Source organism: Paenibacillus sedimenti, assembly GCF_014534655.1.
In the GTDB taxonomy this organism is placed as follows: domain Bacteria; phylum Bacillota; class Bacilli; order Paenibacillales; family NBRC-103111; genus Paenibacillus_E; species Paenibacillus_E sedimenti.
Genome location: NZ_JACVVD010000003.1, coordinates 747,558 through 805,228 on the forward strand (window position 1 = coordinate 747,558; position 57,671 = coordinate 805,228).

The following is a 57,671-nucleotide window of genomic DNA, read 5'->3' on the forward strand; positions in this document are numbered from 1 at the left end:
GCGAGACGCATGAAGCAAGCCTGCAGGCTGCTCGAAACCACCGACTTGCCGATTGAGGAAATCGGCATTCGATCCGGCATCCCGAATACGTCCTACTTCATACAGCTGTTTAAGCGGGTTGTTGGAACGACACCGCTTCAATATCGAAAGGACAGAATGACTACACATAGGACGAAATGATCTGAGCATATGATTGGAGATAAAGAATAACGGGGTGATTAAAATGACTAAAGAATCAATGACAATTGGACAGTTCATGCTTAGATCGCAAAAGCATAACCGACCTCGTCGATCTGTATTCATAATAAGGATCCCAGGAGGTAGAAAAACGGCTCGATTTATTCGATATATCTCTACCTGAAAGTTTTGTTGCCGCTTACCGGTTAACTATTTTTATCCCGGTATTCGCTTGGGGTCACATGCATCTCTTTCTTAAAGAGCCTTATAAAATAGGCAGGAGAATCAAAGCCAACTTGCGGAGCAATATCTTGTATTTTCAGATCTGTCTCTCTTAGAAGCGATTTGGCTTTTGCAATCCTTAAACCAGTAATATAATCTGTCAGAACAGTTCCTGTCATTTGCTTAAAGAAGCGCGATAAATAAGAGGGATTTAAATGGACCATTCCGGCTAAACGGGTTAAGGATAATTCTTCGTTCAAATGTTTCTGGATAAATTGCTTTAAATGTTCTATTAATTCATAGGATTTATCGATAACTTCCTTCGATTTAAACTGAAATACCAGTCCGGATACTTCCAATAAATATCGACAGCTTGAAACCCATGTTTTATGCTCATCCATAGATAACATAGAATGAATATCGATATCACGTCCTATCTCCGCAGTTATGTTCAGATTGTTCATATAATTGATAAGCATCATAGCGACCGTAAAGTAATATTGGCGCTGTATAAAAGGACCTAGAAGCTTGATCTCATTAACCATTTCCAAAAAAGTCTTTTCAAAGTCCTCTTGCTGCCCGCTTTCAAGGCAAACCTCTAGTTGACTGATTTGCTTACGGAATAAGACATATCCAATCTCATCGATTTGATTCTGCCCCACATAATGTTCACTTAAATTATCCTGTTCCATGAGAATGATTTCTTTGTTTTGTCCAATTCCACGCCTTAATAAATGAGTAAGCTTCGCAATCTGTTTCCCTAAACCTTCCCAAGGAACCAATCGAGCACTGAGAAACATGGAAATGGGCAGTTTGATCAAGCTTTTGCAGGTCCCCTGTATGGAATCCAGCGTTTCTTCCACAATATGCAGAAAGCGAGCTTCCGCTTGTAATTTCAGCTTTGGCTGCAGCATAAAAAGCAGTTGATTGGATTGTACGGATAGACTTATCAGAATCGTATCCTGAAGATACTCCTCCACAATATTGTGAATGGCATAAAGCAATAGTGATTTATCAGAATAGTTCATTAACTCAAACCAGTCGTCGACTCTGCAAATGAGCAGCAAAACAGGAGCATCGGCATGCAAAGGAATCTGCAGATCATGGAAACGTTTGATTCTGCTTTCTGTTTGCTCCGGCTTTGCATCATCTGTCAAACTGATCAAATACTCTTTTTGAAGTATCGGAACCGCTTCCTGCATGGTTCTTTTTGCTTTTTGCAGCAGCTGCTCCTCTTCCAATTGAAAGGAGATATCCTTTACTGCTTTATGAAAAGCTTCAAGTATCTTATCCTCCCCCTCTGTTTTCAGAATATAATCATATCCACCGGCTCGAATTGCCTTTTGGACATAATTAAAATCATTGTACCCGGAAAGAAAGATGACTTTGCATCTAGGCCATTGCTCTACAATGAGTTGCTGCAGCTCAATCCCTGTCATGCCCGGCATTCGGATATCCGTAAAGACAAGATCAATTTTATAGATGGATATCGTTTCCACCGCTTGAGCAGGCGTATAAGCACGATAAATCTCCAGATCCGGATTACCCATTCCCCGAAATGTTTCAAATAACCCGTCTACGATAATCGGTTCATCATCAACAATCATGAGTCTGAACAAAGCTAGTAACCCTCCTTGTCCCAGTTCGATTGGGCTGTCACAGAACTCTCCCACTTTCATGCTAATATACAAGCATCTGATTTACACTCAACAATCTTTACATCTTTAATTATACTTTTTTTACTACTATTTGGATTCCAAATTCCCCTCACTTAATTCCTACCAATACAGCTGCCAATCTTTCGTCAACCGAACCAATGCTTCAAAGTAATAATAGTCACCCCAAATGCAGCACTCATCTACACCGCTATTATGTGGCTTGCCGTATACAGCGTGCAGCAATATTCCATTTGATTCGGGAGTATTCTTCGTTGTGTAGTTTTCTGTGAGAGAATGAACGATTTGCATCGCTGTAATCTCATATAAGCTTTTCGTTTCATCAGTAACCGGCAAATATTTCGCATGTTCCAGCATACCGCAAGCAGCTATAACTGCTGCAGAGGAATCTCTTTCTTCAGGTCCGTCTACAAACATTAAATCCCAATAACAGATGAGATCTTTCGGCATCCGTTCCAAAAAGTACTGAGTAACCCGCTTGTTTGTTTCCAGAAACTCAGCAGCTTTTGTGTACTTATAACTAAGTGGAAATCCATATAAAGCCCAAGCTTGACCTCGGGCCCAACATGAATCGTCGGAGAAGCCTTGATTGGTTTTCCCGAATCGGGGTTCTCCCGTAAGAACATCAACGTAATAAGTATGAAATGTTGTTGCATCCTCACGAACCAAGTACTGAGCAGCCTTTTTCGCATGATTGTAAGCTGCTTTATGATAGCTGGGATTGCCGGTGACTTCGGTCGCCCAGTACAACAGCGGGAGATTCATGCAGCAATCGATAATCATGCGGCCCCTTTCTTCCGGGTCGTTCAGATTCCCCCACGCTTGAATGATGCCTGCCTTTTCAAAATACCTCTCCATTAACAGGTCAGCAGCTTTTATCGCGGTTTCTTTTGCTTGTTCATTTCCTGTCAAACGGAATGCGGCTACGCAAGACAATGTAAACAAAAACCCAAGATCATGTGTGTCCGTACAAATTCGATTGGTTGCTTGACGGGTAAAATCCTCGAGTTGAATCTCGGCAACTTTGCGATATTTATCATCCCCTGTGACCTCATAAGCGAGCCAAAGCATTCCTGTCCAAAAGGAAGACGTCCATTGAACATTATCTATGGCCGGATAAACAAGGTTTACGCTCGCAGGTGCAGGATATTTGTAAGTAAATATATCGAGATTCTCATCAATCTTTTGTAAGACATGCTTAATCGCAGTTTGGCAGTATGCCTGATCAATGAATGGTTTATTACTATTCGCCACTAAGTTTCACTCCTATTATCATTTTAAATCTCTTAATTTCTTAGGGCGTTTGGCAATATTTCCAAACGATATCCCGTTGGAGCGATGATCTCCATTTCATGCCCTTCCGGAACTGACGCCTTGATCTCCATCGTCTTATTCTCTTCCCGGATACTCCAGGATACGTCTACACGGCCGCCCTGCGGAAGCGGGACGGTTCCCTTTGCCCAGGTTAATCCGGCAATCGGTTTAGGCGCAATCACAATTTTAGCCCATCCCGGTGCAGCCCTTCGTACGCCGAGAATTTCATGCCCAAGAAAATAACCGGGGGCAGCAGACCAAGCATGGCAATGGCTTCGAGTTAATTGCCTAGGATGTATTTGACCATCAATGAGCTTGGGATAGCCTTCATAACAGGTCGATGATTCATATTTCACCATGGTTCCATAGTTCTTGCGAATGTCCTCCACCATAATTTCGGTAAGCCCTATCTGCGACAATGCTTCGTAATAGAAAAAGGACATAAACGCGCTGCCGATTTGGACAAAATGCTCAGGCGGGAAAGCCAAATGAGCCTCTATTTGACGCTTACGATCTTTATCCGCAACCCCGCTTAAGAATGCGACAACCTGAGTTTGCATGCTAAGGACGGAGGAAGGCCTGCCGTCCGCGTGAATGCAGTCGATATAAGCCTTATGTTCTTCCGACCATAAGTGGGTATTAATGGCCTGAGCCAATTTAAGAGAAGCGGCTCTATAAGAATGAGCTCCTTCCATATCACCCGCTATTTCTGCAAGCATGGAAGCTTCACGGAGAGTTTTGACGAGAAACATATTCTGGTGGCTAACAGCTCCATGGCCAGGCTGATCGATAGGCGCCCAGTCCAGGAAGTTCCATCCCCTCATGAAAAGAAGCCCTTTAGAGTCCAAATTTGTTAAATAATGATCCAGTGTAAAACGAACATGAGGCCACATTTCCTCTGCAAAGGCGATATCCCCGGTATGTTCAACATATTCGCTGCATGCAATGGCCCAGAAGAAAGTCCAATTAGGAATAACGCTGCTCCACCCGCTGGGAACCTGATCTGCGAACAACGGCGTCTGAAATTTCGAACCGGGAACCAGCTTAAGGCAACGCTTGACAATATCAGTCGCTCCGAACATATAGTAATTGATAAGAGCTTCGTTTCGGCTGTCTCCCACCCAGAAGGTCTGCTCATATGCAGGGCAATCTACGAAAGTATCTTCCATGCACACACGGGTTGTGTGTTGGCTGATCCGCCAAATATCGTTTAACAGCGCGTCGGATGAGTGGAAGCGGCCGATTTCCGCAATCGGATAATTGCTCTGGCGCAGCTTCACCTCGTAGAGCTTTACAGGCCTTGACGCTGAGCGGACTGTTATCATTAAATACCGAAGACCGCGTCGGACGAGAGAAACATACCGCTGTCTTCCTTCACGGCATGTATACCGCATCGTATTATCAAGCCTGTAAGTATCCTGCCGCCAACCTTCATGCATATATTCAAATCCGTAAAAATCAAGCACAGTGCCTTCCGCTGCATCGGCTTCAAATTCAATGTAACCGCTGTATTCTTTCTCAAAATCCAAAATAATCTCCGTATCCGCATCGCCGAATAATGGAATTAGCGCAGGTTCCACATGAGCAATGACTACATTTTGCATGGAAGAAGGAACTTTATGGGAAACCGCCTCCCTTTTCCAAATGCTCAATGCGAACACATTGTCTCTGCTGACCAAAGCGTTCGGGATTGGACGAATCCATTCATGAATGATTGCCAATTCGGAAGCCGAGGAAATAGATTTAGCCTGCAGATAGGCGGCCTCAGCGGAGGTCAGTTCGCCTTTCTGTATATTTCCAGATTCATAAAGGCTCATTACTTTCCTGAAACGGGGTATCGGGTCATAGACATCCTTATGATCGATACGTTCGAATACTGCATAAGGCCCAATGGTGATAAAAGGGGAGCTGTGTTCGTCCGATGGCCATGGCGAGATGAGCTCGAAAGGCTCTTCGCAGTCGATCCCCATATGGAAGCCGTCACCGTGCTCTACCCCCGTGACATCCATGAGAAAGAAATTGTCGCCTTCCTTTAAATCGGCAACCACAAATTTTTGCGGAAACTCGCCGGGAAGCTGCTCCGGGGAATACCAGGTTCCATTGATGCTGCAAGGACCGAAATTAAATCTGGAATTGAGGAAACCGAATGTGGCTTTCACCGGTGACGAAACTCGGACTACGGTTGCCACATAACCGATTTTGCCGACAAAATTAGCATGGTTCGTACTCTCCGGCATCATTTGATTCCGCATATCAATATTCGTGGACCAGGAAATAGGCTTCACCTGCTGAAGGGACTCCACGCGGAGAGGATAAATCGGTTCCTCTGTCAGCAGGGGAATATCTCTGGGCACGAGCGTTGTCCACGGGGCGTCACCCGCCTCACCAATGACGGTGGCCGCCCCCCATGTTTGGTCATTATAATCATTGGAAACCCATCCTTCCGGCCAAAGCCTGGCATCCACCCGTTCAACAAAACCATGCTGGCACGACATTCTCGGTGAACGGGGATCATGCCCAAGATGAAGGGAAGTTTTCCACCCTTCATCTGTAGAAGCTTGTATGCTTTGTATACCATTCTGATTTACTTCTAGTTGAGCCAGCAGCCCTCCGCGTCCCCGCAAATAATAAAAGTTGGTGATTCCGTAATGCAAAACCATCACGGCTATTATATTTTCTTTCCCTGGCTTCAATAAGTGCCCTACATCATAAGTATCATAAGCAAGCTCAAATGGCCATGAACGTACCGGTCCGCGTCCGACTCTCTCTCCGTTCACATAAAGAACATACCTGGAGTCGGCCGTAAGAGACAATGCAGCCCCATCCAAGCGTCCCGACGGCAATCGAAAGGTGTTACGAAAGCATCTCCACTCGTTACGGGGACTTTCTTCATTACCGCCCCAAATCCATTGAGCTTTCCAATTTATCTCTTGCTGTCCCATTCTTGATCCTCCTGCAGGTTTTAATATTAGTATAGGCATCTCATACATAAACTTTCTATCAGAATATTTCTACTTGTATTGATTTTCCTTTACTTTTTGCTTTCAGACCCATATCGATTAAAAAGCGCATTCACCCGTGTGGTGTGAATGCGCTTGGTTGTTTTACGTTTAATTATTCAGAAGGTGCTGCGCATCCCGAAGCAAGAATGCCGCAGCCTCGCTGGAAATATGCTTGCCGCTCTGCGCCTGTACTTCGTTTACAAAGCTGCCTAAGTGATTTTGATCCAATTTCTCGTGCAGGCTATTGGCGATTCCATCATTATCAATGAATCCTTCTTGGACAAAGCGCGTTATCAGTTCTTTTAGAGAACTAATGCTAGTGCTAATCCGGAACGTAACGGTATGGCTTCCCGTGTTACCCGCCAGGTCGGTAGCCGTTATAACCAGCGTATGTGTGCCGAGCGATAACGAATAGAGCGGAATTGTCGTCCCTTGCTGCATTATTTGGCCATCCAGCGATAACGTAGTCTTGCTGTTATCAACCCCGGACAAGTCATCCTTCACAGTAATGATTGGCGTCATATCACCGGAATTGCTAAGCGTGTCGTATACGATTCCGGTTACAGTGATTTCCGGTGCTTTCGCGTCAACGAGCAGAGACTTGGCCCTCTCCGTATTGCCGGACGTGTCAACGGAACGGTACGCTACGATATAGTTTCCGGGCGGGCTTAACGTTAATCCACCGCTTGGAACCGTAGTATATCCGCCGCTTTGACCGACAATCCGGTATTCGGTTCTGGCTATCGACGCTCCGTCATAAGCCGTAGCTGCAAACTCCAGATGCCCCGGATAAACGATATCCACAACCGTTTTCGGCCGATTCACCGGGACAGCCGGGCCCAAGTCGATCAGTTCGACATCGTCAACGATAAATTCACTCGGCAATTCCGTCCAGAATCCTGTGCTCATCCTGGCCACACCGGGAGCAGGAACAAATTCGAGCGACTTGGTGACGAATTCTCCTCCGGTATTGGTAAGACCGGTTACCACAGGACCGTTCCCCAGAAAGACAGTATTGTTCGTATAATCTTTGTGCTGGAAAATGATTTTTCCGCTGATCACCCGAATTTTGGCGCTCAACCGATAGCGATTCTGGTCGGACACCTTAAAATACGCTTGATCGATTCCCCTTTGGTTGGAAAGCGTCTTGATTTTCTGCGCTTGGGAGCCGTTCATATTTACAAGCGAGACGATTACGTTCGAATCTTTGCCCCAACGATCAGCTAACCCGTCATTATCGGTATCCTTCTCAAAGGTACCGTTCATGACCAGATTAACCGGTGGAGCCGGCTCGCCGTTAGGCGGAAGAAATTCATTCCGGTTAAAGTACGCTTTGAGAACCAACTCCCGGTCCGTCGGTTCCGTCGCTATTGCCGAATCACGGTTTAAATCGCTGGTCATGACTTCGTTGTATTCGACGTCCCAGCCGTGCCATTCGCTATAAGCGTGATAAGTCCAGCTCCAGCCGTACTCCTCGAAGAGTTCGATCAAGTCCCGGGTATATGCCGCCGCACCGGGAGCCCAGCGGATGGCGCTGAATTCTCCAACATAAATCGGAACATTGTATTTTAACTGAAAATCTCTGACATCCTTCAAATCTTGAATAAGCTTGTTCTTATCCCAGTAACTCGTGCCAATCATCCCTGGATATGTAATCTTATCGGGCCAATCCGTCGAGACGGGAGCCGTGTTCACGGTAGTTAACCCTTGATGCGAGTAAGCAAACGGGTTGTACATATGCACGCTGTAAATGACTTTATCATCGTCAAGGAGCGGGAAATCCCCCTGATATTTCACCGGATAGCCGGGTCCGGCGTCGATCCATTTGTTTTCAACGAAGCCTCTGGGCAGAGCCCCCGGACTTGCTTCGTAAATGATCGGCGTATCCTGATCGTAAACCCGTATGGCATCCACGATATCTTGCGCCCAGATCGGCCATTTCTCATTGCCTAAAGGAAGTTCCGATTTGTTAAAAGGCTCGTTTAAAAGATCGTAACCCCAAATGTTGTTCCGATAAGGTTCAAACCGCTGCGCGATCTCCGTCCAACAATCGACCAGCATCTGCCTGTTCGCATCATTATCCCAGTAGGCATCCGTATTCGTTTTCAAACTCGGATCAGCTATCGGGGGCTCGTGCAAATCAACAATCACATACATCCCTTGTCTGGCTGCTTCCTGCAGTGCGCCCTCCATGTTATCGAGTTGTCTTTGCCAAGCAACTGTGATGGACACGCCGCTTCTAACTGCCTCAACCCGGGGCGTCAACTGCAAACGGAACACATTGGCTCCGAAAACTTCCTTTGCCCTTTTGAGACCGGTGAAGGCACTCGTATTGAACCCCCTGACCACTGTCGGATTGAACCCCGAACCCGAGCTCGCTTCTGCCTTGTTGTCAAACGGCAAACCGAGTGACGTAAAAACAAGCGTTACAATCAGTAAAAGCGATAACATACCGTAATATTTGTTCTTCATGATTTGAATCCTCATCCTTATCTCATCCTCCTAATTCGTTTTTTCGTGATTGACCGTTTGTGCTTATGATTCTTTTGATTCAATCGGTTGCCACTTGAGATAATCATTCACCTCCTTATTGTAATGTAAGCGTTGTCAATTTATCGCTGACACTCGGATTCGAATGTCATCCTTGGCTAGCCCCAAATCATATCCGTATAGAAATAATTAGGACCGGGCGTTGTTGTGTTTTTCAGTGCAACCGACAAGACATACACTTCTGGAGGAGCGCCGTTCCTTAAAGCTTCCAGTTCCACCTTATGGGTTCCGGCAGTAAGCGTTAATTCCACCCATTGTTCTTGCGGGGCACGGTGATACGCCGGCATGAATGCCAATGTTTCTTTGCATTCAATTACAACTTGGCCGTTCAATTTCAACGTTATCGGACCGTTAGCAGCTGCTATGAGTCGAACCTTCCGCTCGGAAGGGCTGAAGAGCATCGATAACGCCCGGTATACGCCATCCACCTGCGACCCGAGTTCCCTCTCCCATTCCAATCGGTTTCCTGGTACATAAATTTCTTTACCTACGCTGCTTTCCGGTCCCCATAAGGTCCATCTGGATGCACCGACAAGCGTGAAAGCCACCTTCTGAGCGGCCCATATCGAATGATCATGGATTCGCGTCCAATACAAAGCAAGCTCATGGTATGCAGCAGCAACCGCCGATGCCCTGACTTCCACTTCCCATTGAACCGACTCACCCGGTTGCAGACTGACCTTATACGCATTCGGTCCTTCCCAATCCTCAGGCAGTTCTAGAGAGAGACTGCCGGCAAGCGGAGTTGGAGACCGGTTCGTCAGCGTGAAATGCAAGGTCTTCCATTGGCCCGTTCCAATGGCGGGTCCATCCGAGCCGAAGTCGATCGCCAATTCAGCATCCGGACAGCTTCGAGTTCCCTGCGGCAGTAAATATCGATTGGCTGTTACTTTACGATCCCAGAGATCCTTAATCGCTTCATCTGCTCCTTCCGAAGCCTCTTGTCGGCAGGATGTCGGCAAGTCAGGATGTACCAGAATGCCCGTGTCCCATGTGGCCAAGACCTGTTTGCCCATACGTATGGTTCGCCGTGTCAGTTCATCCAGATTCTTAGGTGCGGGAAATCCTTTGATCGGCGAACTGACGACTACGCGTTCGCCAACCGGCTTCACCCATTTGTCCGGCAATCCTTCCGGCCCGAGCAGCATGCCCAATATCGCACCCAGCGTTGCTGCGGTGCAATCCGTATCGTAACCGCAGTTAACCGCCTTCAATATGGCGTCTTCAAAATCTTCACCATACAACCATCCAAGTATCGTAAAAGCAATATTTTGCGGAGCATCTGTGAAATTGTCGCTGCCATGATGCTCCAGAATGAGCAAGCGCGTTTCGGTCCAGCTCTTCCCTTCTTGTTGCCAACGAAGCAGATCTTTCAGCGCTTTGGCGGTACGGCAATGTTCAGGAATATGGTTCATTCCAATCTCTATTAACCGATCCCGGTCTTTCTCAAAGAAAATAGCGCTTTCCAATGCGGCAAAAAACATTTCACCATAAACGCCTTCCCCTCCGGCATGGTCCACAATTGCGTCCTGGTACGCATAGTGTGCCGCAGTATCCGGCGCTCCGGGTGCCGCCATTGCCCAAATTTCAGAACGAATAGGCGATCCCATACAATCGTTGAAGGGATTGTTAAACCAGCCTGAAATCGGCGGGATAAGACCTCTTCGCAGATTAGTCAGGGCGTAACCGTATTCATCATAAGGGAAGAAGATGTGTTCCAGCCATTCCTGTCCGAGCTCACGGGAGGTTAATCCGGGGCCATACTGCTCTAAGGCATGCAGCCATACCAATTGCATGTCCAGATCATCATTTTCCAGCGGACCGTCCGGCAGCTCCGGATAGAATGTCAATTCCAGCAGCTCCTTTCTACCCTCGACCGGAGCACCCAGCGTTCCCCCAATATTTTTCCCGAGCCATCCCCCGTATACGATCCGATAATAATCCTGTTCATTTAAAATGCTTATATCCATGTGAAATCCTCCGTCATTTGATATAATGTCTATGTCTACATTATAGGTACGGTTCCACGATGGAGCCATGAACATAGTTTTGTTTTCGAAAGAAAAAACATCGGAGGCATCCATGCCATGTATTACTCTCTTTCCCGATTATCCAGGCTCGACATCAAATGGGCGGACCTTTTCGATGCAAACAGCCCCAACTTCTTCGGGCAGCATCACAATCCATATTATGAGTTGATCGTTATTGCAGACGGAGTGGTGCATTTGCAAACGGCCGGTACTCCTATGACCCTGCATGCTGGCGAGTCCCTGATGTTGATGCCTTGGGAGACGCATACCGGCTGGAATTCCGATAAACGGCAAGGGCAATTTTTTTGGGTGCAATTTTCATCTGATCCGGCCCTGGGTGAATTCGGTTTGGATCGGGCATCCGAGCTTAATATTGTCCATGCCGAACGGACGGAACTGAGAACCGCCGAAATCCACCATGAGGATCTGCTTGTATTGCCTCGTCAATTTCGCACCAGCCAGCGATATAAGCTGCTCGGACTGTTCGAAGAGCTGGTAGAGACGATGAAGCAACCGAAGGGCTATTTTCGCTTTCATGCCAGCTTATTGCTAGGCGAAATACTACGGCTTATGGCTGGAGATTTTTTGGAACAAAGTCATTTGGATACATCTTTCCCGGCTTCTTACATCACTTTCCGCAATCTGGTCAATTATTTGAACAACTTTTACGAATCGGACATTTCCAAAGAAACGTTGGAGCGATTGTTGGACCGAAAATACGAATACTTGTGCCAAGTATTTAAAAAGTATGCCGGTACGAACATCCACCATTACGTTCACCAGCTAAGATCGCAGCGAGCCAAGTACCTGCTTCATAATACGGAAAAAAGCGTGAAAGCAATTGCCGAGGAACTCGGATATCAGGATCCGTTTTATTTCAGCCGGATGTTTAAAAAAATAGAAGGTATCGCGCCACAGCAGTATCGGAACAACATTACTATCCAATGAGCTAAACTAATGACTGTATGAGACAGCAAGAAAAACCTAGCGGAAGATTACGCTAGGTCCTTTGCTGTGCTATGCGTTACGTCTGTGTGTGGGGGAGGGAATTGGGCATGGGGTTCCAACCGCTATTGAAATTCGTGTTATCTGAATGATACTTAGTGGTATCAACACGAATTTCAAAGGCGGCCGCTATCGCTGTTTTCATCCGCAACGATGAAAATCATCGTTGCAGCGTGCGACAGCAACGGCAGAGACATCTGCAACGATGTAAAACATCAATTACAAGCCACACACAGTGCGGATAACAGACCTTATAACACCTGTAATAAAGGGAAACCTCTCGGTCACCCAAAACATATACTTTCTTATCTTTTAAAAAGAGCCGCTGTTTAGCGGCCCTTTGGCAACATCATTCACACAAACTGATTTCTACGATTGTCCGCGCACGGGAGTCAATGCGGAAGGTTTTAAATTCAAATCCATTTAGTTGGACTCCTGCGCGAATGCCATAGGATGGGATCGAAAGGACCGTAGTTCTGGAATGGCCGGTCGGTTCGAACAATCGTACGATGTATCCTTCTCCCTTTTCTTCCTTTTTGCATGCGCTAAGTTGCACAGCTTCGTCCTCTAGTTCAAGAAATGCTCCCCGCTTTTCCCCGTCGCCTGATGGAAAGAAAGATAACGCATAGGGCCTTTCATTATGGATGGTAGCCTCACGGTCCACCATGGTTTGCCGCTGCTCAAGCTCCCCGGCATTCAGCCAAAAAGCATAACATCGTTCCCCTTGGTCTATACGCGGAAGGAAACGGTCCTGTACAAGAATGGGACGGTCATGAATCGGATGCGCGCAATACCCCGCTCCCCGCAGCAGAGACAAGCGAATCTCGCCCTCTTGATAATCGGAGCCGTAAATGCCGTTATTGATGCAGGTTATGGCCTGCTTCCTCTCCGCCGAATCTACGGCAACCCATTTTTGCGCTACCGTTTCATCGCCGTTGCCAGCCAGCTCGCTGATGCCAAAGGCCGTTTGTCCGCGATATTTTCCATCCTCAAAGGAAGTCGGAACCGAGAGCTTGAGCATCTTGTCTTTTTCATTCCAATAGACTCGCACCTGCACTTCGATCTCCGTTCCTTTTTTCGGCAGCTTGTAGGTTTGGCAAATGAAGGAATGGTTGTACTGGAGTACAGCTTCTATGACCGTCCTGACTTCCCCATCTTCAATAACGCGAACAGAAGGCAGCAGCGCTTTCTTTACCCCCGAAAAATCGCTTCCGGCCCCTGGGTCCATTAATGTAAATTTACCGATAACTTGAGGAAAAGCATAAACATCCATCCGCCAAGGATCCTCATTATCCTGGATCACCAGCGGGGCAAAGGCACCCGTTTTCAGATACGAAACGCCGCGTACCGTATACTCGTCCATAAGTCCGGTACGCGTATTAATCCTGATAAGCAGATCATCGGTTTGGAACGTATAGAACCCATTCTGCGCCTTGAGCTCCGGAGCCGGCTTTCGCTCCAGCATCTCAATCCGGCAATCGAAACGATTCATTGAAGAAGGAGCAAGCTCCGCTTCAAACACGACTCTTTTGCGCCAATCCAGATTGAGGTTGCTCATCTCTTTCTCGGGCTGAGAAAGCAGCTTTCTTCCGTCTTGAACCACGACCGGCAGCGAAAACTCTTCCTTCCAGTTCTGATCCTCGAGCATAAATTCGCATTCAAACACTCCCTTGACCGGGAAAGGATGCGGGTTATATACGAGTACAGGATATTCTTGAAGAGCGGCTTTCGGCTGGCCTGCTGCAAGCGCGAAGAATGCGCGGGCCTTCAATCGCGCCGCAATTTCGAGGCCGTGGTCCATCATGCGCAGAGACGCTTCTTCTGCCGTTTGTACGGAGGAGCCGGGTAAAATGTCATGAAACTGGGCTGTCATCAAATCGCACATAGCCTCATGCATCTCAGCTGTTGGATAAGCAATCAATCCCTGTAGAGCTGCTGCGGAAAGCATCTTTTCAGTCAAGTACAGCTCGTTCTCCATTTGGCGGTGTTTTTGCTTAATACGGATCATAGAAGTGTAACAGCCGACAAACCGCGGAATCAGATCGCCTTCAAAGCGTGGAAGCGCTTTGGTTTGCTTCAAATCTCGAAAGTACTGTTCCGGTGTGGAATGAACGATTTCATATTGTTCCGACTGTTCCATCAGCTCGGCAATCCGCGAAAGATCAATGCGGGACGGTCCTCCTCCATGATTGCCGACTCCCCATAATATGAATCCCGCCCTCTCATCCGTATCCGCATTCGCGTCCAGCCATTGTTTGATCTTCTCATGCGCTTTGCCCAGCAGCGTATTATATCCGCCGCTTACCTTGTGGGCCATTACTTCGCTGCCATTAAAGCCGCTCCAAATAAAATCCTGAGCAGGCAGCCCTTTCATTTCGTCGGGACGCATGAAAATGTATGAATCGTAACCGGCTTGCTGCAAGATCTGAACGAGCCCTTTCGTATGGCCAAATGAGTCAAAATTAATCGCCGTCGTTGGCTCAGCACCGAATTTTTCACGGAAATAAACTTTTCCAAGCAAAATTTGCCTTACGAACGATTCGCCTGACAGCATATTGCAATCCGGTTGCAGATACCATCCGCCCATAATGTGCCATTTTCCCTGTCTAACCAGTCTTTGTATGCGCTCAAACAAAACAGGCTCGTATTCCTCAATCCATTTGTAGAGAATGGCCTCGTTGTGATTAAAAACATAGCCTTCATATTCCTCACAAAAATCGGCTGCTGCGCGAAACGTCGATACGGCTGCTGCTGCCCCTTCTTCCCATTCCCACTGCCATACCGGATCTAAATGCGCGTTGCTTAGCAAATGAAGTTTTTTCACGTTATTCCTCCATTATTATTTGGTATCCATGACTGGAATTCTAACGACAACCTGAAACCCGCCTAACTTCCCCCTGGAAATAAACAAACCGCTATCCTCGCCATACCGGATAACCAGTCGCCTGTGAACATTGATAATCCCTGTCGTCTCTTCACCAGGTCCGACATTACGCAGTTTTTTCTCCAAATTTACGATTGCTTCATCTGATAGCTGGGTTCCATTATCTTCGATTGCAACTTCAAAGAAACCATCTATTTGCGCAAAATGGATACGTAATATTCCTTTATCAACTTTCTCTTCCAATCCATGTTTGTATGCATTCTCAATGATCGGCTGCAAAATCAATCTTGGAACCGTTAATCGTTCCGCAATCTCAGGTACAAGAGATATATGGGTTTGCATTCTATGTTTGAATCGAATATTTTGAATAGCCACATAATTGATAGCGTGTTTAATTTCGATGGATAAAGGCACTTCTTCAACGGCATCTCGCGTAATGTACTGGAAATATTCACCCAAATACTTGATAAATTGCATGACGGACTGATCATCATCTTTATTCTTGACCATGTAATACAACGAGAAATAACTATTATAAAGAAAGTGCGGGTTAATCTGCGATTGCAGCTGTTTGAGTTCGGATAACCTCAGCCGATATTTTTGCTCGAATACCTCTTGAACCAACCGTTTCACTTGATGAACCATTTCATTAAAACGCATATATAAATAAGAAAATTCATCACTGCTTGAATGGGTAACCTTTACTTCCAGGTCTCCCTGCTCTACCTTCCGAAAGGCTTGAATCAGTCTCTTTAACGGAAAATGAATCTCTCGATATAATCGATAGGAGAAAAGCAGGATGATCAGAGCAGTCAGCACCGTGATATACCATATCCATTGTTTATATTTCTTCAGCGGTCCTAGAAATTGTTTTTCCGGAATCATCACAGCTAATGAGATGCCGATGTCTGAAGATTTTTCTACAAACGCGATATAATTCGTTCCATCAACACGAACCGTTTGCATATATGGATTTGAACTCGTATCCGTCTTCGCCTTCATTTCACCAAATATTTTCGTGGTTATCGGATTATTCGGATCACTGGAAAGTGACCATTCGTTTCCTTCCCCTATCAAGAGCGCTTCATCTTCCAAACCATCCGTCAGCTGCATAAGTACCCGTTGAAACTCCTTTTGCGAAACTTCTAGCGAAATAACAAATTGGGGTTCTTTCTTGTCTATTCCATTAGGCCTTTCCGGATAAGAGAAATTGAGATACATGTTATCCTTCCATATCACAAAAGGAGCATCGTTGCGGCTTGATATATGGCGTAACGGTACATATTCGGCAGACAACTCATCCAGAATTTCTTTGTTGGTTATGGTTCTTTTCAGAAGAGGAATATGCAGCAATGTGTTCTCAATAAAACTGCTTGAGCCTTTGAGCAAATCCAACCGCTGCTCCAGCCTCAAGAACGCCTCACGTTTGGCATTCGCGTCTATCAAATCTCCTTGCAGGGCTAACAACAGCAAGTCTTCGTCTAAAATAAAATTTTGCTCAGACTTCATCACACGCAAAATTTCAGCCTCAATTAAACCCATATAGAAATGCACCTTGGATAAGGTCGCCGATGATATCTCCTTTTTCACATTCTCGGAGCTGGCTTGATTCATATAGAGGCTCAATAGATTTAGGGGTAACAGAACCACTAAAAAAGTTACGACCAGCTTCGGGTAAATCCGCATATGACGAAAGCCCCATCGTTTTAACATCCGTTAACCTCCGCATATAATCTTCTCCAAATGTAACACAGAGGCGGCCCTATCTACTCCTTCACACTGCCGAGTACCAGTCCTGTCAGAAAATACCTCTGCAAGAAAGGGTATACCATCAAGATCGGAAGCAATCCGAGAAATATTTGTGCGGCTTTCGCGGTCCTGTCGTTGATTTCAGCCAGATCGTTCAAATCCACTTGGGCATTTGCAAGCAAATTCTGATTGATGACTACCGTTTGCAAATAGGTGGAAAGCGGATATTGCGCTTGCGAATTCATATAAATCAAACCGTCAAACCAACTATTCCAATGGGTCACAATCGTGAATAAACCAACTGTTGCAATAGCAGGGAGAGATAGCGGCACAATAATTCTCCACAAAACCTTCCAATACCCGGCTCCGTCCATGAATGCCGATTCTTCCAGTTCTTTGGGTAACCCGCGAAAAAAATTCAATAGCAAAATCATATTAAAGACAGGAACCGCTTCGGGCAATATTAATGCCCATATGCTTCCAAGCAGCCCGGTTTCCTTGACGGTAAGATAGGTTGGAATTAAGCCGCCGTGAAACAAGATCGTCATGACGAAAAGCCACGCATAGAAGGTGCGATAGCGGAAAGAAGTTGTCTCCTTGGATAAAGGATATGCGATAAGCAATGATAAAAGCATATTCAAAACCGTCCCAAGCGCAACACGTTGGGCGGAGACCAGCATGGATTGGAGAAACTCCGGCTTATTAAGGATATACTTATAAGATCTCCATGTGAAATCTACCGGCCACAATTTAACAAGTCCAACATCAACGGCGCTGCTTGAACTAAGTGAAATCGCAAAGACGTGAATGATCGGCAATAAGCAGATGATGGAAAGAAGGATTAGGAATGTATAGTTGGCCGCCAAAAACAATCTTCTGCTCAGGGAAACATGATGTGGCATATAGGTGCTCACCTTTCTTTAAAAAATCCGATAATTGGCAAATCGATACGCTAACCAGTAAGAAACTGAAATAAATAAGAATGACACGACAGATTTAAACAGCCCTATTGCCGTTGCAACCCCAAATTGCGCATCAAGCAAGCCAAGACGATAAACTAACGTGTCAATAATATCGCCGCTATCATATACAGACGGACTATACAAATTAAACACCTGGTCGAAGCCGGCATTTAATATATTTCCCATACTTAAAGTTGCCATAAGAATAATGATGGGCATCATCCCGGGCAAAGTAATATGCCAGGTTTGCTTCCATCGGTTGGCGCCGTCCATAACCGCAGCTTCGTAAAGCGAAGGATTAATGCTGGTGAGGGCGGCCAAATAAACAATGGTACTAAAACCGAATTCCTTCCACTGATGAGAAATAACAAGAACGAATGGAAACCAGCGGTTATCTCCCAAAAAGAAGATGGGCTTCCATCCAAACCAGGCAATCAATTGATTGACAATGCCGTTTGAAGGCGAGAGAATATCAACAAGAATGCCGCCGAGAATAACCCAGGATAAGAAATGCGGCAAATAAATGAGCGTTTGAACCCCTCTCTTCACAAACTTGGTTCTAAGCTCGTTAAGAAGCAAGGAAATGACGATAGGTACTATCAATCCGATCACGATTTTCATAAAAGCGATATAAATGGTATTCCATAGAACCTGAAACGTATCCGGCATATCCATGACATACTTAAAGTTTCCTAAACCTATCCATTTAGATCCTGTAATCCCCAATGCAGGGATATACTTTTGAAAGGCAATGGCAATTCCTAACATAGGAATATATTGATAAATGATAACCAATACAAGTCCAGGTAAAATCATCAAATGTAACGGAAGCTCCCGTAACCATCCCCGTTTTGCTTGCATCATACAACCCACCCATCCGAAATTCCTCGTATAGAAGTATGAAGAGGAGAAGGTATCCACCCGCTCCCCCATCTAATCCATGCAGCATTATTGTTTCATTTTCCAATCATTCACTTCTTTGATGATGGCCTCTCCGCCCAGCTTCTTCCAGTTATCCACAAAGGTATTAAATTCATCGATAGAGGACGTACCCATGATGATTTTCGTGAACGTCTCCTGCTGCAGTTTATCCAAACTGCTCTGTTTTTCTGCCATCGTCGGTGTAGCCGCTCCATAGAATTCAGTTTTCATAAATAGTTTGTTATTGTCATAGTAATCGGTGATACCGAATGAACCAGTCGGTCCGAATACCCGCTCCATATTCCACCACTTGGAGTCGCCGCCTCTAAAGAGGAGAATTCGGTCGTAACTCAACTTCTCATCCGGCTTCAGCTTGGAAGGATCATTTTTTTCAAGGGCTTCTTTAATATGGCGATATGCGTTTACATTCTTATAGACATCAGCTGCAAAGGCATACCTGTATTTAAAGATTTCGATGCCATCGTCGCCCTTGCTGTAGGTCTTTAAATCTGCTGTCTTTCCATCGATTTTTTCAGTTGTGAAATTAATCAGCTTGATCAAGGCTTCAGGGTTTTTTACCCCTTTCTTTACGACTACATAGTTTGAGATGTTTGATAGTAATTGCCCATTCGCCGGCTTGCCGTCAATGGAAGGAATTGGGAAACTCTTCCAATCCATATTCGGATCTTTGTCTTTACCGGATTGAAGAGGAACAATTGGAGCAGCAGGGCCGCTGAAAAAGATGCCGAATTTGCCGGCCGCAATATCCTGACTGACTTTTCCAAAGTCCTTGACGCCGAATTCCGGATCCATCTGTCCGCTCTTATACATTTGCTGCATCCTGGCTAACGCATTTTTCATCTCCGGTTGAATATGGCCAGGCGCTAATTTCCCCGTACTGTCTTTGATCCACATCTTCTGCGTATAAGCATGGAAGGCATTCGCAATTCCCTCAAAGTAGTCAAAGTCTTTCGTAATCGGCAGCCCGTAGGTATCGTTCTTTCCATTGCCGTCCGGGTCCTTAGTCGCAAAAGCTTCGGCAATTTTAAATACGTCATCCATCGTTTTCGGTTCGGGCAGATTCAGCTTTTTGAGCCAATCCATACGTACAAAAAGAATAGGTGCTCCATCCGGCAAGCTCCTAAGCTGCGGGATCGCGAGCAGCTTTCCGCCGAACGTTGCCGATTTAAGAGCAGTTCCGCCGTCGGCTTCATAATATTGTTTGGCAAGCGGCGAGATGTAGTCCGCATAAGATTTGGTCAAATCCTCCAGTTGATTGGCTTCAACCAACTGTTTCAACTGAACGGCGTTGACTTGAAACGTATCGGGCAGATCACCCGAAGCGATCGACAGGTTCAATTTCTGGTCGTATTGCGGCTGTGTACCGGTCACTGTCCAGATATTCTTTAATTTAATGCCAAGTTCTTTTTCATAACCTTTTGTCCAAGGGTTGTTGTCTATCGAATCGCCTTCCCGGAATTTAAAGTTTGAATCGACCAACCGGGCACTGGTAACTTCGATTGGCGGATCATATTTGGCTAATGGATCGGGTTTTGACGTACTAGTACTACTACTAGTGCTTGTACTTGCGCTCGAAGCTGATGGAGTTGGTGATTCCACCGGATTGTTACTTCCGCAAGCAGTTGCTGCCAACGATAAAACGGTTACAGCTGATAAGGCGAATATTTTCCGTTTGCGTTGCATTCGAAGTCCCCCTTTTAATTGATAAGCATGTTATTCTGCTGTTGATATTATTAGTATAGGACCCCCTCGTTTACTTATCTATCAGACTCTTTTTACTTGGATTGACTTCATTTTACCCTTTCATGAATGAACAAGGCAGCGACCGTATGACCGCTGCCAAGATGTTTCTTATTCCTGTTTGGATAAAGCGTTCTCTTCGTCATCCTGACGAACTTCCAACTCCGCCAGCTGCATGCGGTACAAGCTTCCATCCGAAGGATTTTGCCGCAGATTGGTTCCTAGGACTCTCACATAACGCGCGTTCGAAATCGGGAAACCAAAGGATTGGGCATGATTGCCAGGCTTGACATACCCGGTTTTGGTTACGACCGGAGTCCAGCTCGCTCCATCCAGCGAAACCTGGATTGTAAAATCGACGGGAAATCCTTGCCCAACGTTCCCGCTGTCCGACCGTGGGTACAAATCCACTTTGTTAATGGCATATACGGCACCCAGATCCGCCTGAATCCATTCTGAATGATTCACGGACAGACTGCTGTTGCTGGTCCAACCATTGCTTGTTCCTGCCGAAATCCTTTGTCCGTCCACAGCGTACGCGGCATTCCATACGCCGCTGTTCACCGTACTCCCGGCCGTTACCGGTTTGTTCAAAGCCAAATTGGCTGAGGGCGATAGCTTCGTTCCCGATGAATAGCCGAATTTCGCTTTGAATGTTTTGCCGTAAGCTCCATTCACGTTTACGGTCATTTTGATGGTGGGACTCAGTTGGGTCACGGTAATCTGGCTATCGTTCTCCAGGATGCCGTAAGCCGCTTTATTCAGTTCAATCTCGATCGTGCCCACGTTTTCCTGCGTGGGATCCGCGATCGCAATCTCGAGATCGTCCATGTTTTCCTTCACAACGACGGATGCTTTCTTGTTGCTGGTGACGATCCCGACAGACTTGACCGCATCTTTCCAGAAATTCACGGCTGTGATGTCCAAGTCGGTTTCTCTGACGCCATGGGCGTCGGCCGACTGCTCCAAAATGGTGAATTGGGGGGCGGAAGCATAGCTGCCGACTTGCGTGCCCGACATGTTGGGCAGGAGAGCGTAGGCGTAACTGCCTGCTGTCGGATTCAAGCCATGGTCAAACCATAGCGTCAGGTAGTTGCGCTTGTAAATTTGCTGGGGATTACCCGTAATGCCTGAATTTTGATTGATGTCGAACCATTTTCCGCTGCGTTCCGCCCTTGTTCCCTTCAGGGTTGAAGCGGTTGGAAAGTAGTACCCGATATCGGCGCCGGCGGAAGCCGTCCCCCCTAGATGTGCCCAGTTTACGCCGGTCATCGTCTCCGACCATCCGAGGGCAGTCGGTTTGGCGGTTCCGTTCACAGTCAACGCATTATTGCCGGCCGCGTTCAGCTTCCGGTTCTCAACTGTGGTTTCCACGACCAAGCCGCCGGCCGCGGAAATATTGGAACCGAGCGCCACGATTTCGTTATCGAACATGAACCAGGATTTCTTTGCTTGCAGGGATTCGGCGTCAGGCTTCAGTTCCATGCCGGCCGCGCCGAATTCGCCGAGATCCGCCCCCCCTGCCCACTTGCTTTGGTTGGGGTTGAAGTTCGAATTTTTATTGGCTTGTGCGGTAGTCCCGGCCAGTCGGTAGGCGTTCACGGTCGGATGATATTCCTGATCGTAAGCCTCGATATCATGGTTGTAGAGGTAAGTGGCTCCTTGCCCGTAATGCCAACCATGGAGGTTCTCGGCATTAATCTGCTCATAATTGATCACGTGACCGTTCATGGCCAAACCGAACGTATACCCCGGCCGGCTGTGCACGACGCGGTCCATCCTCGCGAACGTCTTATGCAGCGTGAGATCGCCACGGGAAGCAGCCGTGGCCGTCATCGCTTTCACTTTGCCGATCGTATAAATCGAAACGTCCTGATAAAAATTCCGGTACGTGTCCGAGTCCACATGGTATTTGATCAATTGTTCCATTCTCGTCTTGTTCGTGGCGTCCGCCACCAACGACATCCAGGTTATGCTTTCAAGAATGTTATGTCCAATGAGATGCTCTTGAGCCTCCGGGCGCGACATCTCCCGGCCTTCTACGAAGGACATCACCCCGCCTTTGTGCAGGAACGGTTCAAATGCGGTATAAGTCCACTCGTAGATGACTTGTTTCTCAACCGGTTTGATGTCCCATGCGGTACCTGCCAGCACCAGCAGCATTTCGGCCACCGATTTGTAAAAGCCCCGGCCGTATCCCCCGTTATAGGGATTGCCGGGATAGCCCGGCGTATTTGGACTGTTCGTACCAGTGTGGTCGACATAAGAGCCGTCGTCAAAAAAGCCGTTTCCATTGCTGCTTCTGAATTTCAAGGCGTCTTCGATCGTGGTTTTCACCACGGTCAGCGCAGACCCATTTTTCTTGAGAATGTTGTTCAGCATGAGAATTTTCGTGCCCCATAGTCCGTTTGCATCCGCTGACCCTTGGGGCAGCCTATGTTTATCGACTGCTGCGGCATAGTTGCTCAGCGAGGCGGCCGGCATATTCTCATACATCAGGATAGTGGCATCCAGCAAGTAAAAAGGTATCGCCACTTTCCACTCGAACCAGTTGCCGGGCTCGGGAGTCGCAGTCGAATACCAATGGGCATTCAGCCATTCCATTCCGGCCGTAATATCCGCAGCTAGTGCCGTATTCCCTTGCAGGGAAGAACCTTTTACTTGGTAGGCAAGCGCCATGGCCCTCAGGCGCCAGTACGAATCACGCACATGGAATCCGCTGGATCCATTATTAAATTCACTCCATAGGTAAGTACGGGAGGCCGATTTATCCAACGTATCCCAATATTCTTGAGCTGTGGAAACAATTTGGCCGATCTTGGATGCAATATCCGGATCCGATGAATCGTATGCCGTTCCTCCGGTCAATAGCACCTTCCATTTGTCTCTCAGCGTATCATACTCATCCGATGCATAAGCTGTTGGAATGAACATTTGGTTAACCGCACTCAAGATTAATGCTGCCATAATGACCATACTGACGATCTTGTTCAATTTTTTCATTTCAATCCTCCTTCTGGTTTTTACTAGGAAAACGTCCCGAAAAAAATGCCATATAATTGGGCAATATGCACCTCCCCTCCAAAATGTAAGCGATTACTACGGAGAAGCTGAAGGGGCATAACTTTTAGCACAGTCTCCCCCGTTTCTTTCATCGTTATCTTCTCTATTACGGAACTGTGAGGGATCTACCTATCCCTTCACAGCACCCGCAGTAATCCCATCAATAATAAACCTCTGCGCAAGCAAATAAATAATTAGCATAGGGAACACGATCATGCATACGCCAGCAAAAATGAGCGACCAGTCATTAAAATACCTGCCTTGAAAAGATGCCAATTGAACCGTTATCGTTATTTTCTTTGAATCCTGAATATAAAGCATCGGCATCAAAAAATCATTCCAAATATGAAATAAATTTAAAACGCTGACGGTTGTAATCGCAGGCTTCAATAAGGGAAATACAATCATGAAAAATGTTTTATAAATACCGCAGCCATCTATTAAAGCTGCCTCTTCAAGCTCCCTGGGAACCGATTTGACAAATCCGCTTAATAAGAACACTGAAAACGGAGCCAGGGATGCAAGGTAAATAAAGATAACGCCTTGATAAGTGCTGATCAGCTGTAATGAAAGCATAACCTTGTACAAAGGAATCATCGTCATCTGAAAGGGGATGATCATGCCTGCAAGGAAAAGCAGATACATCGCATTGTAAAACTTATTGTTTCTTCTTGCGATCACATAAGCGGCCATGGAGGTAATAATGACGGAAATACCTACCGATACAAGCCCAATGAATGAAGTGTTTAGGATGGAGCGGAAATAATGCATGGTTTGATAAGCAGCCTGAAAATAATCAAGCGTGAATTCCTTAGGGAGCCCGAACGGGTTCGTCGCCAAATCGCGCTTCGTCTTAATCGATGAAATCAGAACCAGCAGAATTGGATAAATGTACAAAATACTTATGATCCATAGTACGGCCTTAAGTAGATAAGAGGATAACTTGCCGATTACAACGTTCATTACATCTCCACCTCTCTTTTCCGAAGAAAGGTTACCATGGCGATGGTCACGATCAAAATAAAGATGAATAAAACGATGGACATGGCCGACCCATAGCCCCATCTGCTGCTTCCTGGACCAAAGCCCAATTGGTAGATCATCGAGGCAACCGACTCTGTCATATAACCGGGACCGCCCTTTGTCAGAACATAAATTTGGTTAAATATTTGCAGATTTCCAATCATACAAAGCACAATATTAATGGTGAAGGATGGAGCAATAAGCGGGAAAGTGATGTGAATAAATTTTTTTAAACCGGTGGCGCCCTCGATCTCCCCGCATTCATACATGTCCTTCGGAATCGCTTGAAGCCCTGCAATATAAATGACCATCGCATATCCGGCGAATTGCCATGAGGTTACCAAAGAAATTACCCATTTCGCCCAAAACGGATTGCTAAGCCAACCCATTTGCCAATAACTCAAGCCCAGCTTATCAAGCAAATTGTTTAAAACACCAATATTGGGTTCAAGAATGAAACCCCATACATATCCAATCAGCAAAGTGCTGAAAATGCTCGGCATAAAAAATAAGGTCCTCATGAAGTTTACGCCTGCAAATTTTTTAACCAGCAGCAAGGCAAGTACAAGCCCGAGAAAGTTTTGTAGTATCGTAATCGTAATCGTAAATTGAATCGTGTTTCGGAACGCAGTTAATATCATCTTATCGTGGAACATCTCTATATAGTTGCTAAAACCGATATATTTGCTCTGCATGCCATTCCAATCCGTAAGCGAATAATAGGCAGAACTTAATGTAGGGATCAGCAGGAACCCTAAATAAAATGCTAGTGCAGGGAGCAAAAAGACTAACCATTTCAATTCAAGGCTTATTTTTTTATTAGCCCACATCTCAAACACTCCTTCTATTCCTTCATACAACTGGCCGGCATTGGATAAGAATGCCGGCCAGTTTTCATTTATTCTGACCTATTTAGGAGCATTGGCCTTATCAAAATTAGCGATAAATTGATCAATCGTGATGCCTTTTGCGATTAAATTTTGCATCTCTTTGTCTATAGCAAATGTGGAGGCGGTAGGTTTATATAAACCGGCAACTCCCCAGAAATCGGGCTGCACTTCTCCGGCAGCAAATGCCGCATTGACGTCCGAACTAAAGGCATTATCAACCTTAACCTTGGTATTTGTAGGAATGCCATTTTTTTCATTCAAAACCCGGGTTTGATTTTCAGCGCTTAAGTAATAATCCATTGCAATTTTAGCAGCTTCCAGATTTTTACTATCAGCATTAACCACGATTCCCTCGTTTGCAGTTGTAGGTACAACTGTCTTCTCCCCAGGGGCATTTAATGGGAGTGTGAAGAAGCCGATCTGCGCTTTCGGGTCAGCATCTTGAACTGCCTTATATTGCCACGTGCCATTAATCAGCATTGCCGCCTTCCCTGTCCCTACCATTGCGCTTGCCACGTTGATATCCGTTCCAAGGAAGTCCTTAGGGAAGTAACCTTTGTCTATCCAATCCAGCTGTACGTTCAGAACTTTCGTGATATCCGTTTTGATATCCGCATATTTCAGAGAAAGATCGGCAAGCTTGACGCGGGTGCTCATATCCTTCGCATTAATATATTGGCCGAAAGCGATAAAATTGATGATCTGGGTCGTCCAGGAGTCCTTGAAACCTCCAGAGATGGGAATGATATTCGCCGCTTTCAGTTTTTCCGCAGCAGCTGTAAATTCATTGATATTTGTCGGAACAGCGATTCCATGATCGCTGAACACTTTTTTGTTATAGATGACTCCCAAGGCATTTGTTGAATTTGGCACATAAAAAAGCTTCCCGGCTTTATTATCTTTACGTTCTTTAATCAAGGCCGGCAAATATTCAGAAACAGATTTAAGATCCGATAAATCGGCAAATTGATTGGCATCGATTTGGACCTTTTCCATAAACAAGTCTTTGCTTATAGAATGGACATACATTAAATCAGGAAGATCCTTAGCAGCCAATTTGGCTTTTACCGCTGACTCATATTGATCGGTAGGAATGTTCTGCAGTTCAATCGTAATATTAAACTTGTCCTTCATATCCTTAATATAAGCATCTGTTGATTTGGTAGCATCTGCATAATTCCATGTCATATATTTTAATGTAACCGGCTTCTTAGCAGCTGCGGTAGCTGATGTCGCTGACGTCGCTGCGGACGATGCATCTTTTGTCGATGCCGGCTCATTGCCTGTGGAACTTTTGCCGCAACCGGCTAATAGCGTTGTTGTCATTGCAGCTGCAAGAACTATTGTTGAAAACTTTTTCATTGTAAACCCTCCTCTTTTTATTAAAGCTCATCTGGCTTATAAGGTAATTATAGGACGGAGGAATTTGATTAAAAATCAACTTCTTTGTCTTTTTTGACTATACTTTTTTTACCACATAGGAAAGTTTAACTCCGTTAAAGCACTAAAGTGCTTAACAAACTTTCCTATTGGCGATAAAAACTTCCGCTGAACGCGGTCGCTCATCTTCGTAAGTGCCTCGATAGACGTTTTTCTCACTTTCTCTTATACTCTGTGGGCGTGCAGCCGAAATATTCCTTGAATTTTTTGAGAAAATAACTGACATTCCCATAGCCGACCATCTCAGAAATATCGTTCATTTTTAAGTTTTCCTGCATGAGAAGCTTTAAAGCTGCATCCATTCTCACTTTGTTCAGGTATTCGTTAAAATTGTAGCCCGTCTCACTTTTAAAAATTCTAGAAAGATAGGCCGGATTGACGAAAAATGTGTCGGCTACGCTATTTAAATTAATATTCTCACCGTATCTCTTGTTCAAATATTCAACAATTTCATCCATGGTCTTCCTTGATCCCGATTTCTTGTTATCTGCAATAAATTCCATAGCTTTGGAAGCTGCTTCCATCGACCATTCCTTTAATTCCGAAATCGTGAACAAATCCTTCATTATTTTATCGTGGATGTTGGGTTCTTGGAGTAAATCCTCAAGTAAGCAATTATACTTTTTAAGGGCCTTTTTGATATTCATCGTTAATTCCAGCACCGTATTTCGAATGCTTTGGGGATGGATGGTCGGGCTTGAATGAATTTCGTTCAAACAATCTTCGATCAAAACAAAAGCCTGCGTCTTATAGGAGTTCTCCAAGTAGTAAAGTAACGTCTTCTCTTTATCCTCCGGATACATATAATAATCATTACGGCTATCGATTAAATCAAAATGAATGATACGGCTTCCCTGGACAATTCCGGCATTTTGTACCGCTTGAACGGCTTGCGTATAGGATCTGCCGGCCTCCCTCATATTCATGAATTCCCTGCCAATTCCCACATATAATTTGAATCTAACGATGTCAGTCACCACATCAATGATATGTCCGCATTTTGCATAGATCTCTTCAACGATCAGACTATATGCCTCTGTGTCGAAACCCTTTAGCAAAATTAGCTCACCCTGCTTGCTATAATTTCTAAACACGATGGAGTTATCGTAATCTTGAATGAGTTCATGTACTACGTTGTATAAAACATATCCGGCAAGTTCAGTATCCTTTTTATATTTGTCCACCGCTACGGCCTCAAAATTTTCTGCCCTTATAACTACCGCTGCCATACGAGGCCAGGCAAAGCTGAGCCCGTTTTTGGCAATGCCGGTCTGAATCTCTTCCAAGCTTAAATCCGTGCCTTGGACCAAATGGGTAAGAAATTTTTCTTTCGCAAGAATCCCGCTTTCATTTAATTTCATATTCAGTTTCAGAAGGTCTTCTTTTTTATTATTCTCCTCAATTATCCTTTGAACCGCCCGGATTAGCGTTTCTTCAAGCTTTTCCTCCTCAATCGGTTTTAATATATAGTCAAATACACGAAAGGTGATCGCCTTTTTGGCATATTCGAAATCAGAATAACCGCTTATCACGATAATAATAATGTTCGGAAACCTTGTATGAATCGCTTCCATCAATTGAATGCCGTCCATCCCGGGCATACGAATATCCGATACAACGATTTCCGGTTGATATTTGTCTACCATCTCCAAAGCGATGGCGCCATTCGGGGCTTCACCTACAATTTCGAGCCCCAGCGATTCCCACTCCATCTGCTCTCTTAGCCCGAGCCTGATCCATTCTTCGTCATCCACCAGCAGCACTTTAATCATTGGTGTTCCCCCTCTGTAGAATTTGCGGCAGTTAGTTTTTGAACAGGTATAGAAATGATTACCCTGGTCCCTGCCCCTTGGATGCTTTCAATGTCTATCCCATACTCTTGTCCATAAATCAGCTTCATTCTCTGGTTAATGTTTCTTAAACCAATACTGTTATGCCCGTCCCCAGGATAAGGCGTATCTTCGATTTCATCAGCAGAATTGATAATTTGCAATAGTTTGTCTATTTCGTCCTTTGCGATCCCGACTCCGTTATCCTCAATGATGATTCTTATCTTCTGACCCTCAAGTTTACCTGAAATTTTAATGATCCCATTTGCACCCTTGGGTTCAATGCCATGACTGACAGCGTTTTCTACAACTGGCTGCAGAATGAGCTTCAATATGCGGTGTTCCTTCACTTCTTCATCCATTTCTATTTCATAATTTAAAAATTCGCGGAATCTCAGTTTTTGAATATCCAGATAACAAACCAGCACTTCCATTTCATCTTTGATAATGGTTAATTTGTTTTTAGCGTTTAAACTGTATCGCATGATTCTAGCTAAACTTTTGGATGCTGTATTGATCTCGGGTACTTTATGTACGACCGCCATGCTGCTGATGATTTGTAAGGTATTGTAAATAAAATGAGGATTGATTTGCGCTTGCAGATATTTAAATTCCGCATCTTTTCGGGCAAGCTTCTCTTCATATTTTTCCAAAATTAGGGTTTTTATCGTAAAAACCATCGTATTAAAGCTCCTGACAAGCTGGCCCAATTCATCATTGGAAGCATACTCGAGTTCAAAATCAAAGTTGCCAACTTTGACATTGTTAATCCCTTTCTTTAATTTGTGGATCGGTTTGAACATGAGCTTCGAGAAAGCATAGGCTATACCTACTGCAAATAACAGAGCTACCAATCCAAGCAGCAAGTCAAAAAGCACTAATTGGTTAGCGACCTTCGTTATTTCAGTGTAGGGAGTAAATGTTAACAGCTTCCACCCCGTAACCATGGAAGTGCTGAAAGAAATCAGATATTTTTTATTAGATAGGATGGCTGTAAATTTGCCTGTGGCTGCATGTTGCGTTATTTCTTGCTCAATTACTGCTATATCCTTGTCCTCAACCTTCATGTTATCGGCGTAGATTGCCTTTCCCTTCCCGTCAAGAAATAACACGCCCGTTGTTTCGCCCAGATTCACCTTATCGACAATGCTGTTAAGAGAATCTATCGATAAGTCAATGAGGATAACGCCGTAAGGTTCCCTATTAATCTGATCCATATTTTTCAGTAATCTCGAATAGGAGATTACTTCTTTGTTATAGTTAAGCTGATAAGGTTTGTGCGGCGCTGAAATTATGGTACGTCCATCGGCGGCTACTGTTTCTTTATACCAGCTCTCACCTGTCGGGTCATAGTCAAGCTTATTCGTTCCGTTCAATGCATAGGAAAAAAATTTGTCTTTGGAGTTGTAGATGTAAATACTATTAAAATCCTTTCTTAAAAACATTAATCGTTGGAAAAAGTTTTGTACGACCTTCAATGCGTTATACTCATCGCTAATGCTAGCGAAGGTTTTCGTTGATAACACTTGCTTGATGCTGTTATTGGAATCAGCATAATCCGATTCGGCATAAATGGACTGGATAATGCGATCCACCTGATCCAAATTATCCTCAAATCCTGTATTGATATTGTCTACCAGTCTCACGGCGTTGTTGGTTGCTTGAGTCTCATATAAATTACGGGAATATAAGTTGGAGAAAAAACTGGAGCCGGCAATAATCAGGATAACGATGGCAAGCACGCCATAAAATATTTTATTAAATATGCTAAGATCAGAAACTGCCTTCTTATATAATTTATGAAGCCCTCTCATTCGTAAGTCACTCTCCCGCAAAGTAAAACTTGTATTTTCAGTGTAACAGAAAATAAAATAAAATGAGTCCCGACAAAAAAAGAAAGACCCAGACACTCAAATGTAGTGTTCAGGTCTTTAGCAATGTATTCGTCTTGCCGGTCTAGGTCAGACAGTTATTTTAGTTCCGTCAAACTTGGTTAAGGAAAATCCTTTGAAAGGCTCATTATAGGTGGATTTATACTCACGCAAGATCCCTATGGCTACCGCTTCCCCCAGCTTTAGTCCTTCCTTTCCATCAGTACGCCAGTGAATACCGGCATATTCGCGTCCGTGGCAAACTCTGGAGGCGAGCTTATTCAATTCTCCTCCTATCGTTAATGGCCGCCCGGAATAGGGAACCAGAGAAAGCCCGTCGGGACTGGCTACAACCGGATCGGGAATGACAAACGATTCCTTAAAGAATGCTTTTAACATCGTCACCTGTGCTCCAACAAAAGCGGCGTGTCCTGACGGATAGGCCGGATGAGCGGGGCAACCTTCCGCATAAGCACAGGGAAGCAGATATGTGCCATACCTGCTAAACACTTCTGAAACAGCTTGAGAATGAAGCAATTCCGGATTAATCGGGTAATCTGCGGCTCCTCTCAATTGGTTGTGGACACGCCCTCCGAACTCTTCAGGCCGGATACGTCTATGGACGAGATACTTTTGGAACCATGCTGCCTCTAAAGCGGGGCGTGCCGCCCGAGCCACAAAATCCAAAATATGCGGTGCTCCGAAGGTACAGAAGCCGGCCTGAGTTGCCGAATTCAAATAAGGGTTGGCCGGGTCTAGGGCTTCAGCGCCATAACTAAGGAGAATCAGACAGGCACCCAAACCGCTTTGATAAGAGTAGTCGGTATGGACCCATTCGGCCAAATCACGGCCATTTCGAATATACCGAGGGATGGGGTCATATACGTTTGCAGTTAGTGGGGCCAATCCATTCTGGATGTTCAACCATTCCCGATACAAAGTCAAATGATTATCATCGGCCACCGTTGTGCGGTTACGTTGGGCAATTTTTGTCCCCCCGTAGGGGATATCCTTCCATAAAAACTGGGAAATCATGGGGCCGACTCCATCGCCAGGGATATCGTCACGAAATAATGTACCTGTGGTAACCCTCCCATCTATCTTCGGTCCGCGGAAGGTTGAAAGATTCGAAATCTCTGACGCTGCGGCAAGCGTAAGCGGATTGTTTTCGTATGCTTGAAAAGGAATATCCCGCGTCAGCGCCCTCCAGTAAAGCTCGACCATTTCACCAGCCATCTCGGCACTGCTGAACGCCGGTGGTGCTGCAATAGCCAACTGATGACTATCAGGTCCAGCCAATTCGAAGGCATATGCGGCTTGAGGATCGACAAGTTTAAGGAGACCGCCAAGTGGAATATCTTCAAAATCTTCCATATCGCCGGTTTTTAAGGCATGGATAAAAGCCCCATATGCTTTCAGGTCTACCTCCCCGAGCTTATTATGCGGCAATCCTTTAGTGAACACGGCAATTTTTTGGGGATATCTACTTTCATCTCCGTTACATGGATGGCCTGGCAGCAGCCGGTTCTTTTGGAAAATCGCTCTTTGCAAACGAATTCGAAAAGCTTTATTACGTCGTCTCGCAGGTGTTAAAGGTCCAATTTCACATGACTTCATTGTCTTTTGACGTTTCCTGCGCCCAACTGCGCTCCTATATATAAAGTCGGAACCCTTTCGTATAATATCTCCCACTTTGCAGCCCCTCCTCATTATCCTTATGTAACATACGGCAGAGACCCAGAAAATGGAAGGGCGGTAGCGGATATTCAAAACTGGTTCCTTGGACGAAATTTATCAGATGCCACGCCAGTCAGCCTAATTTGCGTCCTTAGTTTTTTACAGCTCCAGAATCTATTGCAGTTGAATTAAAACCTTTTACTATCAACCATATTGGAAAAATGATTTCAAATAATGCCCCCGGAATATACAGGATCATTCCTATATCATAACCGAAAATCGCTGAACAACCACTTGCTAACAAAGCAACATATCCGATAAGGCCAATGACTGATATAAATCGTGGAATTAATTTCGATTTATATAATAAATAACAAAATATTAGACTACCCAAGCTAAGAACTAACATAGCCAATTCAAAAGCCATATAATGTCCTTTAATTGCTACATTCCCTACAGTTTGAAAATACGAATCACCCGCAGCTCCTGCGGTTATATATTCTTCACTTAATGTTATGAGTACTAGCGGGCTGAGCAAACTCACAATGAGAAGTGCAGACTCAATGATCCTGGAACCAAAGTACCCAAGTGCTATAGCTTCATTATGTTGTTTTAAAATTGGAAAGATTAACATGGCTATGCCAACAACTGCTGCGGAGTTAATTAGCTCAAAGAATATTGCAAAACCTGGCCGGTTATAACTGTCTATGCCGCTTGCTCAATTTAGAAGTCATTATATCTGCAATTTGGTATTAGCGTATAGATACTAAAGTATTGTTTTAGGGTTTTGGGGTATTGTTGGGCTACAACAAACCCAACTCGCGGGCACGTGCTACAGCTTCGGTGCGCCTTTGGACCTGTAGTTTGCCAAAGATATTCCGATTGTGCCCTTTAACTGAACTCAAGGCGAGGAAAAGCCGCTCGCTAATCTCATGATTCGAGAGTCCTTGGGCAATGAGTTGCAGGACTTCTAACTCTCGCACGCTCAATGGCTCGAAAAGGGGCTTGGCAGGGGGCAAATATGATTTGTCTTCGCTCTGCTGCTCCTCAGCTTCAAACACAACCAGCAGTTTATCTATATAGTCCGGTTTAATCCCATGAGCAGCTGCATCGGACAATAGCCTAACCATCGGCATACCTTCGTCTACGAAAATACGGATAAAGCCGCCCGGCTCTGCCAGCGTCAGCGCGTCACCTATAAGTTGCATAGCCTTGTCCTTGACGCCATGCAAATGTAGAGCAACCGCCTGTAGAACCATCACCTTGAGCCGTTCATCCTCCCAGCCCTTTGCCTCCAACTGTTGGCGCAATGGCTCCAGCACCGCAAGTGCTGAGTACGTTTCTCCCTGGGCTAAGTATACCCGCGCCTGGCTGATTGGGAGTTCGTACGTCTGAGCCAGATGCGCTGCTGCCGTCAGATTTCCCTGGTGAAGCAATGTAAGCACTTGTGCGGCTTTAATCTCTGACAACCGATTCAGGAAGTTATGCTGGCGCACGGACTGATCGGCCTTAGCTAAAGCAGCGGCCGCGCCGGCCACATCTCCATTGACAAGCTTCAGACGGGCTAGAAATACCTCACAGGCAATGAATCCTTCCGTGTTCTCTATCAGCCGTGCCAGTCGGGCGCTCTGTTGCCCGTGATGTAGAGCGGCATCGAGGTCGTTCCATTCGTAGCATACTCGGGCCAGGCCAAGATGCGCTTCGCAGATAGCCGGCAGAGGCAGATCACCTGCCAATTGCACGACGCGCCGGTAGCTCCGATCCGCCATATAGAGCCGGTTCTGAGCTTCCTCCAAATTGCCCAAGCCGATTGTTGCCATTATGGTGATGCTGTTATCCCCAATCGCCTGGCTGCTAGATAAAGCTTCGGTATAAGCCTGGCTGGCAGCGACCCGATCTCCCTGGAGCTGGCACGCAACCCCCAGCATCCAGGCAGCGGCAGTGCGAACAGGCAGGTTGTCGGGGCGCAGATACTCCAGGGCGCGTCGCGATTGGGCAATGATGGTTTCTACCTGGTGCTGGTTGACAGCCAACATAGCCCGTATGGGGGCAATATATCCTACAAGGTCTTTGGTCTTGTCATCTGGCTCGGTACCTTGCAGGACTGCCTCAGCAGCTTGTAGTTTTTGTTCGATGCCTGTCGGTTGGCCGGCAATCATTAACGCAGCCAACGCGGCCCATGTGGCGGCAATAAGTCCAACAAGGTCTTTGGTCTTATCGTCCGACTCGGCACCTTGCATGGCCGCTTCTGCAGCCTGCAGTTTTTGTTCGATGCCGGTTGGTTTGCCGGCAATCACTAATACCGAAGCATACATTACCCACAACGAAGGCCTAGCATCCAGTACTTCCGCCCGCAGCGACTCCAGCCAATTCAGTACAGGGGCAACCGCGCCGCGAAGGTGCAGGGGCATTCCTTCTCCTTCAAGCAGTCGCGCGGCGCGCTCAACATCATTGGAAACAACGGCATGGTGAAAAGCTTCAATCTCCAGACCATTGTCTTCATACCATTCGCTAGCACGTTTGTGAAGTTCGGCCACGCCTCTCCCCTCATCCCATGAAGAAGAGATAGTACTCTGTTGCAATCGCTGCCGCAGCAAATCAGCAAAAAGATGGTGATATCGGTACCAACGCCGCTCGTTATCCAAGGGGACGATGAACAGGTTGGTGCGTTCGAGATATTTTAGAGTTTCTTGTCCGGAAGATGTGGGGTCGAGCAGAACAGCATCACAAAGAGGACCGCACAGACGGTCGAGGATAGACGTGCTTAACAAGAAAGTCTGAACGATTTCGGGCTGATGTTGCAAAACTTCTTCAACCAGATAGTCCAGAACGAAATGGTGGCTGCCGGTGAAAGATTGGATAAAGCTGGCGGCGTCTTTATGTCCATGCATGGATATCGCAGCTAATTGAAGGCCGGCAATCCATCCTTCAGTGCGGGTTTCCAAGGCGGCAATATCTTCCGATGAAAGGTTTAGGCCCATCACCTGGTTGAGAAATCCGGCAGCTTCGAAGGAGGTAAACCGCAAGTCTGCGCTGCGCAGTTCGGTCAGTTTGCCCCGGACGCGTAACCGAGACAGTGGCAGATTCGGGTCTTCGCGAGTAATGATAACCAGGTGCATCTGTGGCGGCAGGTGCTCGAGCAGAAAGGTGAGTGCATCATTAACCGGTTTGGCATCAATAACGTGGAAGTCGTCAAGGACAAGGACGAAATTGTCCGGGATGGTGGTAATTTCATTGAGCAGGATCGTCAGAATCGATTCGGTTGACGGTGGCTGAGGGGATTGGAGCACAGCAAACACGCCTTCTCCTATATTCGCCGCAATCGTCTGTAATGCAGCAACGAGGTAAGTAAGAAGGCGTGTAGCGTCGTTATCCATTTCATCCAGCGACAGCCAGGCGACCGGTCGCTCGCAACCGGCGAGCCATTCGCTGACCAGTGTGGTTTTACCAAAGCCGGCTGAGGCAGAGATGAGGGTCAGTTTGCGGTGCAGCCCCTCGTTCAGCCGCTCAATCAGACGAGAGCGTAATACCACTTTATTCCGGCGCGGGGGGATATATAGTTTAGTGGATAAAATTGGCATATTCATAGATCAAATATAACACTGCAGTTCCCCGCCATCAACTTAATTCCAAGCTCGATGATTTATTGAATCCTTTAACTATGAGCCATACCGCTAGAATCATTTCATTAGCTGCTATTGGCACCGCCAATAGCCCCCAAACAGAAATTTGTTCAACTACACCGAACATTACTAACAAGGCATTAATAAAAACAAGCGTTGCCCCTGTCATACCCAAGATGGGTATAAACCTGGGTACGAGCTTGGATTTATAAAATATATAACTGTACATCATCGTGTTGATGCCCAGCATGAAAAGAGGCCCAAGCATAAAGGTCCAGTCATGTACGGCTTTTAATAATGTACCTGAAACTTGATAAGAGGCGATATCCGGAGCCGATGCTGCTGCATATTCCTGGCTTAAGGACAACAGAGACAGTACGCTGATTATACCAATAGTAATAATAACGGCTTCAAGAAACCTGAAGCAAACATGCCAAAGAGCAATTGTTTCATTATATTTTCTTAAAATTGGAAACATTGTAGTTGCAGTACCAACCGCTGAAACGACAAGAATTAACTCCATAAGCGCTCCCAGTATCACCTGATTGGCATGTTCGGAACCTTTCATCAGGTAATCCGGACCATTTAGGATAGGATCGTATAAAAGAAGACCTATTATCGCCGTAACCGCCGCAAGTATAAATAATACCCCCACAATTATTGCACTCTTCCTGTTAGTATTCATTTTGTTCATCTCCTTTTTAGATATACGCCTTCTTCATCCCGCTCCGTTATATTGTCCCTCTTCTCTCAGCGCCACCGATCTCCGTGCTTCTTCACATAGTGTTTAAACACATAGCGCCAAGGAATGACGAAAGGAACAATCACGACCACCAAGCAGTCTGAGGCAATCGCCCTGGTGGACTCGTCCATTTGACCGGTTGACCACAATGGAACAGCTACGACGATCAGCCAGATCGACTTCCAAACCAATTCCCATAGAAGCAAAGGCAGCATCTGCAGCGGATACCGCAGCCCCAGGACTGACAGAGCCGAAAAGGCGGCCAGCATGCAGGCGACGACTCCTTCCTTCAGTTCCCACGGCTCTTCTTGGTGGATGACTCCAGGCCATACCACGATACTGAGCCCCACGACGATTAGAAGATACATCGCCCTCAGCAAATAAAGACGAAACAACGAGACCTCGTTCATATTTGTTTATCTCCCTTTTTGAATTTATTTCATTACTGTTATGACCACGTTCCCCTTTTTGTGCTTTTTCTCTACATATCTATGAGCCTCGGGAATTTGTTCTAACGGATAGGTTCTATCGATAACCGGTTTTATTTTTCCTCCCTCAATAAGCTCCTTCAGAAAGACTAGATCTTCAACACGAGGCTTTTGTGACATATCCACATTCACACATTTTCCATTCGAACGAAGCGCATTCTTGCATGTTATTTTTGTGATTTTCGATATTTTTTTCCCAACGGCATCAAAGATTAAATCATAACGTTCCCCACTCGCTGTGAATTCCTGTTTCGTATAATCAATTACCCTATCGGCTCCTATAGATTGCACCAACGCAAGATTCGTGGTACTGCAGACCCCTGTTACATCCGCCCCATAATATTTGGCAAGCTGTACCGCATAAGTACCTACACTTCCAGAAGCTCCATAAACAAGAACCTTCATTCCACTCGCGATTTTTCCTTTCCTAAGAAAATTCAACGCGGTTATTCCTCCAACGGGAACAGCGGCAGCCTCCTCATAGGTCATATTGCTCGGTTTAATGGTCACCATTCCATCTTCAGGCAGACATTTATACTCGGCATATGCACCAAAGCCAATACCACAGAACGCAAAAACTTGGTCACCTTTCTTAAATCGTTTTACATCTTTGCCTGCTGCTTCAACTTCCCCAGCTAATTCAAACCCTAATATCGTTACTTTTTTGGGTCTTAAGAGACCATTGTAAAGTCTTGCAAGGAATGGGTCAGCCTTTCGCATGCGCCAGTCCCCTGCTGTTACCGTTGTCGCAACTATTTTGACCAGTATTTCATTGTCCTTGGGTGTAGGTTTTTGTAACTCTTTCAGATGAAGAACATCTGGCGATCCGTATTTGGTGTATACAATTGCTCTCAAATTTGTCCCTCCCAATGATTACCAATTGCAATAAGCAGATCTGCCCCATTAACCCGAATAAGTCTTCTTCATCCAATCCGCGATACCAATACCTTCTGATTCATGTAATTCATCCACATCAGCCATTCTTAGTAATGATCCGTCTTTGATCGCAATGAAGCAGTCCAATAATGATTCAATTTCAGCAATCTCATGGCTTGTCATGATTAGTGTCTGAGATTCCAAGTCAACATAAGAAATCATTCCTTTAACGATAGATTCCCGCACCATGGGGTCAAGTCCGGACAGTGGTTCATCCATTAGAATGTAGGGTACTTCTCTGGCCAAAGTAAGCATGATTTTTAATCGACCACGATTTCCTTTCGAAAGATCTTTGATTTTCATATGAGGCTCCAGCTGTAAAAACTTCATGATTTCTTCCGCTTTAGCCATGTTAAAGTCCGTATATTGGGAAGCCTGAAAATCCATCGCTTCACGTACTGTGAATATATGATAAAAAGAACCTAGCTCCGATAAATAAGAAACCGCTTTGCTGATTCTTCGATTGGCAGTCTCTCCATTTACGGTTACCCTCCCGCTCGTAGGAAGCGACAGTCCGGACATAAGTCTCAATAGCGTTGACTTCCCACCGCCGTTCTCACCCACAATGCCAATGATTTTACCTACGGGCAAAGTGAATGAAATGTTATTGAGTGCGGGCTGTTTAACATATTTTTTGGATACATTAGTCAATTGAATCAAATTACTCATCTCCTTCATCATATTTGCTTAGGTGGTCCTGTAGCCCTGATATGATTTCATAAGAGTTGAATCCCATTTCCTGCATGACCTGGACAAACGATAGGATCTGCTCATTTTTCAAATTTTCACGCAACTGAATCAAGCGATCCTCATGTTCCGTGACAAATGTACCTTGACCTCTTTTCGTTTCCAGGATACCCTCACGCTCCAATTCACTGTAAGTACGCTGAATTGTGTTTGGATTAACACTATATTTAATCCCCATCTCTCGGACAGAAGGAAGCTTCTCGCCTGCTTTCAATTCTTTGCTTACAATCTGTCGATTAATTCGATCCGCTAATTGCAGATAAATTGGCTTTGAAGCATTAAATTCTTCCATTCCTACACCTCAACTTTGCTGTCAACGATCCACGCGCTCAGAAAGAATAACCCAATGATAAAAATGAAGGTATACAAATATTCTCCTGCATATGTTTGTATAGGATTTATTGAAAAAGAAGGGAAATCATAAGTAATACTCCCCCATTTCGTTACTAAACTATACAGTTTAGTGGATTCGAATAGGGCACTTATCCAACTAGGTATGATAACTGCCCCAATAACTACTAACCAGCTCCAACGCCCGATTGCAAATTTAAGGGATTGGTATAGCGACCAAAGAAATAACACCCAAACGCCAATTATGATAGAAATCAAAATAATATGAAGAAATATTACTAATCCCGATGTCCAAGCATCCGTCCAATACGTTTCAATTAAGTTGAACTTGGGTATGATCAGCAATCCAGACATCACATATACCATCAATAGTGAAATAACGGTCATCATCAGCCCGTTCACTAGCTTACTAATTAACAATGCAGAAGCCGGCCCAGGATTATGCAGCCATATATGCAGCTGATTTGCCTCTGTTTTCAAACTGATAAATATCATAATCGGAACATAAAAAACATGACAAACACCAGCAACTACTAAAGGTAAGAAAATAAGTAATGTATGATCTGTTTTCATCCCCATTGATAACGTCAACAGGGCAAACAGTAAATTAATTACAAGTCCTACGAAAAATACGGTTCTTGTTAATTTAAAATCTTTTTTTAATAAAGCTACCCATGCCCCCATCCAAATCTCTCCTTCTTAATGAAAATAAATATATGAATCAGTGTATTAATTCAATAGTACACTAAGACAGTGTATCATGTAAATAGACAATAAAAAAAGAAGCAAGAAGAAAAAGCTTCTTTGCTTCCTGATTACGTATTAATACCAAGTACAATGTAAATCCTATGCCTGCCAAGATCATCATAGCTCCAGAAATCCAAAATGCTGTTTTGCCAGCAATTTAAATTTATCGTTGTCAATCTGCTCCTTTTTCAATTTTCCATTAATCCATTGTTTGAACTCGAAGATTGTCCTCCAATAATAACTACACCCTCATTCGAAAACAAAACAACGAAACATATACATTGAAACTGTTTAACATAGTAGTATCATTTCAGAGAAAAGGAGTTTATAACTTTGAAAATAACCTCTTTTCTATTACCCAAAGACAAGGTTGCCTTTATCACATCGTCAGCTTCCATGCGAGAAGCGTTGGAACAATTAGAAAATCACTATTATACAGCTCTTCCCATTGTCGATAGTGACGGGAAATATGCAGGTACATTGTCGGAAGGTGATCTGTTATGGATGTTAAAGAATACACCGGGGATTGATTTTGATAACATGCATCAAGTGCCGGTAAGCGTAATCGAGAAGCATATTCATAATGAGTCAGTTTCGATTAATGCACAAATGGAGGATATGCTGGCGCTAGCAGCCGATCAAAATTTTGTTCCGGTTGTAGATGACAAAAATATTTTCATAGGAATTATTCGTCGAAAAGATATTATTGAATATTATATGAGAAACATAACCGATTGATGAACCTGCCCCATTAGTCGGCATCATGATCAACCTCCGATTGTCGGACTGACTACCACAGAGACATTTTTTGTCGAATGTAGTTCGTAATATCCGTATATTGTTCATCCGTCATGCCATCTCCGGTCAGTTTGCACACTGCTAAAGGCACGATCCACGCCTCTATCTCTTCGTCTTGCATACCTGAAACGGTTTTGTACTCCTCAACAAATATGTTCTCGATCATAGGACGGGTAGTATTCAATCGGTCAGCGACATGGGACGGTGTATCAGTAGGCAGCACTCCATATCGGCATAGAAGAATAAATTCCGCAATATCGGCCGCCGGGTCGCCTTTACTTGCGCCCATCCAATCGAGCATGATAGGTTTACCGTTTCGAATCATCACATTATACGGATTCGGATCACCATGACAGAGCGCATGTCGGACAGGCAGGTGATCCAAATAATCCGAAATGCAACGTATCTCCTCGATAGTAAGGCGGGATGCCCTCGCAATAGTCGCCTTAATACTTTCGATTTGATTGGTTCGGATGCCGAGGACGCTTCGTGAATGGATATTATGAAGCAATCCGGCAATAATGCGAATATCACTTACCGCTTCTTCATTGGGAGTTTGCTGCCCACTATTCAGCAACTTGGCTAGTAACAATTCCATAATCGTTGTGCCGACAATTTTCTCAAAAACGATTCCCGGGCGCCCCGCCACTTCAACTACTCTGTATGGTTGAGGCACCGGCAATCCACATTGCCATGCAGCGACACTGTTCTGAAATTCGCCTTTCACCGCATCCCACGTCGTATTTGAACGAAATAGTTTAATAACTTTATCGTGTTCCCACTCAAAAACTTCGGAACAACCTCCTGAGCCGATTCGATTACCCAGTTTATTCATGCAACGATCCCCTTTACGACCTAATGATGCCTTCTTTCATCAACATCGCCTCATACAAGTCTTGAATCATTCTAGTGGCTTCTTTAATGTCTAAATTTAAAGTTCCGGTGTTTATCATCGTTCCAAGGCCAATAACATAAATAGATAACGCGAACATTATTTTTTTGCGCTTTTCGTCTTCAACTACGCTTAGCCTTCCGCGACTTCGCAAATGGGTTTCAAACATTTCTTCGCCGATAAAGGAGTCTTTGGCCAAGTCGTACGTTTTGTAACCGGACAGGTATACAGTTTGAAAGAGCTGCTTCTCGTTCTTGGCAAAATGCAGGCTTCCGATCGCAAGATTTAACGCAGACGTATAGCTTTCGTCTTTATAAGATTCCATGCTGGCGAGCGCAAAAGCGACAGCTCTACCGTACACGTCGTTTTTGATATCCGACATATTGCCGTACGCGCTATAGATCGGCTGCGTCGAACATCCCAGCTTTTGTGCAATACTGCGCGCAGTCAAAGCCTCAAACCCGTGCTCGCGTACCAATTCAAAAGCTGCATCTGCAATTATCTCTTTTGTGAGAGTAGTTTTTGGGGGCATAGTCATTCTCCAATAAAAAAATAACATTTGTTATATAACATATGTTATATGACAGAATAAGGAATGTCAACACGAAAAATCTCAAGAGTCATTGCCCCTTATCTGAATTTTGGGAGCGAATAGTCACGGGTTGTACAAGCGCCGATATTCCTGCGGGGTCAGTCCGATGTGCTCCCGGAAGCGTGCGATGAAGTAACTGCTCTGGGAAAATCCGGAATTCTCCGCCACTTGCTTAATTGTCCAGCCGGTAGACATGAGCAGCTGCTTGGCAACAACAAGACGGCATTCAAACAGCCATTCCATAGGAGTCCGCCCCATCACTTCGTGGAACATCCGACTAAAATAATAGGTACTGAAGCCTGCCTGCTCAGCCATCTGCTGGAGCGTAAGCGGCTCCGTACAGCGGGTTCGGATAAACTCCGCAGCCTCTCTCATCCGAGCACGTTTATCCAACGTTGTCGCTGTTCCAAGAGTCTCCGCACTCATCGCAAGCTCAGCAAGCAGTTCATAGAGCTTTACCGCCAAGTGCACCTCGTTCCTATCATAAGGGGAAGCCAGCTCCAGTAAGCCCCCGGTTAGCCGTTTGAGCTTATGCAAATCGCCGTATTTAAACAACCAAACAGATGAAGTTCCCCGGCCGTTCAACAGCCTGTCCACCCCCTCGCCTGCTATGTGTACCCAGAATACTTCCCAAGGCTCCTTCGGATCTGTTCGATACTCCTGCTCTAGTCCCGGCCCGTAATAGAAGCCCTGTCCTGCTTCCAAGCCGTATTCCTTTCCGTTATCTTTTACATATCCTTTTCCGCTTAATACCAGATGCAAATTTGCTTGTTGCAGCTGTCCCTTAGACCGCCACTCCTGGTGCTCGGGAAAATCGGAATATAAGCCGATCATATCCGGAAATCCCGTGTAGTGCTTGTACATGGGTTCCGGCAACACATAATGGATTTTCATGGTCCCTCCAAAACGCAAGAATCTAATATAATCAACAAAATGATGTTATTTACTTTCTATTTTAAAGGATTATAATGAGTGCATAAAGGCCTTTATACAACAAAAATTTATCATACCAAAAAGATAAGGGGATGTTTTGAATCATGGACAAAACCATTCCGGGAGAGAAATTTGATCTGGGAGTGTGTTACTACCCCGAGCAATGGCCGGAGCACATGTGGGCTGACGATTACAAGCGGATGCGGGAAATAGGCTTTACCATTGTACGCATGGGTGAGTTTGCATGGAATTTTTTTGAGCCGGAGGAAGGCGTATTTACTTTTGATTTGTTCGACCGCGCCATAGACCTTGCATACAAGCATGGACTGAAGGTCATTCTCGGAACCCCGACGGCTACACCGCCCGCCTGGATGACTCATAAATACCCAGAAATTCTTAATGCTTCATTTGAAGGCATGCAGTATCATCACGGTATGAGACGGCACTACAATTACAGCAGCCCGGTGTACCGCACCTATTGCGCAAAGATTACCGAGGCTATGGCTAAGCAATATGCGAACCATCCCGGCGTAGTAGGCTGGCAGATCGACAACGAGCTTAACTGTGAGGTTAATGTATTCTACTCCAATGCAGACCATGCGGCGTTTCGGACTTGGCTGAAGGAGAAGTACGGTTCCTTGGAGACCATGAATCAGGCATGGGGTACCGTCTTTTGGAACCAGAGCTACTCAGACTGGGAGCAGGTTCATTTGCCCCGCCTTACGCCCGGCAGCTCCCCTAACCCTCATCAAGTTCTGGATGAGAAGCGGTTTATCTCGGATAACGCCATTTCTTTTGTCCGTCTGCAGGTAGAGATTCTGCGAAAGCTTGCACCAAGACAGTGGATCACACACAACGGCATGTTTGCTCATCTGGATAATCATGCCATGACAAACGAGCTTCTTGATTTCTATTCCTATGATTCGTACCCGAACTTCGCTACCATCTGGAATGATGCCGATCGGGAAAATCCTCTTATGGACCGCAGCTCCTCCAACCAACTGACCAAGGTTCGTTCGATCTCCCCCAACTTCTGCATCATGGAGCAACAATCGGGCCCGGGCGGTTGGGTGAACAAGATGGCTCAACCCGCGCCGAAACCGGGGCAAATGAGATTGTGGACCTATCAATCCGTTGCTCACGGGGCGGATATGCTCTTGTACTTCAGATGGCGGACGGCAACCTTCGGCACTGAGATTTACTGGCATGGGATCAATGACTACCATAACCGTCCAAACCGGAGGGTGGCTGAGGCAGAGACCATTAGCCGGGAATTGGGAAGAATCGGGGAGACCATTGCCGGTTCCCGTTACGCTGCGGAAGTCGCCATCTTGCACGATTATGACAACGAGTGGGACGGGGAATTCGACGTATGGCACGGCCCTCTGACGAGAGAAAGCTTGTACAGCTGGAGCAAGTCCCTGCAGTACAACCATATTCCTTACGATTATCTATGCGTACAGAACAAGACTAACCTGAATGATCTCGTTCGTTACAAAGTACTGATCTACCCTCATCCGGCCATTATGTCGGAGGAAACGGCAGAGCTTCTTAAGCAGTATGTGGCGGGAGGAGGCAAGCTGATCTTCGGAGCCCGCACGGGTTACAAGGATAAACGAGGGCATTGCCGAATGGCGCCATTCCCTGGTCCGGTCGCGGATCTGTGCGGAGTGACGGTGGAAGACTTTACTCTTATTGTGAACAAGACTGCCACGCCAAACATTCGATGGATCGATGGCGGGGATGAAGCCGGCACGCCGGCAACCCTTTTCAATGACATTCTCCACCCGGAGAACGATAATGTGGAGACGCTAGCCTTGTTCGACGGAGACTATTATGCGGGGAAACCGGCTCTTACCCGAAACCCCTATGGCGCTGGTGTTGCCTATTATTACGGGGCCGCATTCAGCCGCGACGTAGCGGATGCATTGATCCGCCGCCTTGGACTGAAGCCTGTTACAACAGATTGGGCGGAACTGCCCCCTGAGGTGGAGGTTGCCATCCGGGAGAAACAGAAACGTCGCTTTGCCTTTATATTGAACTACTCCGACAAACCGGTCAAAGCCCGTCTATTACGGGAGACCGAAGACCTGTTGGAAGGCGAACGGCTTGCCGCAGGGGATCTGGACATCGCTCCGTACGGTGTGAAGGTCTTGTCGTTGGAGTAAGGAAAAAGGAACCGGTCGTCATGCAAGCGCCCTGGACTTTAGCCCATCAAGGCGGCCCAGGGCGTTTGATTGTCGTTTATCGTGCCATACAACCGAACGGCGATAACGTTACTTGATGACCACCACGTTCACGGAATGGGGCTGAAGTTCGACAGTAAGACCAGATTGCGTATTCCAACTCAATGGCTGTTCTATGACACGAACCTGCTCTCTTCCGATATCGTTGTATGCATCCTTCGAATCACCGACCACACTATGAAGCACCGCATTCGAATACTGGATTGCACTGCCAACATGTAGGGTAACGGATTCCGACCGATCCGGATGGCGATTTACCAAAGCAATTCTCAAATCGTCACTTCCCGTCCGCTTAGTTGCGATTGTATCTAAATACGGGACGTTTGTTGTCTTTCCTGCCTTCTCCACATCGAAAGCCGCATTTTCCGACAGCCAAGAGTCAACGACGATATCTCCCAGATGGCGGGTATAAAGCTCAAACACAAAGTAACTGGATCGCAGGACGATCCCGTCTTGATGCGTAAAGATGGCTCCTCTTGTATTGACGGTTGGGGCAAAATTCGCCATACCGACGACATCGCTATGTTTGTGGCACTGATTTAAGAAACAGGCTGTAAACACGGCATCCGCCATGGTGTAGCTGGAATTGATGTCGTTTTTATCCCTCGGAGTGATATAATCCTCGGTTCCGGAGTTAATATGCGGATGATGCCAGCCCCGAAGATTCCATTCGTCATAGGCGATACGAATTTTGCCCAAATAGCCGAGTGAGCCGAGAATATATTTCGTCTTTAGAATAGGCTTCTCAATTTCCATGGAATACGCCATACAAGATTCGTAATCCGCTAAATCGTTGACATGACCCAGATAATCCCAATAGTCATGAATCGAAATCCAATCCAGATATTGCCCTGCTTCCCGCAGCAAATTCAGATTCCAATCCAAATCCGAAATGCTTGCTGCCAGCAGCTCGATGTTAGGATCAACCCGCTTCATCATTTTGGCAGATTCCTTTACGAAACGCCCCCATTCCCTTACATTCTTCGCCCCCATTTCCCAATCGCCATAGTTTTCATTCCCTATGCTCCAATATTTCACTTTATAGGGCTCGGGATGGCCATTTTCAATACGGAGTTTCGCCCACTTTCCTTCGGAAGGAAGGTTACAGTATTCGACCCAATCACTCATTTCTTCAGGTAACCCTGTTCCGGCATTCGTGCAAATATAAGGCTCTGCGCCAAGCAACCGACAATATTCCATAAATTCGTCCGTACCGAATAGATTCGATTCCTCTACCCGCCATGCTTTATCAAAGTAAGGAGTGCGCTGCTTTCCTATTGCATCTTTCCAGTGGTAGGCAGATACAAAGCAGCCGCCAGGCCAGCGAATAATAGGGACTTCGATTCGTCTAAGCGCTTCCACAACATCCTGGCGATATCCGCTGCTGTCGGAAAGTGCGGACGTCGGATCGAAGATTCCGCCATAGATTTGACGATGAAAATGCTCCAGAAAGTGACCGAAAATTTTCTTGTCTCTTTTGCCAAGTTCTCTTCTTGAATTAATTTCCAATTTAGGCATCGCTCTACGCTCCCAAGACTAATCATATTTCCGTGTGCGCACACGGACCTTCTTAAGTGGAAATATATCTCGATTATCTTGCTTTGTCAATATTTATACATAAAATGCTGCTAATCGCTTGCTATAACTATTGTCATAATATAAAATAATCATCAGCTGATTCGTGTGCGTACACGAACATTTATATAAAAGGAGCCGGATATGTCAGCCACGATTAAAGATATCGCCCGGATATGCAAGGTTTCCGAAGGGACCGTCGACCGTGCGTTAAATGCTAGGCCGGGAATTAGCAAGAAGACGAAAGAATATATTCTTAATGTCGCGAAGGAGTTAAACTATACGCCCAATCATTTAGCCAGGGGTCTTGCCAAAGGCCGGTCGATGACGCTCGGCGTCATTTTATTTGATGTCCGTAATCCATATTTTGCGCAGTTAATGAACGCCATTGAAGTCAAGGCCAGGGAACTAGGGTATGTCGTTTTCCCTATTTTTACTCATAGCGATACTCAAAATGAGCGGAAAGCACTCGAGCATTTCAAAACCCGGCAAGTAGACGGGATTATCATGTTCAGTGTACAGTCCGGACATGAATTTGAAAAAGAATTGCTCGATTTAAAGATTCCCATCGTTACAATCGGAAATCGTATTTCCGGCGGGTGGACCTATGTAGGCATTAACGAGCGTGAATCGATGAAAGACGCTGTGAAACATGTCGTAAGCCAAGGTTACGAAGAAATCATCTATATTTGCCCTCCATTGACCCGCAGAGGCGAGGTCAATCTTTACACACTGGAAGAAAGATTGGCCGGATGCCGCGAAGGTTTATCGGAGATGGGAAAAAAGGAACCGCTTGTCATCATGGACTCGGATTACATCAAGGCCATTAGCCAAATCGATCTGGAATCCCAGCCCAAAAAAGCAGTTGTCTGCCCTGCGGATATCTATGCACTAGAAGTGCTTAATCATTATAAGAAAAACAAAATTAGAGTTCCTGAACAGATCGGTCTTATGGGCTTCGATGATATCGACACGTTGAAATATATTTCTCCAAGATTATGCTCCGTAAGATACCCTGTAAGCGAAATAGGAATAACAGCCGTGAATCGCTTGCTTGAAGAAATCAATGGAAACCACAATAAGCATTTGAATGTGTTGCTTTTGCAGCATCAAATCGTTACGGGTGAATCTTTGTAATGATATAGAGATGACGCCCATACTGGGCGTACCACAAAAAAGGAACCGGTCATCAGGCCGGTTCCTTTAAGTTATTTTTGTGAAGTTCTCTTATATTCTTGAATGGAGACCCCCGTCACTTTTTTAAAGCGGTGGCTGAAGTAATACGGATCCATGATTCCTACCCTCTCCGCAATCTGATAAGCTTTCCAGTCCGTCTCATTCATGAGCTTAACGGCCTCATCAATTCGAAGTTTTAGCAAATAGTCGGTGAAACTCTGCCCCATTTCTTGTTTGAAGATTCTGCTTAAGTAGCTCGAATTAAGATGGAACTTTTGGGAAACGGACCCTAGCGACACTTCGGGGTTACGGAACTCTTCCGCAAGATAAGTAAGCACTTCATCAATGATCCTGCTCGTTTTTTTGTTTCGGGTACCCTTAATATTATCCGCGGCTTCCTTAGCCAATTCGGACAACAGAAGACTTAATTCATTAAATGTTTGGCATCCGAACATTCGATTATACAGACCATCGTTTAACAAGTCCGTACGCATCTGGGAGAAGCCCAATTCCGACATAGCGAGTAGAAGTAATGAAAGGAAATGGACACCAAGCGAGTATGCTTGTTCGATCGTCGCTCCGCGGGTAGTGGCCAAAGAAAGAAAGAGCTTATCGATGGCGTGAACGGCTTGTTCCTTTATGCCTGTCTTAATGAAAAAAATAATCTCTTCCATCTCGGTCAATTTCAAATCCATGGCAGAATCGACAAGCCGAATGTCCTCTCCAAATGAAATGACATGGCCCCCGCCGTAGAATTTGCCATATCGTAGTGCTTCCAGCGCCTCTTTGTAGCTGTTTTTCACTTGATTGAGCTTATCGTAAACGCTTCCAACCCCTACGGTCGTTTGATAGCCCATTTTATCCTTGATGGCACGAATGGCCTGTTCCCCGATGGGCTCGGGCTCAATTGCTGCACCCCAGTTTACGATCACAACCCGTCCGCTATTATCATGAAATACGTTAACCCCCTCACGCTCGTGCACAAGGATTTCCACAACCCTCTTGCATCCTATGCTGAGGATTAGATTTTTCTCCTCTCCACCGTTAGGTTCGGCATGAACATCCAGCACAGCAACGGAGCAGCACGTTTGAAACGGCTCTCCAAAAAAGTATTCATATCTCCGATTCAATTGTTCAAGACTAGAGGTACCCACTAGCAGGTCTAATAAAAATTTTTCTTTCAGCTCAAAAGTATTTTCCAGCAACTCCGTCTTGATTTTACGGTACTCGTTCCAATGAGCCGTCTCCTTCTCGATCGCTTCTTTCAAGTCGAAAGCCAATTTACCCAATACGTCCGGTTGAATGGGCTTTAACAAGAAATCATGGACACCGATTCTCACGCTTTGCTTGGCATACTCGAATTCCGGATAAGCGGTTAAAATCACCACCTTAATGAACGGATCTTTTTCTCTCACAAGCCTCGCCAATTCCAATCCGTCCATGTATGGCATATTAATGTCCGTAAAGACGATATTGGGCTTTAAAGGGTCAATCAAGTCCAACGCTTCGTTTCCGTTTGCCGCTTCGCCTATAAATTCAATTCCAAGGGAATTCCAATCCAGGAGAACTTGAAGGAGCTTTCTTGGATTGACTTCGTCATCTACGGCAATGGCTGTTATCCTTCCATTTTCCACTCTGAATCCTCCAGGTAGGGTATTTCAATTTCGATTAACGTTCCATTTCCCGGTGAACTGCCAATCGAGTAGGACATGCTGTCCCCGTAAAAAAGTCTAAGTCTCGTTATCGTTCCACGCAACCCAAAGCTGGAAGCATTATGAATGAGCTGCTCCTCTCCCATGGAATCCAGCTTTTCTTCAGAGATGCCTATGCCATCATCTTTAATGGATAAGATGACCGATCTGCCTGAAGGGACGGCCGAGACGGTAATCATCCCCTGCTGTCCCATCGGCCGGATGCCGTGGTAAAGAGCATTCTCCACAAGCGGCTGCAAGGTGAGCTTGGGAACCGGATAGGTGTGCAAAGCATCGCTTAATTCATAAACTGCAGTAAACATGCCTGGGTATCTCATATGCTGAATCGTCAAATAGTTCTTGGCAATTTCAAATTCTTCTTTAAGCGAGATAATTTCATTCCCTTTGCTTAAACTCAAACGGTAATATTGGGCTAACGCGGATATCAGACGGTAGGTTTCTTCCCTTTCTCCGGCCAATGCCATGTATCCTGCAGACTCCAGGGCATTGTATAGAAAATGCGGTTTGATTTGCTGATGCAGAATATGAAGCTCCAGTTTTCGCCGAAGCGTCTGCTCCTCTTTCACGCGCTCCATTGATTGCTCTATCGTAACGATCAAACGGTTATACCGGTCCTGAAGCTGCCGGATTTCATTCGATTTCGGATGGAGAATGACTTGCTGGTAATTACCCGTTTCCGCTTTTCTCATCGATCTTAATAAACTTAATATAGGGTAGATAATGGACCTCGTTATCCAAATAAACCCTATAAATATAAAAACAAAATTAAAGGCGGCGATTGGGATGAGGACCCGATTCACAGCCTTGTACGGATTCGGCCATTCGCTCATGGAGAACGCGGTTGCATAGCGCCACCCGCCGACCTCCATCATGTCGAAAATGTATCGTTTACCGGATATGGTTTTAATAAAGCTACCTTCAGCATGCGTCCGAAACTCTGCCGATTCCGCAAACTGACGAAGCTCGGGATTTTCGAATTGGATCAAACGCGCGTCTTCACGATCCACCATGAGATCGTATTTCTTGCCGTCAACGGAATGTTCATAGAGCTTTTTGATTTGGGTTAACGGAATGTTAATCATAATCACACCAATTTGCTTCGCTGTGTTCAGATCGTTCACTACACGGATCAAAGAAAGATATGGTTCCCCTTTCGTCTGGGAATTCGGGACCCCGCCTGCATTGATCCGCCATATGAGACCGCCGCTTTTTTGTACGGCTTCCTGATACCAGGAAGCCGTTTTGATACTTGCAACATTGATCCCCAGTTGTTGAAACTCCAGGGAATAATATAAATCGTCGTTGCGGAACAAATAAACGGAGGCTACGCTCGGCTCTGCTAGGAAAATCTCGTTGAGTACCTTTTGGATACTATTGTTCGAATATACGAATCCTTCGTTTGAGAAGTCCGTCTTCATGAGCTCCTGAACCGTACTACTGGCAATCACCCTTTGGGAATACTTCGAAGTGTTATCGAACAGGGAATTCATACTGGATTGAATCGCGTATAAGCTTTGTTCGGAGACTTCCGCAATCTTGCTATCGACCAGGCTCCGGTTGAATCTTTGATACAAGACGCTGCTGATCAGCAGAGAAACCGCTAGCAAAAGAATGTAATAGGATATCATTTGTGTTCTTATCTTGGCGAATTTCACCGCTGAAACCACCTTCTGTCCGATTGTTGTCCTATCTGCTCTTTTACAAGAGTTTCTCTTTATTATATATCAAGATCGCTGCGGTACTAGCCCTTAATCGCTCCAGCGACGATACTCTTTTGCACCTGCTCGCTTAGGAAGATATACAAAAGAATCGTTGGAATGGTTGCTATTACCATGCCGGCTGCGATCGGACCGTACTCCGTCATGTGCAGCCCTCGAAGCGAATTAATGGCAACAGTTATGGTCATCAGGTTGGTGTTATTAATAAAGGTACTCGCGAACATCAATTCGTTCCATGCGGCCAGAAAAGTAAATATGGACACAGAAACGAGGGCTGGCTTAATCAAGGGCAACATGATCCTGAAAAAGACTTGGTATATATTACAACCGTCAACGACACTGGCTTCTTCCAATTCACGCGGGAGGCCTGAGAAAAATCCTACCATTATGAACATGGAGGTGGGAATGGCATTCACCGTATAAGGGATAATCAGTGCCCATGGCGTATTCAGCAGATGGGTTTGCTTTAGAATGAGAAATAAAGGCAACAAGGTAGCATGTACCGGAATCATCAGCCCGGACATAAATAGGACGAGTACGATTTTGCTAAGCTTCCATCTCATCCGGGTGACGGCATACGATACCATCGCCGCTAACAATCCCGAAGCGATTACCGTTATTCCGGTGTAAAACAAGCTATTTACGAAATTCCTTCCGAGCTTAGAGCCGACAAAGACGTATCTATAGTTTTCAAATTTCCAAGTTGACGGCAGTCCCATCACATTGCTTCCAGTGATTTCAATATTTGATTTGAATGAGGTTAAGACCAGCCAAAGCAGAGGATAGAATTGAATGATTGCGAAAACGACGAGAAATAGTTGAAGAACAAGATGGGTGCTATTCCATTTTCGGGTCAGTATCACTTGCCATTCTCCTCTCCTCGTACTCTAAACAACCATTGCAGCACACCATAAAAAACAAGACATTCCACCACCATAAAGACAGCCATTGCGCTTCCATACCCGTACATGTTTCTCTTAAAGATGGTGGCGTACATGAGAGTGCTGGGCACGTCCGTAGCCGGTGCCGGGGTGCCGTTCGTCATGATAAAGGTCAAATCGAAAAATTTCAGCGAGCCAATGATGGCAAAAACGATACAAACCTTCAAGATCGGAGTGACTAACGGAATCACGATGGAAAACGTTGTGCGCCATCTGGACGCCCCATCGATTTTAGCGGCGTCAAACAACTCTTCTGAGATGCCTTTTATGGCAGCATAAATCAAAAGCATGTAATAACCAACCCACTGCCAAACGGCCGGCAGCATGATGCTCGATAAAGCCGTCTTTTCGTCTGTAAGCCAATCATGCTTCCATGCGTGCAGTCCTAATTGCTCCAACATGGTATTCAACAGGCCGTAATTCGGGTTTAATATGGACAAGAACATGAGTCCGATTACAGCTGACGAAATCGTGACAGGGATAAAGAATAACGTCCGATAAAATTTCTCCCCCTTATTTCCTCTGGCAAGCACTAACGCGAGAAAGAACGCGAAAGGAAGCTGCAGAACTAACGATAAAACGGCCAAGTAAAACGTATTCAAAACAGAGTGAACGAATTGCATGTCGTAAGTATCGGTAAAGAACAGATCTTTATACAACGCGAGTCCCACAAATTTCCCTTTACCGATTCCGTCCCAATCCAACATACTGTAGTAAACGGATTGGACGATCGGGATAAAACCTGCAAGTATGAACAAGACTAGCGCAGGAAGTACAAAGACGGCAATGGCTTTCTTATCGCCAAACACTTGTTGCATGGTTCTCCCCCCCTAAATAGAACTGGCGGAAGTTGCCTGTCCGCCAGTTCGTTCGTTTGGACTCTTTGTCTCTATTTGCCAGGATTAATCTTGCTTTGCAGTTCTTTGTTAAAATCCTCGGGTGATAGCTTTCCGGAAGTGAATTTCATCAACGAACCGAACATAGACTCCGTATCATTACCGGACAACATCTGATCCCACCAGTAAGAGAAGCCGGTTGCATTAGCAGAGAGCTGGCCAATCTTCACGGCAAGGGGATCAACTTTGGAGGTGTCGCCCAGATCGCCTTTCCATGCAGAGGACCCGGAACCTGCAAAGTATACTTCCTTAGCCATCATTTCCATAAAATATTTGTAGACTTCCCATACGCGATCTTTATTTTTTACATTGGCATTCATAAAGAAAGTTTCGCCGGAACCGCCATGCCATTCGTCGACATTGCCTTTCCCTCCTGGAATCGTCGGGAATTTCACGACGTCGACCTTACCTTTAACCGGAGAGTCCGGTGCATTGATCTGCCCGTTCACCCATGCTCCCATGTACAACATGGCAGTTTTGCCGGTTAAGAACATATTGACCGACTCGTCATAGGAAGTCCCTAATGGATTATCCCCGAACGCTTTGGCGTCAAGCAGTTCCTTCAATCTGCGGCTGGCTTCCTGGAATTCCGGAGTGTTGAAGGATCCTGTCTTATTCAGAGCGGCATTGACGGCAGCTGTTCCCCCCATCCGAATGTCCAATATGGAGTTCCACATCATGACCGGCCACCTGTCTTTAGCTCCAAGTGCGATGGGCGTTATGTTCTTGGCCTTAAGAGCGTTAATGTCAGCTACCAGGTCGTCCCATGTAGCAGGAATTTTAGCGCCTGCGGCTTGGAATAGCTCCGTATTGATATAAAGGTTAGCCGTTGCGATATTGGTAGGAAGACCGTAAAGCTTATTGTCAAATGTGAAGTTGTCCGTAGTTCCTGGAACCAGCTTGTCGATGGTTCCGTCTTTTACAAGATCCTGCAGCGGTAAAATACGGTTACCAGCGACGAACGGCTGGGCAAAGCCTCCTCCCCATGAAAAGAAAATATCGGGCAAATCATTTGCGGCTGAAGCCGTTTTTATCTTGGTTTTGTAGGCTTCTCCCCCGACTCCCGTATGTTCGATTTCTACATTGGGGAACTTAGCCTTTGTCGCTTCCAACGCTTTGTAAAAGCCGATAAATCCTCCGTCCTTGGAGTTAGGGTCGGAAAACTGCGACCACATCGTGATCTTAATTTTCTCAGCTGGAGCACTCGTAGTTGCCTTTGGCGACTGGGAGTCTGCCGGTTTTTGGCTTTCTGTTGTGGAACTGCCGCACGCGGCAAGCGTCACCGATAGGATTACAGCCAAACTCAAACTTGCCATCTTCCTGAACATCTTCATTTTCTTTGCCTCCCCACTATTTATAAAACCGCTTACATTTACTATAATACAATTTTCTTAGCTGTCGAAAAATGTAATCGCTTTACTAAAAGATAGAATCTTTTTACTCCAGTCACTCTTCGATTTATGATAACTTACGCAAGAGTAAAAACGGCAGTCCCAACATCTTTGTCGGGGCCGCCGTTGCACGATCTATAATACTATAGGATAAACGTCTACTTCGTCAGCTATTTCTGCTGTAAAGTCAAAAAAAAGATAGAACGACCCACTATCGTCAATCTTACAACGACTTCATGAATCGATCTACCCCGATTTATTATTGTTCCACCTTAATCCAGCTTAACATCGGTTTGGAACCGCCTGCCTTAACGGCTTTCACGATGAGTTCACCATCAGTCACAACGATGCTATCGAACGTCTTCGCCTCTTGCTTCGAACCGATAACATAACCGGTCAGCTTGGTTTCTCCATTGATGGTCACGTTCATGATCCGATCGCTTGCTTTCCACGGATCGAAGAAACCGACAGTCACTTTGTAAGGGCCATTCGGAATCTGGAAGCGATAAGCAATCCCTTTGCCGTTATCGTTCCCATCGAATTGGCGAATCGATTCGTACGCGTCTGTCGGACTGCTGTGTGCCCAGGTCAGTCCGTCATCGGCTTCGTAGCCCCAATTGATTCCTGTAACGGGATCTCTGCCATAAGGCTGCTCTTCCAATGTCTGCAGCGATCCGAACATCTCGCCTTCCTCCAATTGGAGAGGTGTACCGTCGCCAGCGTCAACATAGAACAGAACCTTACCGGCGTTCCCGATTGGAGTCGCCTCTATCGGCTCTGACGCTGCTTCCTCCCCTTCTCGGATAGCGATAACCGTGAATGAATAAGTAACGTCGTTATCCAGTCCTGTAATGATCATAGAACCCGGATTGGCTGATATTTCTGTGGAACCGGTTTCGCCTCCACTTGTGGGCCTGTAACGGATCACATAAGAATCCGCTCCGTCGACTTCGCTATATTGAAGCGCTACTTGCCGATCGCCTTCTTTCACCTGATAGATTTCCGGACTAGATTTGAAGTTATCCGTCTCGCGCGCGATTTTTAAATAAGCGAATTCTGCATCAGCCCAGCTGTGAAGACCGGCGCGACCGCTCGTGTAAAACGTATCTGTCAGGTCAAATACCGGTTTCCCGTCGATAAAGGCCTGAATTCTTTTCCCGTTCAACCGAACATCTAATTGATAAAGCTCACCCAGCTTCGCAGTGAATGGGACGGAGCCAGCCAGATTTTGACCGTCTCTGCGAATGATCAGCGCGCCGTTCTCGTAACCGAACATATACCCCTTCTCGAAGCTGCTTCCACGGAAAGCGATTCCCCAATCAGCTCCTGCCGTTGCGTGTTTGACAATCGCCGTGATTGTGCCATCGATCAGCTGCATTCCGTTGACGCTGAGTTCCCCTTGGTGATCTCCTCCGGAAACATGCTTCAACAGTCCGTCTTCCATTCGCCACATACTAAGATCCTGCTGGTAACGTGTCATGTCACCTTTCTCAAAATCGTCTTCATGGCGAACCTCATATGCTTTCGGCGTTACTACCGCTTCCGTGAAACCGGTACCGTTACCGCCTTTGCCGATTGAGGTCACACGAACGGCAAACGGCGACCCGTTGGTCAAACCTTCCAACTCGATGGAACTTTTGTTGATGCTTTTGGTAGAAATGATTTGCGAGCCAGAAATGACCTGAACGATATAGCCGGAGGCTCCTTCCACCGGACTGATTTCAAGGTGCGCTTTGGTATCGGCCGGAATAGCCATAATTTTGGTAGGAGCCGATATATCGGGCTTCACTTGAAATTCAGAAGAAGGCGGACTAACATCTAAGCCATCAACCGCTTCCACGACAGCGTAATAGTTTGTGCCGTTCACGAGACCTTCGACTTGAAGCGTCCCGGTCGGATTTTCGCTTATTAGCTCTTTATCATAATTGCCGTGCTGAGTTCCATAACGAACGCGATAGGCGGGAACACTTATTTCCAAGTCATAGATTGCCTTAAAACCGCCGTCTGTACCTGTTGATGCGATAACGGTCGGTGCCAGCAGCTCCGGCGTACCGTAACCCTTCTTCGAAGGTGGTCCGAACCCGTTCTGGTTGCCTGCTCGAATGGTGACAGCATATTGTTTGCCGTTTTCAAGACCTTGAATAATGAACGAGTTTTCAGACATCAGCGTTAGCTTTTTTTCCTGTTTGTCGTTTTTCGCGCTGTAACTCACTTCATATTCGTATGCTCCTTTCGGTGCATTGAATTCGACTTTCAGCCCTTTATTCATAGGCTTTACGTTAACAATCTCTGGAGCTTCCGGCTTCTTGTTCGCCTTAATCAGATCTCCATTCAGTGTCACGACAGAACGGGCGGGAATAACGGTTTCGAATGTTCCATCCGTCTGAACCGGTGCATCCTGTCCACGAGTAAGATCCTTGTCGGCTGATGTGATGTACGGCTTCATAACAGAAATAGCGTCTTTATTATCAAGACCGCCTAATGAAAGCTTGATGCGTTTGTCCTCCTGGCTGTCGTTGACGAAAACAGCTGTTACCGTTTTCTCTCCGTCATGCTTGTAAGCAGATCCTAGCAGCCCGCTCCGCGCTTGCTCGTCCAACCCCGTAAGCGCAATGCGATCGGCACCTGGACGAATAAATTTGCTATAATTGCCAAGCGCCCACAAGATTTTCGAAGTGAGGATGTTCTGCTCGTCCCCGGCATTGTTGAAATCTGTGTAGATTAATCCATCTTTATAATCTTCTTTTGAGACTGCTGTCCACCACTGCCATGCCGACGCATTCGCCCGTTCCAAATCAAAATGTATCGTTCGGGCAACATGAAGTGCAGGATCGATGCCCAGGTCGCGTCCCGGCCCGTATGAACCGAGAATGCAATACTCGGTCATCCAATATTTGGCGGCCGCATCGTATTTTTTCAGGTTAGCAAGCAGCAGCTCCCTTAGTTTGCCGAGACGGTCGTCGTCCGGTTTACTATAATCGGACCAGTAGGAATGCGATGCAATTTTATTGCCGATCGCCTTCTTTAACTCCGGATCACCGAGCATGTCTTTGATATACTCGCGGTATTTGCCGAGTCCCAGATTATTAGCGCCGGCGTTGTACTGTTCTTTATTCGCGAA

At 45.7% G+C, this 57,671-nt stretch carries 40 protein-coding genes (2 of these 40 cut by a window edge); 5 read left to right on the forward strand and 35 right to left on the reverse strand.

Translation table 11 applies throughout. The features are described from left to right. A protein-coding gene (locus ICC18_RS12200) for an AraC family transcriptional regulator (protein WP_188174642.1) crosses the window boundary here: on the forward strand, positions 1–180 show its final stretch. It extends 702 nt beyond the left edge of the window; 180 of the gene's 882 nt are visible here — the last part of the coding sequence; its start codon lies off the left edge, out of view; its stop codon occupies positions 178–180. 203 nt (positions 181–383) lie between these two features. On the opposite strand, the gene ICC18_RS12205 is transcribed toward ICC18_RS12200, so the two are convergent. From ICC18_RS12205 to ICC18_RS12225, 5 genes are all read right to left on the reverse strand, one after another. After that, positions 384–2,018, reverse strand: coding sequence for a response regulator transcription factor (locus ICC18_RS12205; protein WP_188174643.1), 1,635 nt, complete (start codon positions 2,016–2,018; stop codon positions 384–386). A gap of 159 nt (positions 2,019–2,177) precedes the next feature. After that, positions 2,178–3,329, reverse strand: a complete 1,152-nt coding sequence (locus ICC18_RS12210; protein ID WP_188174644.1) for a glycoside hydrolase family 88 protein — start codon at positions 3,327–3,329, stop codon at positions 2,178–2,180. 32 nt (positions 3,330–3,361) lie between these two features. Further along, on the reverse strand, positions 3,362–6,331 hold the full coding sequence (locus tag ICC18_RS12215; RefSeq protein WP_188174645.1) for a family 78 glycoside hydrolase catalytic domain: 2,970 nt from the start codon (positions 6,329–6,331) through the stop codon (positions 3,362–3,364). 168 nt (positions 6,332–6,499) lie between these two features. Continuing rightward, positions 6,500–8,878, reverse strand: coding sequence for a cellulase family glycosylhydrolase (locus ICC18_RS12220; RefSeq protein WP_188174646.1), 2,379 nt, complete (start codon positions 8,876–8,878; stop codon positions 6,500–6,502). Positions 8,879–9,039: 161 nt separating this feature from the next. Beyond that, the gene (locus ICC18_RS12225; protein ID WP_188174647.1) at positions 9,040–10,911 is read right to left on the reverse strand and encodes an ADP-ribosylglycohydrolase family protein; all 1,872 of its coding nucleotides are present in this window, start codon (positions 10,909–10,911) and stop codon (positions 9,040–9,042) included. 117 nt (positions 10,912–11,028) lie between these two features. Between ICC18_RS12225 and ICC18_RS12230 the strand changes: the two genes are divergently transcribed. After that, on the forward strand, positions 11,029–11,919 hold the full coding sequence (locus ICC18_RS12230) for an AraC family transcriptional regulator (protein WP_188174648.1): 891 nt from the start codon (positions 11,029–11,031) through the stop codon (positions 11,917–11,919). 406 nt (positions 11,920–12,325) lie between these two features. Here the strand turns inward: ICC18_RS12230 and ICC18_RS12235 are convergent, their stop codons facing one another. The 20 genes from ICC18_RS12235 to ICC18_RS12330 form a co-directional block, all read right to left on the reverse strand. Next, a complete protein-coding gene (locus tag ICC18_RS12235) occupies positions 12,326–14,800 on the reverse strand; it encodes a glycoside hydrolase family 38 N-terminal domain-containing protein (RefSeq protein ID WP_188174649.1) in 2,475 nt (824 codons plus the stop codon). 15 nt (positions 14,801–14,815) lie between these two features. Beyond that, entirely contained in the window at positions 14,816–16,573 is a 1,758-nt protein-coding gene (locus ICC18_RS12240) for a sensor histidine kinase (protein ID WP_188174650.1), read from the reverse strand. 53 nt (positions 16,574–16,626) lie between these two features. Then, on the reverse strand, positions 16,627–17,511 hold the full coding sequence (locus tag ICC18_RS12245) for a carbohydrate ABC transporter permease (RefSeq protein ID WP_188174651.1): 885 nt from the start codon (positions 17,509–17,511) through the stop codon (positions 16,627–16,629). 18 nt (positions 17,512–17,529) lie between these two features. After that, positions 17,530–18,435, reverse strand: a complete 906-nt coding sequence (locus ICC18_RS12250) for an ABC transporter permease (RefSeq protein ID WP_376745622.1) — start codon at positions 18,433–18,435, stop codon at positions 17,530–17,532. A gap of 84 nt (positions 18,436–18,519) precedes the next feature. Further along, positions 18,520–20,196, reverse strand: a complete 1,677-nt coding sequence (locus tag ICC18_RS12255) for an extracellular solute-binding protein (RefSeq protein ID WP_188174652.1) — start codon at positions 20,194–20,196, stop codon at positions 18,520–18,522. 168 nt (positions 20,197–20,364) lie between these two features. Beyond that, positions 20,365–23,256, reverse strand: a complete 2,892-nt coding sequence (locus ICC18_RS12260; protein WP_188174653.1) for a polysaccharide lyase family 8 super-sandwich domain-containing protein — start codon at positions 23,254–23,256, stop codon at positions 20,365–20,367. Positions 23,257–23,445: 189 nt separating this feature from the next. Further along, on the reverse strand, positions 23,446–24,279 hold the full coding sequence (locus tag ICC18_RS12265) for a carbohydrate ABC transporter permease (protein ID WP_188174654.1): 834 nt from the start codon (positions 24,277–24,279) through the stop codon (positions 23,446–23,448). Beyond that, a complete protein-coding gene (locus tag ICC18_RS12270) occupies positions 24,279–25,169 on the reverse strand; it encodes a carbohydrate ABC transporter permease (RefSeq protein WP_188174655.1) in 891 nt (296 codons plus the stop codon). The genes ICC18_RS12265 and ICC18_RS12270 overlap by 1 nt, the downstream gene beginning before the upstream one ends. Positions 25,170–25,247: 78 nt before the next feature. Beyond that, a complete protein-coding gene (locus tag ICC18_RS12275) occupies positions 25,248–26,591 on the reverse strand; it encodes an ABC transporter substrate-binding protein (protein WP_188174656.1) in 1,344 nt (447 codons plus the stop codon). A gap of 233 nt (positions 26,592–26,824) precedes the next feature. Next, positions 26,825–28,441 (reverse strand): response regulator, encoded by a 1,617-nt coding sequence (locus ICC18_RS12280; protein WP_188174657.1) that lies wholly within the window; start codon positions 28,439–28,441, stop codon positions 26,825–26,827. Next, positions 28,438–30,312, reverse strand: a complete 1,875-nt coding sequence (locus ICC18_RS12285) for a cache domain-containing sensor histidine kinase (protein WP_188174658.1) — start codon at positions 30,310–30,312, stop codon at positions 28,438–28,440. The genes ICC18_RS12280 and ICC18_RS12285 overlap by 4 nt, the downstream gene beginning before the upstream one ends. A 147-nt stretch (positions 30,313–30,459) precedes the next feature. Beyond that, on the reverse strand, positions 30,460–31,986 hold the full coding sequence (locus ICC18_RS12290; protein ID WP_188174659.1) for a vanadium-dependent haloperoxidase: 1,527 nt from the start codon (positions 31,984–31,986) through the stop codon (positions 30,460–30,462). Positions 31,987–32,197: 211 nt separating this feature from the next. Further along, the gene (locus ICC18_RS12295; protein WP_188174789.1) at positions 32,198–32,755 is read right to left on the reverse strand and encodes a DUF4386 domain-containing protein; all 558 of its coding nucleotides are present in this window, start codon (positions 32,753–32,755) and stop codon (positions 32,198–32,200) included. 94 nt (positions 32,756–32,849) lie between these two features. Further along, positions 32,850–35,633, reverse strand: coding sequence for a winged helix-turn-helix domain-containing protein (locus ICC18_RS12300; protein WP_188174660.1), 2,784 nt, complete (start codon positions 35,631–35,633; stop codon positions 32,850–32,852). Between the two features lie 31 nt (positions 35,634–35,664). Beyond that, the gene (locus tag ICC18_RS12305; protein WP_188174661.1) at positions 35,665–36,354 is read right to left on the reverse strand and encodes a DUF4386 domain-containing protein; all 690 of its coding nucleotides are present in this window, start codon (positions 36,352–36,354) and stop codon (positions 35,665–35,667) included. A 65-nt stretch (positions 36,355–36,419) separates the two neighbouring features. Continuing rightward, the gene (locus tag ICC18_RS12310) at positions 36,420–36,821 is read right to left on the reverse strand and encodes a hypothetical protein (protein WP_188174662.1); all 402 of its coding nucleotides are present in this window, start codon (positions 36,819–36,821) and stop codon (positions 36,420–36,422) included. A 24-nt stretch (positions 36,822–36,845) separates the two neighbouring features. Beyond that, entirely contained in the window at positions 36,846–37,754 is a 909-nt protein-coding gene (locus tag ICC18_RS12315; RefSeq protein WP_188174663.1) for an NAD(P)-dependent alcohol dehydrogenase, read from the reverse strand. 48 nt (positions 37,755–37,802) lie between these two features. Beyond that, positions 37,803–38,504, reverse strand: coding sequence for an ABC transporter ATP-binding protein (locus ICC18_RS12320; protein WP_188174664.1), 702 nt, complete (start codon positions 38,502–38,504; stop codon positions 37,803–37,805). Further along, positions 38,497–38,874, reverse strand: a complete 378-nt coding sequence (locus ICC18_RS12325; RefSeq protein ID WP_188174665.1) for a GntR family transcriptional regulator — start codon at positions 38,872–38,874, stop codon at positions 38,497–38,499. The genes ICC18_RS12320 and ICC18_RS12325 overlap by 8 nt, the downstream gene beginning before the upstream one ends. Before the next feature lie 2 nt (positions 38,875–38,876). Continuing rightward, complete coding sequence (locus ICC18_RS12330; protein ID WP_188174666.1) at positions 38,877–39,617, reverse strand: hypothetical protein; 741 nt, start codon at positions 39,615–39,617, stop codon at positions 38,877–38,879. A 396-nt stretch (positions 39,618–40,013) separates the two neighbouring features. Here ICC18_RS12330 and ICC18_RS12335 point away from each other — a divergent pair, with 396 nt between their 5' ends. Then, on the forward strand, positions 40,014–40,418 hold the full coding sequence (locus ICC18_RS12335; RefSeq protein ID WP_188174667.1) for a CBS domain-containing protein: 405 nt from the start codon (positions 40,014–40,016) through the stop codon (positions 40,416–40,418). Positions 40,419–40,470: 52 nt separating this feature from the next. Here the strand turns inward: ICC18_RS12335 and ICC18_RS12340 are convergent, their stop codons facing one another. From ICC18_RS12340 to ICC18_RS12350, 3 genes are all read right to left on the reverse strand, one after another. Continuing rightward, positions 40,471–41,313, reverse strand: a complete 843-nt coding sequence (locus tag ICC18_RS12340) for a phosphotransferase family protein (protein ID WP_188174668.1) — start codon at positions 41,311–41,313, stop codon at positions 40,471–40,473. Positions 41,314–41,326: 13 nt separating this feature from the next. After that, entirely contained in the window at positions 41,327–41,902 is a 576-nt protein-coding gene (locus ICC18_RS12345) for a TetR/AcrR family transcriptional regulator (protein ID WP_188174669.1), read from the reverse strand. A gap of 123 nt (positions 41,903–42,025) precedes the next feature. After that, positions 42,026–42,856: a helix-turn-helix transcriptional regulator gene (locus tag ICC18_RS12350; RefSeq protein ID WP_188174670.1), complete on the reverse strand. Its 831-nt coding sequence runs from the start codon at positions 42,854–42,856 to the stop codon at positions 42,026–42,028. A 143-nt stretch (positions 42,857–42,999) separates the two neighbouring features. Between ICC18_RS12350 and ICC18_RS12355 the strand changes: the two genes are divergently transcribed. Then, positions 43,000–45,063, forward strand: a complete 2,064-nt coding sequence (locus tag ICC18_RS12355; RefSeq protein WP_188174671.1) for a beta-galactosidase — start codon at positions 43,000–43,002, stop codon at positions 45,061–45,063. A 108-nt stretch (positions 45,064–45,171) separates the two neighbouring features. On the opposite strand, the gene ICC18_RS12360 is transcribed toward ICC18_RS12355, so the two are convergent. Further along, on the reverse strand, positions 45,172–46,659 hold the full coding sequence (locus ICC18_RS12360) for an alpha-L-arabinofuranosidase family protein (RefSeq protein ID WP_188174672.1): 1,488 nt from the start codon (positions 46,657–46,659) through the stop codon (positions 45,172–45,174). A 201-nt stretch (positions 46,660–46,860) separates the two neighbouring features. On the opposite strand from ICC18_RS12360, the gene ICC18_RS12365 reads away from it, so the two are divergent. Continuing rightward, positions 46,861–47,853 carry a LacI family DNA-binding transcriptional regulator gene (locus ICC18_RS12365; protein WP_188174673.1) on the forward strand — a complete coding sequence of 331 codons (993 nt, stop codon included), beginning with the start codon at positions 46,861–46,863 and terminating at the stop codon, positions 47,851–47,853. 71 nt (positions 47,854–47,924) lie between these two features. Here the strand turns inward: ICC18_RS12365 and ICC18_RS34530 are convergent, their stop codons facing one another. The 6 genes from ICC18_RS34530 to ICC18_RS12395 form a co-directional block, all read right to left on the reverse strand. Next, complete coding sequence (locus ICC18_RS34530) at positions 47,925–49,526, reverse strand: response regulator (RefSeq protein ID WP_188174674.1); 1,602 nt, start codon at positions 49,524–49,526, stop codon at positions 47,925–47,927. Further along, positions 49,508–51,259 carry a cache domain-containing sensor histidine kinase gene (locus tag ICC18_RS12375; RefSeq protein WP_188174675.1) on the reverse strand — a complete coding sequence of 584 codons (1,752 nt, stop codon included), beginning with the start codon at positions 51,257–51,259 and terminating at the stop codon, positions 49,508–49,510. Before ICC18_RS12375 ends, ICC18_RS34530 begins: the two co-directional genes overlap by 19 nt. Positions 51,260–51,345: 86 nt before the next feature. Next, positions 51,346–52,185, reverse strand: a complete 840-nt coding sequence (locus ICC18_RS12380; protein WP_188174676.1) for a carbohydrate ABC transporter permease — start codon at positions 52,183–52,185, stop codon at positions 51,346–51,348. Next, positions 52,182–53,081, reverse strand: a complete 900-nt coding sequence (locus ICC18_RS12385; protein ID WP_188174677.1) for a carbohydrate ABC transporter permease — start codon at positions 53,079–53,081, stop codon at positions 52,182–52,184. Before ICC18_RS12385 ends, ICC18_RS12380 begins: the two co-directional genes overlap by 4 nt. A gap of 71 nt (positions 53,082–53,152) precedes the next feature. Continuing rightward, on the reverse strand, positions 53,153–54,493 hold the full coding sequence (locus ICC18_RS12390) for an extracellular solute-binding protein (RefSeq protein ID WP_188174678.1): 1,341 nt from the start codon (positions 54,491–54,493) through the stop codon (positions 53,153–53,155). Positions 54,494–54,809: 316 nt separating this feature from the next. Next, positions 54,810–57,671 carry the 3' portion of a glycoside hydrolase gene (locus ICC18_RS12395; protein WP_223192483.1) on the reverse strand. It continues 822 nt past the right edge of the window, so the window shows 2,862 of its 3,684 coding nt (coding positions 823–3,684); the start codon falls outside the window, past its right edge — the gene reads right to left on this strand; its stop codon occupies positions 54,810–54,812.

What these genes read in the sequence shown, in the direction of transcription:
- ICC18_RS12385 (WP_188174677.1), bottom strand. Translation starts at nt 53,081, where the DNA reads ATGCAACAAGTGTTTGGCGATAAGAAAGCCATTGCCGTCTTTGTACTT.
- ICC18_RS12275 (WP_188174656.1), bottom strand. Translation starts at nt 26,591, where the DNA reads ATGAAAAAGTTTTCAACAATAGTTCTTGCAGCTGCAATGACAACAACG.
- ICC18_RS12350 (WP_188174670.1), bottom strand. Translation starts at nt 42,856, where the DNA reads ATGAAAATCCATTATGTGTTGCCGGAACCCATGTACAAGCACTACACG.
- ICC18_RS12365 (WP_188174673.1), top strand. Translation starts at nt 46,861, where the DNA reads ATGTCAGCCACGATTAAAGATATCGCCCGGATATGCAAGGTTTCCGAA.
- ICC18_RS12340 (WP_188174668.1), bottom strand. Translation starts at nt 41,313, where the DNA reads ATGAATAAACTGGGTAATCGAATCGGCTCAGGAGGTTGTTCCGAAGTT.
- ICC18_RS12240 (WP_188174650.1), bottom strand. Translation starts at nt 16,573, where the DNA reads ATGTTAAAACGATGGGGCTTTCGTCATATGCGGATTTACCCGAAGCTG.
- ICC18_RS12390 (WP_188174678.1), bottom strand. Translation starts at nt 54,493, where the DNA reads ATGAAGATGTTCAGGAAGATGGCAAGTTTGAGTTTGGCTGTAATCCTA.
- ICC18_RS12330 (WP_188174666.1), bottom strand. Translation starts at nt 39,617, where the DNA reads ATGGGGGCATGGGTAGCTTTATTAAAAAAAGATTTTAAATTAACAAGA.
- ICC18_RS12305 (WP_188174661.1), bottom strand. Translation starts at nt 36,354, where the DNA reads ATGAATACTAACAGGAAGAGTGCAATAATTGTGGGGGTATTATTTATA.
- ICC18_RS12325 (WP_188174665.1), bottom strand. Translation starts at nt 38,874, where the DNA reads ATGGAAGAATTTAATGCTTCAAAGCCAATTTATCTGCAATTAGCGGAT.
- ICC18_RS12300 (WP_188174660.1), bottom strand. Translation starts at nt 35,633, where the DNA reads ATGAATATGCCAATTTTATCCACTAAACTATATATCCCCCCGCGCCGG.
- ICC18_RS12360 (WP_188174672.1), bottom strand. Translation starts at nt 46,659, where the DNA reads ATGCCTAAATTGGAAATTAATTCAAGAAGAGAACTTGGCAAAAGAGAC.
- ICC18_RS12285 (WP_188174658.1), bottom strand. Translation starts at nt 30,312, where the DNA reads ATGAGAGGGCTTCATAAATTATATAAGAAGGCAGTTTCTGATCTTAGC.
- ICC18_RS12345 (WP_188174669.1), bottom strand. Translation starts at nt 41,902, where the DNA reads ATGCCCCCAAAAACTACTCTCACAAAAGAGATAATTGCAGATGCAGCT.
- ICC18_RS12215 (WP_188174645.1), bottom strand. Translation starts at nt 6,331, where the DNA reads ATGGGACAGCAAGAGATAAATTGGAAAGCTCAATGGATTTGGGGCGGT.
- ICC18_RS12320 (WP_188174664.1), bottom strand. Translation starts at nt 38,504, where the DNA reads ATGAGTAATTTGATTCAATTGACTAATGTATCCAAAAAATATGTTAAA.
- ICC18_RS12260 (WP_188174653.1), bottom strand. Translation starts at nt 23,256, where the DNA reads ATGAAAAAATTGAACAAGATCGTCAGTATGGTCATTATGGCAGCATTA.
- ICC18_RS12225 (WP_188174647.1), bottom strand. Translation starts at nt 10,911, where the DNA reads ATGGATATAAGCATTTTAAATGAACAGGATTATTATCGGATCGTATAC.
- ICC18_RS12245 (WP_188174651.1), bottom strand. Translation starts at nt 17,511, where the DNA reads ATGCCACATCATGTTTCCCTGAGCAGAAGATTGTTTTTGGCGGCCAAC.
- ICC18_RS12265 (WP_188174654.1), bottom strand. Translation starts at nt 24,279, where the DNA reads ATGAACGTTGTAATCGGCAAGTTATCCTCTTATCTACTTAAGGCCGTA.
- ICC18_RS12230 (WP_188174648.1), top strand. Translation starts at nt 11,029, where the DNA reads ATGTATTACTCTCTTTCCCGATTATCCAGGCTCGACATCAAATGGGCG.
- ICC18_RS12310 (WP_188174662.1), bottom strand. Translation starts at nt 36,821, where the DNA reads ATGAACGAGGTCTCGTTGTTTCGTCTTTATTTGCTGAGGGCGATGTAT.
- ICC18_RS12355 (WP_188174671.1), top strand. Translation starts at nt 43,000, where the DNA reads ATGGACAAAACCATTCCGGGAGAGAAATTTGATCTGGGAGTGTGTTAC.
- ICC18_RS12270 (WP_188174655.1), bottom strand. Translation starts at nt 25,169, where the DNA reads ATGTGGGCTAATAAAAAAATAAGCCTTGAATTGAAATGGTTAGTCTTT.
- ICC18_RS12220 (WP_188174646.1), bottom strand. Translation starts at nt 8,878, where the DNA reads ATGAGGATTCAAATCATGAAGAACAAATATTACGGTATGTTATCGCTT.
- ICC18_RS12290 (WP_188174659.1), bottom strand. Translation starts at nt 31,986, where the DNA reads ATGAAGTCATGTGAAATTGGACCTTTAACACCTGCGAGACGACGTAAT.
- ICC18_RS12280 (WP_188174657.1), bottom strand. Translation starts at nt 28,441, where the DNA reads ATGATTAAAGTGCTGCTGGTGGATGACGAAGAATGGATCAGGCTCGGG.
- ICC18_RS12255 (WP_188174652.1), bottom strand. Translation starts at nt 20,196, where the DNA reads ATGCAACGCAAACGGAAAATATTCGCCTTATCAGCTGTAACCGTTTTA.
- ICC18_RS12250 (WP_376745622.1), bottom strand. Translation starts at nt 18,435, where the DNA reads ATGATGCAAGCAAAACGGGGATGGTTACGGGAGCTTCCGTTACATTTG.